Annotated in this window: 59 protein-coding genes, 4 pseudogenes and 1 other annotated feature (1 of these 64 running past the window's edge); of the genes and pseudogenes, 49 read left to right on the forward strand and 14 right to left on the reverse strand. The window is 52.0% G+C overall.

From position 1 onward, the window contains the following. Positions 1–183: 183 nt before the first annotated feature. The 8 genes from SD71_RS08870 to SD71_RS23000 all read left to right on the forward strand — a co-directional run bounded on the left by SD71_RS08870 (position 184) and on the right by SD71_RS23000 (position 5498). Positions 184–1767 (forward strand): peptide chain release factor 3, encoded by a 1584-nt coding sequence (locus tag SD71_RS08870; RefSeq protein WP_041062065.1) that lies wholly within the window; start codon positions 184–186, stop codon positions 1765–1767. A 93-nt stretch (positions 1768–1860) separates the two neighbouring features. After that, the gene (locus SD71_RS24815; protein WP_235427047.1) at positions 1861–2187 is read left to right on the forward strand and encodes an amidohydrolase family protein; all 327 of its coding nucleotides are present in this window, start codon (positions 1861–1863) and stop codon (positions 2185–2187) included. Continuing rightward, the gene (locus tag SD71_RS08875; protein WP_235427048.1) at positions 2153–3022 is read left to right on the forward strand and encodes an alpha-D-ribose 1-methylphosphonate 5-triphosphate diphosphatase; all 870 of its coding nucleotides are present in this window, start codon (positions 2153–2155) and stop codon (positions 3020–3022) included. Before SD71_RS24815 ends, SD71_RS08875 begins: the two co-directional genes overlap by 35 nt. Before the next feature lie 52 nt (positions 3023–3074). Beyond that, positions 3075–3740 (forward strand): potassium channel family protein, encoded by a 666-nt coding sequence (locus tag SD71_RS08880; RefSeq protein ID WP_041062066.1) that lies wholly within the window; start codon positions 3075–3077, stop codon positions 3738–3740. Beyond that, a complete protein-coding gene (locus tag SD71_RS08885) occupies positions 3727–4536 on the forward strand; it encodes a TrmH family RNA methyltransferase (RefSeq protein ID WP_041062067.1) in 810 nt (269 codons plus the stop codon). The genes SD71_RS08880 and SD71_RS08885 overlap by 14 nt, the downstream gene beginning before the upstream one ends. Positions 4537–4620: 84 nt before the next feature. After that, positions 4621–5169, forward strand: a complete 549-nt coding sequence (locus SD71_RS08890; RefSeq protein WP_041062068.1) for a helix-turn-helix domain-containing protein — start codon at positions 4621–4623, stop codon at positions 5167–5169. A 37-nt stretch (positions 5170–5206) separates the two neighbouring features. Then, positions 5207–5320: a hypothetical protein gene (locus tag SD71_RS25875; RefSeq protein ID WP_326998733.1), complete on the forward strand. Its 114-nt coding sequence runs from the start codon at positions 5207–5209 to the stop codon at positions 5318–5320. Continuing rightward, positions 5268–5498, forward strand: coding sequence for a hypothetical protein (locus SD71_RS23000; protein ID WP_326998728.1), 231 nt, complete (start codon positions 5268–5270; stop codon positions 5496–5498). Before SD71_RS25875 ends, SD71_RS23000 begins: the two co-directional genes overlap by 53 nt. 2 nt (positions 5499–5500) lie before the next feature. Here the strand turns inward: SD71_RS23000 and SD71_RS08895 are convergent, their stop codons facing one another. After that, complete coding sequence (locus SD71_RS08895) at positions 5501–6256, reverse strand: Crp/Fnr family transcriptional regulator (RefSeq protein ID WP_041062069.1); 756 nt, start codon at positions 6254–6256, stop codon at positions 5501–5503. Between the two features lie 239 nt (positions 6257–6495). Here SD71_RS08895 and SD71_RS08900 point away from each other — a divergent pair, with 239 nt between their 5' ends. The 14 genes and pseudogenes from SD71_RS08900 to hpf all read left to right on the forward strand — a co-directional run bounded on the left by SD71_RS08900 (position 6496) and on the right by hpf (position 17895). After that, entirely contained in the window at positions 6496–6954 is a 459-nt protein-coding gene (locus SD71_RS08900; RefSeq protein ID WP_052476097.1) for a GAF domain-containing protein, read from the forward strand. Positions 6955–7001: 47 nt separating this feature from the next. Continuing rightward, positions 7002–7655, forward strand: a complete 654-nt coding sequence (locus tag SD71_RS08905; RefSeq protein ID WP_041062070.1) for a response regulator transcription factor — start codon at positions 7002–7004, stop codon at positions 7653–7655. Beyond that, a complete protein-coding gene (locus SD71_RS08910) occupies positions 7648–8766 on the forward strand; it encodes a PAS domain-containing sensor histidine kinase (protein ID WP_041062071.1) in 1119 nt (372 codons plus the stop codon). The genes SD71_RS08905 and SD71_RS08910 overlap by 8 nt, the downstream gene beginning before the upstream one ends. 149 nt (positions 8767–8915) lie before the next feature. Next, positions 8916–9317: a cupredoxin domain-containing protein gene (locus tag SD71_RS08915; RefSeq protein WP_041062072.1), complete on the forward strand. Its 402-nt coding sequence runs from the start codon at positions 8916–8918 to the stop codon at positions 9315–9317. 166 nt (positions 9318–9483) lie between these two features. Beyond that, a complete protein-coding gene (locus tag SD71_RS08920; protein ID WP_052476098.1) occupies positions 9484–10005 on the forward strand; it encodes a hemerythrin domain-containing protein in 522 nt (173 codons plus the stop codon). A gap of 141 nt (positions 10006–10146) precedes the next feature. Beyond that, positions 10147–10690, forward strand: a pseudogene (locus tag SD71_RS08925) (Crp/Fnr family transcriptional regulator). Positions 10691–10713: 23 nt separating this feature from the next. Beyond that, on the forward strand, positions 10714–11199 hold the full coding sequence (locus tag SD71_RS08930) for a hemerythrin domain-containing protein (protein ID WP_041062073.1): 486 nt from the start codon (positions 10714–10716) through the stop codon (positions 11197–11199). A gap of 16 nt (positions 11200–11215) precedes the next feature. Beyond that, a complete protein-coding gene (pflB, locus tag SD71_RS08935; protein WP_041062074.1) occupies positions 11216–13486 on the forward strand; it encodes a formate C-acetyltransferase in 2271 nt (756 codons plus the stop codon). 32 nt (positions 13487–13518) lie between these two features. Further along, entirely contained in the window at positions 13519–14259 is a 741-nt protein-coding gene (gene pflA, locus SD71_RS08940) for a pyruvate formate-lyase-activating protein (RefSeq protein ID WP_041062075.1), read from the forward strand. 37 nt (positions 14260–14296) lie between these two features. Then, positions 14297–14923: a molybdenum cofactor guanylyltransferase gene (mobA, locus tag SD71_RS08945; protein ID WP_052476099.1), complete on the forward strand. Its 627-nt coding sequence runs from the start codon at positions 14297–14299 to the stop codon at positions 14921–14923. A gap of 82 nt (positions 14924–15005) precedes the next feature. Continuing rightward, positions 15006–15182 (forward strand): cytochrome c oxidase subunit 2A, encoded by a 177-nt coding sequence (locus tag SD71_RS25880; protein WP_152619392.1) that lies wholly within the window; start codon positions 15006–15008, stop codon positions 15180–15182. A gap of 18 nt (positions 15183–15200) precedes the next feature. Continuing rightward, positions 15201–15671 carry a cytochrome c oxidase subunit II gene (locus SD71_RS08950; RefSeq protein WP_041062076.1) on the forward strand — a complete coding sequence of 157 codons (471 nt, stop codon included), beginning with the start codon at positions 15201–15203 and terminating at the stop codon, positions 15669–15671. Between the two features lie 12 nt (positions 15672–15683). Then, positions 15684–17321, forward strand: coding sequence for a b(o/a)3-type cytochrome-c oxidase subunit 1 (locus SD71_RS08955; protein WP_041062077.1), 1638 nt, complete (start codon positions 15684–15686; stop codon positions 17319–17321). Between the two features lie 40 nt (positions 17322–17361). Then, the gene (gene hpf / locus SD71_RS08960; RefSeq protein WP_041062078.1) at positions 17362–17895 is read left to right on the forward strand and encodes a ribosome hibernation-promoting factor, HPF/YfiA family; all 534 of its coding nucleotides are present in this window, start codon (positions 17362–17364) and stop codon (positions 17893–17895) included. 408 nt (positions 17896–18303) lie between these two features. Here the strand turns inward: hpf and SD71_RS08965 are convergent, their stop codons facing one another. Further along, on the reverse strand, positions 18304–18735 hold the full coding sequence (locus SD71_RS08965; RefSeq protein ID WP_041062079.1) for a universal stress protein: 432 nt from the start codon (positions 18733–18735) through the stop codon (positions 18304–18306). A 165-nt stretch (positions 18736–18900) separates the two neighbouring features. Between SD71_RS08965 and SD71_RS25885 the strand changes: the two genes are divergently transcribed. Both SD71_RS25885 and SD71_RS08975 read left to right on the forward strand, forming a co-directional pair. Then, positions 18901–20607 carry an acetate/propionate family kinase gene (locus tag SD71_RS25885; protein ID WP_041062080.1) on the forward strand — a complete coding sequence of 569 codons (1707 nt, stop codon included), beginning with the start codon at positions 18901–18903 and terminating at the stop codon, positions 20605–20607. 85 nt (positions 20608–20692) lie between these two features. Beyond that, the gene (locus tag SD71_RS08975) at positions 20693–21358 is read left to right on the forward strand and encodes an SOS response-associated peptidase (RefSeq protein ID WP_041062207.1); all 666 of its coding nucleotides are present in this window, start codon (positions 20693–20695) and stop codon (positions 21356–21358) included. Between the two features lie 10 nt (positions 21359–21368). Here the strand turns inward: SD71_RS08975 and SD71_RS08980 are convergent, their stop codons facing one another. Genes SD71_RS08980 through SD71_RS08990 form a run of 3 tightly spaced genes read right to left on the reverse strand, consistent with a single transcriptional unit; the run spans position 21369 to position 24279 of the window. Further along, complete coding sequence (locus tag SD71_RS08980; RefSeq protein ID WP_041062081.1) at positions 21369–22208, reverse strand: ABC transporter ATP-binding protein; 840 nt, start codon at positions 22206–22208, stop codon at positions 21369–21371. Positions 22209–22228: 20 nt separating this feature from the next. Further along, positions 22229–23275 carry a FecCD family ABC transporter permease gene (locus SD71_RS08985; protein WP_041062082.1) on the reverse strand — a complete coding sequence of 349 codons (1047 nt, stop codon included), beginning with the start codon at positions 23273–23275 and terminating at the stop codon, positions 22229–22231. After that, on the reverse strand, positions 23272–24279 hold the full coding sequence (locus tag SD71_RS08990) for a FecCD family ABC transporter permease (protein ID WP_041062083.1): 1008 nt from the start codon (positions 24277–24279) through the stop codon (positions 23272–23274). Before SD71_RS08990 ends, SD71_RS08985 begins: the two co-directional genes overlap by 4 nt. A 174-nt stretch (positions 24280–24453) precedes the next feature. On the opposite strand from SD71_RS08990, the gene SD71_RS08995 reads away from it, so the two are divergent. From SD71_RS08995 to yunB, 3 genes are all read left to right on the forward strand, one after another. Beyond that, positions 24454–25419, forward strand: a complete 966-nt coding sequence (locus SD71_RS08995) for an ABC transporter substrate-binding protein (RefSeq protein WP_041062208.1) — start codon at positions 24454–24456, stop codon at positions 25417–25419. Between the two features lie 330 nt (positions 25420–25749). Then, positions 25750–26163 (forward strand): (2Fe-2S)-binding protein, encoded by a 414-nt coding sequence (locus tag SD71_RS09000; protein ID WP_041062084.1) that lies wholly within the window; start codon positions 25750–25752, stop codon positions 26161–26163. Between the two features lie 107 nt (positions 26164–26270). Further along, complete coding sequence (gene yunB, locus SD71_RS09005) at positions 26271–27188, forward strand: sporulation protein YunB (protein WP_052476101.1); 918 nt, start codon at positions 26271–26273, stop codon at positions 27186–27188. Here yunB and SD71_RS09010 read toward each other — a convergent pair. Beyond that, positions 27185–28237, reverse strand: a complete 1053-nt coding sequence (locus SD71_RS09010; RefSeq protein ID WP_082034138.1) for a M23 family metallopeptidase — start codon at positions 28235–28237, stop codon at positions 27185–27187. The two genes, yunB and SD71_RS09010, sit on opposite strands and share 4 nt — an antisense overlap. Positions 28238–28320: 83 nt before the next feature. Between SD71_RS09010 and lipA the strand changes: the two genes are divergently transcribed. Then, a complete protein-coding gene (gene lipA, locus SD71_RS09015) occupies positions 28321–29253 on the forward strand; it encodes a lipoyl synthase (RefSeq protein WP_268747727.1) in 933 nt (310 codons plus the stop codon). Further along, on the forward strand, positions 29250–30143 hold the full coding sequence (locus tag SD71_RS23010; protein ID WP_235427049.1) for a YutD-like domain-containing protein: 894 nt from the start codon (positions 29250–29252) through the stop codon (positions 30141–30143). Before lipA ends, SD71_RS23010 begins: the two co-directional genes overlap by 4 nt. A 41-nt stretch (positions 30144–30184) precedes the next feature. Here the strand turns inward: SD71_RS23010 and SD71_RS09025 are convergent, their stop codons facing one another. Then, positions 30185–30985 (reverse strand): NAD kinase, encoded by an 801-nt coding sequence (locus tag SD71_RS09025; protein ID WP_041062086.1) that lies wholly within the window; start codon positions 30983–30985, stop codon positions 30185–30187. A gap of 78 nt (positions 30986–31063) precedes the next feature. Continuing rightward, the gene (locus SD71_RS09030) at positions 31064–32161 is read right to left on the reverse strand and encodes a nucleoside recognition domain-containing protein (protein WP_200889581.1); all 1098 of its coding nucleotides are present in this window, start codon (positions 32159–32161) and stop codon (positions 31064–31066) included. Positions 32162–32603: 442 nt separating this feature from the next. Here SD71_RS09030 and SD71_RS09035 point away from each other — a divergent pair. The 9 genes and pseudogenes from SD71_RS09035 (at position 32604) to trpS (ending at position 41028) form a co-directional block, all read left to right on the forward strand. Continuing rightward, a pseudogene (locus tag SD71_RS09035) lies at positions 32604–33660 on the forward strand (RNA-guided endonuclease InsQ/TnpB family protein). 235 nt (positions 33661–33895) lie between these two features. Further along, positions 33896–34279: a globin domain-containing protein gene (locus SD71_RS09040; protein ID WP_041062087.1), complete on the forward strand. Its 384-nt coding sequence runs from the start codon at positions 33896–33898 to the stop codon at positions 34277–34279. A gap of 14 nt (positions 34280–34293) precedes the next feature. Then, complete coding sequence (locus tag SD71_RS09045) at positions 34294–34995, forward strand: DUF2225 domain-containing protein (protein ID WP_082034139.1); 702 nt, start codon at positions 34294–34296, stop codon at positions 34993–34995. Positions 34996–35041: 46 nt separating this feature from the next. After that, positions 35042–37102 (forward strand): M3 family oligoendopeptidase, encoded by a 2061-nt coding sequence (locus SD71_RS09055; RefSeq protein WP_326998729.1) that lies wholly within the window; start codon positions 35042–35044, stop codon positions 37100–37102. Positions 37103–37298: 196 nt separating this feature from the next. Continuing rightward, positions 37299–37793 carry an O-methyltransferase gene (locus SD71_RS09060; RefSeq protein WP_235427050.1) on the forward strand — a complete coding sequence of 165 codons (495 nt, stop codon included), beginning with the start codon at positions 37299–37301 and terminating at the stop codon, positions 37791–37793. Between the two features lie 62 nt (positions 37794–37855). Then, positions 37856–38398, forward strand: coding sequence for an RNA polymerase sigma factor (locus SD71_RS09065; RefSeq protein ID WP_041062214.1), 543 nt, complete (start codon positions 37856–37858; stop codon positions 38396–38398). Then, complete coding sequence (locus SD71_RS09070; RefSeq protein ID WP_041062091.1) at positions 38388–39188, forward strand: hypothetical protein; 801 nt, start codon at positions 38388–38390, stop codon at positions 39186–39188. The genes SD71_RS09065 and SD71_RS09070 overlap by 11 nt, the downstream gene beginning before the upstream one ends. Continuing rightward, the gene (locus SD71_RS09075) at positions 39185–39682 is read left to right on the forward strand and encodes a hypothetical protein (RefSeq protein WP_052476102.1); all 498 of its coding nucleotides are present in this window, start codon (positions 39185–39187) and stop codon (positions 39680–39682) included. The genes SD71_RS09070 and SD71_RS09075 overlap by 4 nt, the downstream gene beginning before the upstream one ends. A gap of 53 nt (positions 39683–39735) precedes the next feature. After that, positions 39736–39989 (forward strand) — a binding site (T-box leader). Positions 39990–40032: 43 nt separating this feature from the next. Beyond that, positions 40033–41028, forward strand: coding sequence for a tryptophan--tRNA ligase (trpS, locus tag SD71_RS09080; RefSeq protein ID WP_041062092.1), 996 nt, complete (start codon positions 40033–40035; stop codon positions 41026–41028). A gap of 3 nt (positions 41029–41031) precedes the next feature. On the opposite strand, the gene SD71_RS23925 is transcribed toward trpS, so the two are convergent. Next, on the reverse strand, positions 41032–41196 hold the full coding sequence (locus tag SD71_RS23925; protein WP_161793362.1) for a DUF2244 domain-containing protein: 165 nt from the start codon (positions 41194–41196) through the stop codon (positions 41032–41034). Between the two features lie 94 nt (positions 41197–41290). Here SD71_RS23925 and SD71_RS09085 point away from each other — a divergent pair, with 94 nt between their 5' ends. After that, entirely contained in the window at positions 41291–41548 is a 258-nt protein-coding gene (locus tag SD71_RS09085; protein WP_041062093.1) for an alpha/beta-type small acid-soluble spore protein, read from the forward strand. Between the two features lie 424 nt (positions 41549–41972). Here SD71_RS09085 and gerQ read toward each other — a convergent pair. Both gerQ and SD71_RS09100 read right to left on the reverse strand, forming a co-directional pair. Further along, a pseudogene (gene gerQ, locus SD71_RS25540) lies at positions 41973–42377 on the reverse strand (spore coat protein GerQ); the annotation flags it as partial. A 265-nt stretch (positions 42378–42642) separates the two neighbouring features. Beyond that, positions 42643–43065 carry a cell wall hydrolase gene (locus SD71_RS09100; RefSeq protein WP_041062094.1) on the reverse strand — a complete coding sequence of 141 codons (423 nt, stop codon included), beginning with the start codon at positions 43063–43065 and terminating at the stop codon, positions 42643–42645. Positions 43066–43322: 257 nt separating this feature from the next. Here SD71_RS09100 and cyoE point away from each other — a divergent pair, with 257 nt between their 5' ends. After that, entirely contained in the window at positions 43323–44183 is an 861-nt protein-coding gene (gene cyoE, locus SD71_RS09105) for a heme o synthase (RefSeq protein ID WP_041062095.1), read from the forward strand. 6 nt (positions 44184–44189) lie between these two features. Next, a complete protein-coding gene (locus SD71_RS09110) occupies positions 44190–44843 on the forward strand; it encodes an SCO family protein (RefSeq protein WP_052476104.1) in 654 nt (217 codons plus the stop codon). Between the two features lie 264 nt (positions 44844–45107). Here the strand turns inward: SD71_RS09110 and SD71_RS09115 are convergent, their stop codons facing one another. Next, complete coding sequence (locus SD71_RS09115) at positions 45108–45467, reverse strand: toprim domain-containing protein (protein ID WP_041062096.1); 360 nt, start codon at positions 45465–45467, stop codon at positions 45108–45110. Positions 45468–45862: 395 nt separating this feature from the next. Further along, positions 45863–47086, reverse strand: a complete 1224-nt coding sequence (locus SD71_RS09120; RefSeq protein WP_041062097.1) for an MFS transporter — start codon at positions 47084–47086, stop codon at positions 45863–45865. A gap of 170 nt (positions 47087–47256) precedes the next feature. Between SD71_RS09120 and SD71_RS09125 the strand changes: the two genes are divergently transcribed. From SD71_RS09125 to SD71_RS09155, 7 genes and pseudogenes are all read left to right on the forward strand, one after another. Beyond that, positions 47257–47712, forward strand: coding sequence for a hypothetical protein (locus SD71_RS09125; protein WP_041062098.1), 456 nt, complete (start codon positions 47257–47259; stop codon positions 47710–47712). Positions 47713–47718: 6 nt separating this feature from the next. Further along, positions 47719–48852 (forward strand): transglutaminase domain-containing protein, encoded by a 1134-nt coding sequence (locus SD71_RS09130; RefSeq protein ID WP_041062218.1) that lies wholly within the window; start codon positions 47719–47721, stop codon positions 48850–48852. A gap of 110 nt (positions 48853–48962) precedes the next feature. Beyond that, a complete protein-coding gene (locus SD71_RS09135) occupies positions 48963–51071 on the forward strand; it encodes a peptidoglycan D,D-transpeptidase FtsI family protein (protein ID WP_041062099.1) in 2109 nt (702 codons plus the stop codon). Positions 51072–51201: 130 nt separating this feature from the next. Then, positions 51202–51954 (forward strand): Cof-type HAD-IIB family hydrolase, encoded by a 753-nt coding sequence (locus tag SD71_RS09140; protein WP_041062100.1) that lies wholly within the window; start codon positions 51202–51204, stop codon positions 51952–51954. 6 nt (positions 51955–51960) lie between these two features. Beyond that, positions 51961–52446 (forward strand): DUF456 domain-containing protein, encoded by a 486-nt coding sequence (locus SD71_RS09145; RefSeq protein WP_041062101.1) that lies wholly within the window; start codon positions 51961–51963, stop codon positions 52444–52446. Positions 52447–52465: 19 nt separating this feature from the next. Beyond that, a pseudogene (locus SD71_RS09150) lies at positions 52466–53187 on the forward strand (ThuA domain-containing protein). 18 nt (positions 53188–53205) lie between these two features. Then, the gene (locus SD71_RS09155) at positions 53206–54831 is read left to right on the forward strand and encodes a putative polysaccharide biosynthesis protein (protein ID WP_041062102.1); all 1626 of its coding nucleotides are present in this window, start codon (positions 53206–53208) and stop codon (positions 54829–54831) included. 12 nt (positions 54832–54843) lie between these two features. Here SD71_RS09155 and SD71_RS09160 read toward each other — a convergent pair whose 3' ends face one another. Then, positions 54844–56055: a DUF2515 family protein gene (locus tag SD71_RS09160; protein WP_052476106.1), complete on the reverse strand. Its 1212-nt coding sequence runs from the start codon at positions 56053–56055 to the stop codon at positions 54844–54846. A gap of 106 nt (positions 56056–56161) precedes the next feature. On the opposite strand from SD71_RS09160, the gene SD71_RS09165 reads away from it, so the two are divergent. Further along, positions 56162–57671: the 5' portion of a stalk domain-containing protein gene (locus tag SD71_RS09165; protein WP_041062103.1), read on the forward strand. It continues 44 nt past the right edge of the window; only the first 1510 of its 1554 coding nucleotides appear in the window; the start codon lies at positions 56162–56164; the stop codon falls past the right edge of the window.

Raw genomic sequence — 57671 nt, forward strand, 5'->3', positions numbered from 1 at the left:
ATTAAGCCGCTGCGAGCGGCTTAATTCAGCTGAACCGGCCTCGAGCCGTGAATTAAGCCGTTGCAAGCGGCTTAAAATCAGCCGAACCGGCAGCCACGCTCATTCCGCTTTCTCTGTACCTCGGTATAGGCACAATGTGCTATAATGAGAACTGTTATTTTATCTAGAAGGGAATTTACACGGATGAGCCCAAAACCGGACGAACTGCGGCAGGAAGTAGCCAAGCGCCGTACGTTCGCTATTATATCTCACCCCGATGCGGGGAAAACGACATTGACGGAAAAGCTTCTATTGTACGGAGGAGCCATTCATATCGCGGGATCGGTAAAAGCCCGCAAAGCGGCGCGTCATGCGACGAGTGACTGGATGGAGATCGAGAAACAGAGGGGAATCTCGGTTACTTCCTCAGTCATGCAATTCCAGTATGCCGGCAAGCAAGTGAATATTCTCGACACGCCCGGTCACCAGGATTTCAGTGAAGACACTTATCGTACGCTGACAGCCGCCGACAGCGCGGTCATGTTGATTGACGTGGCCAAAGGCGTCGAGGCCCAGACGATCAAGCTGTTCCAGGTATGCAGCAAACGCGGCATCCCGATTTTTACGTTCATTAATAAACTGGACCGTGAAGGACAGAACCCGTTCGAGCTGCTTGAAGAGATCGAGCGCGTTCTCGGTATCCGCTCGGTGCCGATGAACTGGCCGATCGGCATGGGCCGCGAACTGTGCGGCGTCTATGACCGCATGAAAAATCAGGTTGAACTGTTCCAGGGTAAAGATCATTCCGCGATCGAAGTCCGCAAGACTGACGACTATCATGATCCGATCATCCGCGAGATGGCCGGCGATCATTTGGCCGATCAACTGGCACAAGACTTGGAGCTGCTTGATGTAGCCGGCGATCCATTCGACTATGACAAAGTGCGCAAAGGCGAACTCACACCCGTGTTCTTCGGCAGTGCAGTGAACAATTTCGGTGTGCAGACGTTCCTTGAGAATTTTCTGCAGCTCGCTCCGGAACCGGCGCCTCGCAAGAGCACCGATGGACTTGTAGCGCCGGACGACGAGAAATTTTCGGGTTATATTTTCAAAATTCAAGCCAACATGAATCCCGCCCACCGCGACCGCATCGCCTTCCTGCGAATCTGCTCCGGAAAGTTCCAGCGCGGAATGAGCGTCCGCCATGTTCGTGCTCACAAGGACATTAAGCTCTCCCAGCCGCAGCAGTTTCTTGCGCAGGACCGGGACATTGTGGAAACGGCATATCCGGGCGATATTATCGGACTGTTCGATCCCGGTATTTTCCGTATCGGCGACAGCTTGAGCGAAGGCAGCGAAATCATTTTCGATGAACTGCCTACGTTTTCTCCGGAGATTTTCTCGAAGGTGACCGTGAAGAACGCGTTGAAGCAAAAACAATACCTGAAAGGGCTCGATCAACTGACCGAGGAAGGAATGGTTCAAGTCTTCCGGACAGTCGGGCCGTTCGAGGACACGATTCTCGGTGTTGTCGGGCAGCTACAGTTTGAGGTTTTCGAGTACCGGATGCGAAACGAATACGGTGTCGAGATCCAGCTGTTCCGCACTCCGTTCCAGTTTGCAAGATGGATTGTGGCCGATAAGGTGGATGCCTCGAAATTCCGGATTAATTCAACGCTTGTGAAAGACAAGAACGGCAACGATGTCGCGTTGTTCGAGAACGAATACGCGATGAGAACGGCGATGGAAAGAATGCCGGACGTGAAATTTTTGGAGATGGCGCCTTAAATAGAAGACCAACGGAGCCTCCTGCGCACACATCGGCGGGGGCTTTTACTGTAAAACAGGAACTAAAATTTGCCGGAAGAGGGCGGATAGCGGATGGCCAGACGAATGATCCTAAAAGGTGGATCTGTGGTTCTGCCGCATAACGTAGTACAAGCGGATGTGATCGTTGAGGATGCGCTTATAACAGACATCGCTTACGATGTGGCCATACGGCCGGAGGATCAAGTCGTTGATGCGAGAGATTCATGGGTGCTGCCCGGTTTAGTGGACATTCATTGCGATGCCATCGAGAAGGAAGCCGAGCCGCGGCCGAACACGCTTTTTCCCCTTGGCATGGCGTTCCTGCAATTCGAGAAAAAGCTGGCGGGCCACGGGGATTACGACGATGCTTCATTCCTTGTCTCTCGGTGTGGGACTTAGTTTACGAGGCGAGTATCTTGTAGAGGAAATGGTGCATCTGATCGATTCTTTCCGTCAGGAAAGGGCTCTGATTCGTCATGGAATCCATCTCAGGTATGAGGTTTCTCATTTGACGGGCTTCAACCTCGCACAAAGGTTCATTTCCGACGGATTGCTCGATTATTTATCTTTAATGGATCACTCCCCCGGACAAGGACAATATCATCGGCCGGGTGCCTTCGAACGTTACGTCATGAAAAATCAAGGTGTCGGCCTGGAAGAGGTGACACAGATCATTGAGGAGCTGCAGGAGCGAAGAAGCCTCGTCGATTGGAGCCGGCTCCGGTCGCTGATTGCGAAGGCCCGGGAACGGGGAATTGCCGTTGCCTCGCACGACGACGACAGTGAGGAGGCCGTTAACCGATCGTTGGCTTTCGGAGCAACAGTCACCGAGTTTCCTCTCAACCTTGAAACTGCCGTTTACGCCAAAAGAAAAGGTATGGGCGTTTGTGTGGGGGCTCCCAATATTGTACGCGGGGGATCGCATGACGGAAATTTGAAAGCGGCGGAAGCCGTCAAGCAAGGCGCGGCGGACATTTTGTGCTCCGATTACCACCCGGCTTCTCTACTGCACGCTATTTTCTCATTGGAAGAGTACGGAGTACCGCTAAGCGAGGCGGCAGCATTGGCAAGTTATAATCCTGCAAAAGTAATCGGCCGTCACAAAGACATCGGATCTATCGAGCCAGGCAAGCGAGCTGACCTTCTGGTGGTGCGTAAGGTTAGGAAAATCCCGCTTGTCGGGACCACCATCGTGAACGGCACTGTTGTACACACCAGCCAAGATTATATGTGATCGTATGCTATAATGGTCGTTATGGGAAGCGGATACAAGGGAGGATACATAGATGGCAAAAAAGCAATTTGCCGTGATCGGATTAGGACGATTCGGTTCCAGTGTGGCCAAATACTTATCTGAAATGGGATATGAAGTTCTCGCCGTTGACGACAACTCCCAGCGTGTCCAGGATGTCGCGCATGCGGTGACGCACGCCGTTATCGCCGACTCCACGGATGAAGAGGCGATGAGCGCACTCGGCATTCGCAATTTCGATGTCGTTGTTGTGGCGATCGGACAAGATATACAGTCCAGCATTCTTACTACTTTAATACTGAAGGACCTCGGAGTGCCTTCTATTATCGTCAAAGCACAGAATGAACTGCACGGCAAAGTACTGAGTAAAATCGGCGCGGATAAGGTGATCTACCCGGAACGGGATATGGGGCTGAGAGTCGCTCATCATCTGATTTCACCGAACATTCTGGAGCACATCGAGCTTTCTCCCGATTACAGTATCGTCGAGATGAAGGTTCCGTCGGCGATGGTCGGCAAAAATCTCATACAGCTTGATATCAGGCAGAAATATGAATGCAATGTGCTCGCTGTCAAGAAGAACAATGATATGGATATTACACCGGCGCCGAATGTGCCCCTGCAGCCGGATGATGTGCTTGTAATCGTCGGCAGGAACGGGCAGCTCACGAAGTTGGAGCAAGCATATGCCGAACTTTGAGGGCTATATCAGCTCGGCCTCGAATCCCCGGGTCAAAGAATGGGCCAAGCTTCTCGATAGAAAGCACCGCCAGCGAGAAGGAAAGTTTCTGCTCGAAGGAGTGCATCTCGTTAAGGAAGCGCTGGATTCCGGCTGGCCGCTGGAACTGGTCGCTTTCGATGAAGGCAGCGAGGTCGGGGCGTTGTTCGAGGAGTATGTGGTTGGGAATGAATCTGGAGGACCTTCCTGGATTCCGGTTTCTCCGGATGTCATCGCTAAATGCACCGAAACGGAAACTCCCCAGCCCATCTTTGCAGTAGCAAAGAAACGGCCGCCAAACTCGAAGAGCCTCTTTGAAACGGAGCGCGCTCTCGTTGCCGTACTTGACGGCGTTCAGGATCCGGGTAATGTAGGCACCATCGTAAGAAGCGCTGCGGCCTGCGGTGCTTCGGCAGTTGTATTAGGCAAAGGCACCGCCGACTTGTATAACCCCAAGACCATTCGGGCGACGATGGGAGCTGTATTTCACGTGCCCGTTCTCGAAGCCGATTTAACGGAATTGCTGCCGGAAGCCAAATCGAGTGGAGCCGCGGTTGCGGGAACCAGCCTGCAAGCGACTCAATCTTGCTACGATTATGATTTTCGCAGAAACGTGTGGCTCGTATTCGGCAACGAGGGAAGCGGACTGTCGACTGAGGTGTCCCGATTGGTAGACCATCAGATGATTATTCCGATGACCGGGCGTGCGGAATCGCTGAATGTGGCAATGGCAGCGACGGTGCTGCTGTTCGAAGCACAGCGTCAACGGATGATTTAAAGACTGGAAACTGGTCGGGTATTCCCCGAGCAATCTCCAGTCTTTTTCGCGGTTGTACATATTATTAAAAAGGAATGTGGGCTAATGAATTATAAAAATCCAGAGGGTATAACATTAAGCGATGTCTACGGGTTTTGGAAGCTCATTGAAGATAGTTATAGTATCGGTCAGCTGTACGAAACCTATAAAAATATACTGGTTACGCTATCTGATGAAAACAGAACTTGTCGATTCATTTATTTTAAATCTATGGATGGGAAAGGTATTCGCATTTTAAAGGATGATAACACATATTTCGCAGTATTGTGGATGAAGAGTAATTCAATGGGAGGCACTGCGGAGGGTGTTGATGGTAAAGAGGCTTTTTATGAATGTCTTTACTTGTTCCGAACGTCACTTCAATACGGCGAGGTTTCATTAGAATCGGAACGCAGTCCCTTTGCACCGAGCGAACATGTTCCTCTGACTGAAAGAGAACGACAATTCCTTGAAATGAGAGAAGCAGGGCTTTCGCATGAGGAAATCCAATTATCCCTTCAACTTAATCACTCACAACTATCGAAGATTCGAAGATCTTTAGAATTGAAGGGTCGTGCTCAAGATGACAATTATTGTATAAGATTTTTATTGTGATGAAGTGTTAACTGGTAATACACCCGTGGAAAAAGTGATGGAAACTGAGAATACGTTAGCGTTTTACCATACCCGTCCTTTCTACGATGTGCATATTGTTGTCATACCAAAAAAAACATATTATTTCCCTAATAGATATAAAACCGGATGATGCAGATGTGGTGAATGAACTATTCTCAACAATTCGGGAAGTGGCAAAACAGGTTTACGAACGATACGGTGCCTGCACCGTGTCCACTAATATTGGCGAATATCAGAGTAACAAGCATCTGCACTGGCACGTTCACTATGGAAACCGGATTAAAGATTTGGACGGTACTTGGTGTTAAACTCAAATTCTGCAAACTTCCTTAGGACAGGCCGGGCAAGCAGGACAATGGCAAATTCGTCTGAGGGCATTCAGATTTAATATGATGATGCGGCCTTTCCGTATATCGATTGTCCCTTCGTCCTTCAATGCGTTAAGCATACGATTGACGCTTTCCCTCGTAGTGCCGATGAAATCAGCCAGCTCCGTATTGTTCAGCTTGATGCTGATCCGGATACCGTCTGCACAAGCGATACCGTATGAATTCGCCAGCCGGATCAGCGTAGACGCCAGCGCGCCAGGTTTGCCGTACAGCAGCAGGTCGCGAAACTTTGACTCGGTTACCCGGTGCAGCAGCGCCATCCAGTTGAGGAATCTGACGGCGAATTCACCGTTACGGTACAGAAGAATTTCAAGGTCCTTCCACTGGATGACGCCGATATCCGCATCTTCCACCACTTCAGCGCTGAAGCTGTGAACTGCGCGCATGCCGTCCTCCGGCTCACACAGCATATCCCCCGCCTGTATAATAGACAGGATAAAGTCCTTGCCGTCCTCCGTCGACTTCCGCAGCTTTACTTTTCCAGATCGCAAATAGTAGAGCTTGCCGGTAGGGTCCCCCTCCCAGAACAGGTAACTACCCGCTTCCGCACGTTTCGGATACATAAGCTCCTCCAACCCTGCGAACTGTTCCTTCGAAAAGAAATTATCAATACTCAGAGGATTTGCACATTGTTCCGTAACACCGTGTTTTTTGACAGCCGCTGCACTTATCGCCATGTTTGCCACTCCTTTTTTTCTTGTGAATCAAGCATACCTGCTCTGCTGACAAAACGTTATCGGGGAATTTCCTGAAAGATGAAAAGGGATTTCCCTTATTTCACTGTGAGAAAAATCACACCGGGGACAGAAATCAGTATTTTCCCGAGTCTATTTTCAGGGAATTCCCCAATATACTTCGGTTGCGGCAACCCCTACACTTATAAATAGAACGAGTAGGCAGGGAAGGGGTGCTAAGCATGAATAACCGTGATCATTTGCTTACGGAAGAATTGCAGCGACTTCGAACTCAGATCGGCAGTGATTTTTGCTCGCTAGGGTTGTTGGAAGGCTATGATCGGCTGCTGAAATGGAAGCTGGCTTCGGGGAACGTCAACGACAGGTTTCTATCGATCATTGAACGGCCGGGCAGGGGGCTCAGCGGATCCGTTGTGAAAGTCGGCAGAGCCATGCAGTTGAACGTGCCGGAGCTTGTTGCTGCAAGGCAGCTGCATGAATATGCCGTTCTGCTCGCTGAAAATTTGCGGTCTGCGTATGCGATCCCCCTATTTATAGGAAATCAGGTGACGGGTATATTGCTGGCGGGCGACCGTAAAAGGCGCATATACCGAACGGAAGAGCGAAATCAGATTGCGCTGGCGGGTGAACGAATCACACAGATCGTCGCGGAACAGGCTGTGGAGCCGAAATCATCCTGATTGATATGGTAAAATGGAAAACGATAGTTTCGCGAAGGAGTGACTTCATGGTTCGGATATTGGTCGTAGATGATCATGTGGTGGTTCGGTCAGGGCTCATCATGCTGCTCCACGGTAAGAACGACATGCAGGTGGTAGGAGAGGCGGCTGAAGGAGACGAAGCGGTGTCGAAAGCCGAAGAACTGCATCCGGATGTTGTCCTCATGGATTTAAGCATGCCTCACGGCAAGGATGGGCTGACGGCTACGGCGGAGCTTAAGAAGCGGCTGCCGGACACAGCGATCCTTATACTAACGATGCATGATGATGAAGAATATTTGTTCCGGGCCATACATGCCGGAGCTTCCGGATATATTTTGAAAAGCGCGCCTCATGAGGAATTGCTCACGGCGATTCGCCAAATCTCAGGCGGGAACGCCTATTTATCTCCCACAGCGACCAAGCGCCTGATGAGTGATTATCTCGACAAGATGAAGAACGGCGAGCACGCGGGCACCTATGAGTCGCTATCCGATCGGGAGAAAGAAATTCTTGCGAAAGTGGCTCAAGGATACTCCAACAAGGAAATCGCCGAGCAGCTGATCATCAGTGTCAAGACGGTCGAGTCACACAAGAGCAATCTGATGGAGAAGCTGGATTTGAGAACAAGGCCCGCTCTTGTCAAATTCGCGATGAAGAAAGGATTGCTGAACTTTGAGTGAACGGAGCAGCCAGGAACGATATCCCTCGGAAAATATCGCGGAGAATGTGGATTCTCTGTTGGAACGGCTGGACGGGCAGATCGCCGATCCGGCTTTTAGAGATGTTCTGAAACGATCTCTCAAGCAGCTTGCCGATGTTAAATTCGCTTTGGATGAAGCCTCCATCGTTGCGGTGACGGATCGCAAAGGAACAATCCAGTATGTGAACGATAAGTTCTGCAAGATTTCGGGTTACTCCAGGGAGGAGCTTATCGGACAGGATCACAGGCTTGTGAACTCCGGCTGCCACGGCAAGGCGTTCATGCGTGATTTGTGGAGCAGCATCTCATCCGGACACGTCTGGCAGGGAGAAATAAAAAACCGTTCCAAAAACGGCGGGGAATATTGGGTTGACACCACTATCGTTCCATTTGTAGATGCGGAGGGCCGCCCCTATCAGTATTTGGCGATTCGTCATGAAGTGACGCAGCTGAAGCAGACGGAAGAGCAGCTGCAGTCGATGATGGCCCAGATGATGCAAATCCAGGAAGAGGAGCGACGGCGCTTCTCGCGAGATTTGCATGACGGAATCGGGCAAAGCTTATTTTCGCTGAAAATAACGCTGGATCGGATGATTTCGGAAGGAGCAGACAAGGGGCTGGAGAACCTTGGGCGTGAAGTATCGCAATTAATGGCCGAGGTTCGCGGGCTCGCTTGGGAGCTTCGTCCCTCCGTGCTTGATGATTTGGGCATCGTGCCCGCTCTTCGAACCTATATTGAAAATTATGAGCAGCATTATGGCATTCGCGTTCATTTCGACTGTAATCTACGCAAACGGCCGAACCTTTTGATAGAGACGACGATTTACCGCGTTGTGCAGGAGGCGCTGACCAACGTCGCCAAATACGCAGACGTTTTCGAGGCCTGTGTGGCGGTACGCGATCATGGCGACCATTTGGAAGCAGTCGTCGAAGACCGGGGTATCGGCTTCAGCAGGGAAAAGAAAGGCCGCGGCGTCGGTTTATTCAGCATGGAGGAACGGGCAAGGGCGGTTGCAGGAGAGCTGCGAGTTCGCTCGCAGCCGGGCGAGGGTACCGCTGTGAAGTTAAAAGTGCCGATTAAAGCGGGCTAAACTGTAATCGTTGAGCCGTTCGGATTTGTCGCCGGACGGCTTTTTTGTGTCCATTTTGTGGTATTCGTGGAACTGTGAAGTTTGTCACAGTGTGAGCGCGATGCAGCGATGTATGATGAACGCGTATCAGAATCGAAGGAGGAGACGACATGAAGAAATCAATGTACACAATCGGCGTTGTATTGGCAGCCGCACTAATCGCTACCGGATGCGGCGGAGGCGGCGGCAACGAGAATACAGCGGCTGCAGCACCGGAGGCGGCACAAGCTGCAAACGTAGATGCAAGCGGCGCCAAGGCGATCACGATCAACGCCAAGAATTTTGAGTTTGACCAAAAAGAAATCAAAGTGAAAAAAGGCGAGAAGCTCAGCATCACACTGAAAAACAGTCAAGGAAACCATGCCATCCAAATCGAAGGCTATGACCAACAGATCAAAGGAGGCAAAACGGTAACTTTTACTGCGGATAAGGCCGGAGAGTTCAGGTTTCTGTGCTCCGTCATGTGCGGTGCAGGCCACATAGATATGGTCGGCAAATTGATCGTGGAATGAACAATGATTTTTCCACCTGGGGACGGGTGGATTTTTATTTTTTATGTTTGTGATTAATTTCACATTAATTGCTCCGTGACTTGTGTTAGATTAGAGGTCGCCTGTTACTATCTCGATTATGCACCGTTTATACATATGATAATAGGTGTATAGGGAGGTATGACAGATGAATGCAAAATACTCGGTTCACAGTGCTTCCGACAATGGCGGCAGCGTGCGGGAGTTTCTGATACAGGATACCGTTCAGCGTGCCAAGCAAGAGCATGATTTGCTCAAAGAAGAACTTCAGGACATTTACCAACAGGCCTGTATCGTACGCAGAGAACAGAATGAGATCCGGCTTAACCGAGAAATGCGTCAATTGAAGGACAGTGTTACGCATTTCATCAAGGAATGGAGTGCCCATACAAGATGGGAAGAATCAGAGCTGTTCCCATTCGCCGCAAACTATTGGGGAGAGGAGCCGGATCTCTTCGCACTCATGGAGCAGGAGTTTGAGCTGGCCGAGCAATTCATTCGCGGATTTTTGCAAACCCTGGATCGTGCCGTTGTACTTCTTCCTCAAGAAGAAGCACGCAGAATGGCCTCTTATTTAATACAGGCTTATGCAATTTTGAAAAACCGTTTCTCCGAGGAGGAGGAAATTATACTGTTGCTGACGGACCGCTCCAACAGTTTCGCTTACTAAAGGCTTAAATACGATTGTACTTTTTTTCACAAAAAAAGAACTTCAGTGTGATGAACTTCACATTCATCGAAACAATCATCCCTCATACTGAAGGTGCAAGGAAAACAAAACAATCCTAAATCCCGAAGGGAGATGGCCTTAATGGTCATGAGATGGTTCAAACAAAATGTATGGGCGGCTGCAGTAGTCATGGTATTACGGATTTACCTGGGTGTGCAATGGATCGAGGCGGGCTGGCACAAGCTGACGGACGGATTTGATGCTGCGGGTTTCTTGAAGGGCGCGGTAGCAAAGCCGATTGCCGATCATGCAACCCAAGCAGTTATATTCCCTAACTATACTTACTTCTTGGAGCACTTCGCTCTCCCCAACGTGAAGCTGATCAACTTCCTGATTCCTGTCGGAGAATTTTTAATTGGTGTGGGACTCATCGTCGGCGGATTGACGCTCACGGCTGCATTCTTCGGTCTGATGTTGAACTTCATGTTCCTCCTGGCCGGAACCCTAAGCACGAACTTGGCTGCTGCTTATCGGATTCATTGTCATGGCGGCGGGTGCCAACGCAGGACGCTTCGGGATTGACGCTTACTTGATGCCTCTGCTTCGCAAAGGCTGGGCCAAATTGACCGGTAATCATCCTAAAAACAAGACCGGCGGCAAACTCGGCAAAACCTTGCCCCACTGACGAAATAAAGGGAGGGTACGCTCATGGATAACTCGAATTCAGCGCTGCTCGACTTGTATCTCACTTACGATCAATGGAAAGAAGAGCATGAGGCTCTGTATGCCAGGCTGCTTGAATTGTGCCGGCTTATGAAATGGAACCCGTCCAACTACGAGTACCCCGACTGGGATGCTCATCATCGCAAGGTCCGGAATTCCTTCATTCCATTCATGCTCGATTGGCAAAGGCATTTGAGCAAGGAGAGGAGGACGATCTATCCGATCGCCAAATCTTTGACCTGCGGCGGCCGAATCGGCCCGGTCGCCGCACTCGAGCAGGATGACCGCATCGCCGCCCAGTTCTATGAGGAGTATCAGAAGGTTACGAAGGACGGCACATCACCGGAAGACGCTCTTTCCCGCTTGTTGCAGGTACTTATGATCATTGCAGAGCATTTCCGTGTTGAGGACGAGACGGTTGTCCCAGCGACGGATCGGCTGATGGAGCAATTAGAATACAGCAGTTGTTGAGTGAGGAGAGAACACCATGGCTATCACTGAAGAATACGGAATTGAACCTGCTCCGGCTCCTCTCGATGAATGGAGAGGTTTCCGGCAAGGACGCTGGCAGCAGCAGATTGACGTTAACGACTTTATCGGGCTTAACCTGACTCCTTACGAGGGTGATGAAAAATTCCTTGCCGAACCGACGGATGCTACCAAGCGGATGTGGGCAATGGTTCTGGAGCTGATGAAGCAGGAGCGCGAGAACGGCGGCGTCCTTGATGTCGACACGAACACGGTGTCAACGATCACATCACACAAGCCGGGTTATATCGACCGTAATTTGGAAAGAATCGTCGGTCTGCAGACGGATGCTCCGCTGAGACGCTCGGTTCAGCCTCTCGGCGGCATCCGGATGGTTATAGACGCTTGCGAAGCCTATGGATACAAGCTGCCGGACGAAATTGTCCGATTGTTCACAGATATACGCAAAACGCACAACCAAGGAGTATTTGATGTATATACCGATGAGATGAAGCTGGCACGCAAAGCCGGGATTATCACCGGACTGCCGGACGCATACGGAAGGGGCCGTATTATAGGAGACTACCGGAGGGTGGCCCTGTACGGAGTCAATCGGTTGATTCAAGCGAAAAAGGCCGATCTGGCTCTGGCAACGGATGTCATGTCGGAAGAGGTCATACGGCAGCGGGAAGAGCTGGCGGAGCAAATTCGCAGCTTGGGCGATTTGAAACAGATGGCCGGGTCCTACGGTTATGATATCTCCGTTCCGGCCAAGAACGCCGAGGAAGCAGTACAGTGGCTGTACTTCGCTTACTTAGCGGCGATCAAGGAGCAGAATGGGGCGGCCATGAGTCTTGGACGCGTATCCAGCTTTCTTGACATCTACATCGAGCGCGACATTCGGGAAGGCAAGCTGACCGAGGCTCAGGCGCAGGAATTGATAGACCAGTTCGTCATGAAGCTGCGTCTCGTCAAGTTTCTCCGTACGCCGGATTACAATGAGCTGTTCAGCGGCGACCCGACATGGGTGACCGAATCGATCGGCGGCATGGCCAACGACGGCAAGACAAGGGTGTCGCGAAATTCATTCCGGTTTCTCCATACCCTGTACAACCTAGGGCCGGCACCGGAGCCAAACCTGACCGTTCTGTGGTCGAAGAGGCTTCCTCAAGGCTTCAAGGACTATTGTGCGAAAGTATCCGTAGATACGAGTTCCATTCAGTATGAAAATGATGATCTGATGCGGCCCTTCTACGGAGATGATTACGGTATCGCCTGCTGTGTGTCGGCGATGCGCATCGGAAAACAAATGCAGTTTTTCGGAGCTCGGGCGAATCTCGCCAAAGCCTTATTGTACGCCATCAACGGCGGAATCGATGAAAAGCTCGGTATTCAAGCCGGCCCAACGCTGGCACCTCTCACCGGTGAAATACTCGAATACGATGAGGTCATGCAGCGTTACGATGATATGCTGGAATGGCTTGCCAAGCTCTACATGAATACACTCAACGTCATTCATTACATGCACGACAAATACTGCTATGAACGAATCGAAATGGCGCTTCACGATACCGAAATTGTGCGTACGATGGCTTGCGGAATCGCCGGACTGTCGGTCGTTGCCGATTCGCTCAGCGCAATCAAATACGCTAAGGTTCGTCCGATACGCAACGAAAAAGGACTGGCCGTCGACTTCGACATCGAAGGGGAGTACCCGCAATATGGGAATAACGATTCCCGGGTTGACGATATCGCCGTGCAATTGACGGAGACGTTCATGAAAAAGCTTCGCAAGCACCGCACGTATCGCGACGCCATGGCGACGATGTCGGTACTAACGATTACCTCCAATGTGGTATACGGCAAAAAAACCGGCAGTACGCCTGACGGCCGCAAAGCGGGCGAACCATTCGCCCCGGGAGCGAACCCGATGCACGGCCGGGACCGGAAGGGCGCGCTCGCGTCCTTGAACTCCGTCGCCAAGCTGCCGTACGATAGCTGCCTGGATGGTATATCGAACACATTTTCCATCATACCGAAGGCGCTCGGACGCGATGCAGATACGCGGATCCGCAGCCTTGTATCGCTGCTCGACGGTTACGCTTCGAAGGGCGGGCATCACCTGAACATTAACGTATTCAACCGCGAGCAGCTGCTCGACGCGATGGAGCACCCGGAGGAATATCCTCAGCTCACCATACGTGTCTCGGGCTATGCGGTGAACTTTATCAAACTTACGAAAGAGCAGCAGCTCGACGTTATCAGTCGCACTTTCCACGGCCACGTGTAAACAAGCGTATTCGAGAGAGGGGAGCGATCGCCATGACAACCGGGAGAATTCACTCTCTCGAAACGTTCGGGACCGTAGACGGTCCGGGCATACGTTTCGTGCTTTTCCTGCAAGGCTGTGCGCTTCAATGCCGTTACTGCCACAACCCCGATTCATGGGATCCGCATGCCGGATCCACGAGGACGGTAGATAACATCCTCGCAGAAATCGAGCCGTATGCCGAATACTATTTGAGCTCCGGAGGCGGAATTACCGTTACCGGCGGCGAACCGACACTGCAAGCCCCCTTCGTCGCCGAGCTGTTCCGAAGGTGCAAAGAACGCTGGGGCCTGCATACCGCGCTGGATTCTTCCGGTTTCTGCGATTCGTCCCATGTAGAGGAACTGCTTGCTGTAACGGATCTGGTGCTGTTAGACCTGAAATTTATGGATCGGGAAGGCCATATGGCTCTGACCGGCCAGCCGAACGACCGCATTCTTGCATTCGCAAGGCATCTGTCGCAGCGGGGAAAGAAAATGTGGATCCGCCGGGTGCTCGTACCCGGATTAACTGACGAAAAAGAAGAGCTGCTTGCTTTAGGGCGTTTCATGCAAGAACTTGACGGAGTGGACAAAATCGAAGTACTGCCTTATCACCGAATGGGCGTTTATAAATGGCGGCAGCTCGGTATCCCTTACACTCTTGAGGATATCGCCGACCCGGACCCGGTGGATATTCAGCGGGCATACCGGCTGATTGGGGAAGGCCGCATCATATCGAATGCCGTCCACTGAGGAACGGCATTTTTTTCACCACTAAGGAGGGAGTACGATGTCATCATCAACGATTACCGGTGCGATTCTGGCCGGAGGACCGAATAAATTCATGTCGGGTACCCTGAAGCCTTTGCTTCCCTTTGACGGTGGAACGCTGATCGAGCACCAGATCCGGATCATGCGTGAGCTGTGCGGGGAGATCATCGTCGTTACGAACACTCCGAAACCTTTTTTTGACGTTCTCGACCGATCCGTCCGTCTGATCACAGACTATTTCCCTGACTGCGGTCCGCTCGGGGGCATTCACGCCGCGCTGCACCTTGCGAGAAATCCTCTCGTCTGGGTTGCCGGCTGCGACATGCCTTTCCTATCAACTGAGGCGGCACGGCGTTTGGTAGAGAATCGCACAGAACACAACCGCGCGTTCGTCCCGACGATCGGGAACAGGCCCCTGCCGCTCCACGGAATCTACGACAAACGTTGTGCGGCAGATGCTGCGAATCTGTTGTCCACCGGAGAGAAGCGGCTTGAAGCATTCCTTAATAAGGCCGGTTACTTGGGTATATCGGCCGATTCGTGGAGAGAGGAACAATCCATCGGCGATTTTGCGTTCACCATCAGAAGCCAAGAGGATTACGAACGGGCCGAGGAGCGGTTGTCACGAATTCTACACACAAGATAATGACAGGGTGTGATGAAAGTCACAGTTGAAGGGCTGCAATGTTTCTACAATAAAGTCAACTCATAGACAGGAGGTACACCCTATGCCGGACATTCGACCTTCCACCGGACAGCAGCCGAAGAGGGCGGGAAATACGGCACGGCGGCTGGCGAAAGAGGAGCCTGCCCTTAAAGGCACATTCGTCTCCGTTTTGCTGCTTGCCGCGTTCATCGCCATCACCTGGATCGGCGTATTCATTCTGTTCGCCGCTCGAAATTAGAAGGGAGCTGTTAGGTTCATGCATCTTCATCGTCTCGAAAAAATATGGCTTACGATCGGCATCGGCATGCTGGCTGTTTTTCTGCTTGTGCTGGGCACGATGGCTTTCAGCATGGGAACAACGACGCCGAGCCAGCACCACCATACGATTGACCCATCCGAGGTGTCGACGACAGCGCCTTTCGACAAGCCGGGGCTCACGAAGGCTGGCGATAAGCATTTTGAAGCCGTCATGGTGGCCTATGCCTTCGGTTACGAGCCTCAAACGCTCGAGGTTCCGGCCGGCTCAACGGTAGATTTTAAAGTGACCAGTTCGGACGTGGTACACGGCTTCTCGATTGTAGGCACCAACGTCAACATCATGGTGGTACCGGGCGAAGTGAGTCAGATCAGCCATACGTTTGACAAGCCCGGGGAGTATTTGATTCTGTGCAACGAATATTGCGGCACAGGCCACGAGTATATGAAAACCACCATTGTCGTCAAGTAGGAGGAGATTTGAGTGAAACAAACTTTTGATAGAGGCGACGGCAAACTGGTGCTGGCCCACGTGATTTTCGCGTTTGCGGCGCTGTTGATCGGCGGTATCGCAGGGATGCTGCAAGGCATGGTGCGCAGCGGCATGGTCACACTGCCGGCCAATATCGGGTATTACGAACTGCTCACCGCGCACGGCGTACTTATGGCTCTCATTTTCACAACTTATTTTATCATCGGATTTTTATATTCCGGCGTGTCCAATACTTTAGGCGGGCGGCTGTATCCGCTCACACGCAAGCTCGGATGGCTCGGATATTTGACAATGTCGGTCGGGACCATCATCGGTGTCGTTGTCATCTTGCTGGGTAAGGCGACTGTGCTGTATACGTTCTATGCGCCAATGAAGGCCTCTCCCTGGTTCTATATCGCGCTGGCACTCGTTGTCATCGGCAGCTGGCTCAGCGGCTTCGGGATTTTCCATCAATACAGCAGATGGAGAGCAGAGAATCAGGGTAAATTATCACCCCTCTTCGCATTTATGTCCGTCGTAACGATGCTCATGTGGCAGATTGCCACAATCGGTGTGGCGATCGAGGTGGTGGTGCAGCTCATACCTTGGTCGTTCGGCTGGGTGGATACCATTAATGTCGTACTGAGCCGCACACTGTTCTGGTATTTCGGTCATCCGCTCGTGTACTTCTGGCTGTTGCCGGCTTATATCTGCTGGTATGTGGTTATACCGAAAATCATCGGGGGACGTATTTTCAGCGATTCGCTCGCCAGGCTCTCGTTCATTCTCTTCCTGTTATTCTCCATCCCGGTCGGCTTCCACCACCAATTGATGGAGCCGGGGATCAGCGGTTTCTGGAAATTCCTACAGGTCGTGTTGACCTTCATGGTTATCGTTCCATCGCTTATGACGGCGTTCTCCATGTTCGCAACGTTTGAAATGAACGGTCGGGCCAAAGGGGCGAAAGGACTTTTCGGCTGGCTGAAGGTGCTTCCTTGGAAGGATGTCAGGTTCTTCGCTCCTTTCATGGGCATGCTCGTGTTCATTCCGGCCGGGGCAGGCGGCATCATCAATGCCAGTAATCAGATGAATGCGGTTGTGCATAACACGCTTTGGGTGACCGGACACTTCCATCTAACTGTGGCTACCAGCGTGGCGTTGACTTTCTTCGGCATCATCTACTGGTTGATCCCGACGGTGACGGGCAGGGTGTTAACGCCCAAAATGAACAAGCTGGGTATCATTCAAACGTTAATCTGGTGTGTCGGAATGCTGTTCATGTCGGGATCCATGCATACGGTCGGGTTGATGGGGGATCCGCGCAGAACCGCGTACACGACTTACGATGATCATCCGGACGCAGTTCTTTGGATGCCTTACCATGTTGCAATGGCTATCGGTGGTATGATCCTTTTTGTCGGCGTCATATTGATCGTGTATAACATGTTTGCCTTAATGCGTGCTCCGAAAGGGGAAACCGAATATCCGATCGGCCAGGTATCTGAAGAGTCGGAACCGACACCGCGGTTTCTGGAGCGTTGGGGAATTTGGCTGGGCTTGGCCGTTGCGCTTATCTTGTTCGCCTACACGATCCCGTTGATCGACATGCTGAACAACACGGTCAACTCTCCGGGTTACGTCACCTGGTGAGGTGATCCGAATGCAAACTGCAGTTAAGGGGCGACATGAAATGAGAATTCTAGTTCACGGTAAGAATTTGGAAGTTACGGAACCGATGAAGGAATACGCCGAGCGCAAGCTGGAACGGTTACACAATATTGATGACGGTGAAATCCTAGTCACCTTCTCATTGCTGGGACACCGGCCTCTCCATAAAGTGGAGGTTACTCTGCGCGTCGAGGGTACGGTCATTAGAGCTGAAGAGGCGGCTGATGATATGTACGCGGCAATTGACCTGGTGACTGACAAATTGACGGGCAAGTTCCGCAAATTTCGGGATAAGATCAGGCGAGGAATGAAGCGGGGCTTTGCTTCGGCAATGGCTTCCCCCCTTCAAGCCGATGAGCCGGCAGATGAGGAAAAGTTGGATGTCGCCCGGATCAAGACAGTGGATTTAAAACCGGTAGATCTGGAAGAGGCCATCTTGCAAATGAATCTATTGGATCATGCTTTTCATGTCTTTATCAATACGGAAACCGGCCGGACGGAAGTTGTGTATAGACGGCGTAACGGGACATACGGATTGATCCGGGATGTAATGTAGCGACTGAAGCTTAGGCTGCAAAGCCTAAGCTTTTTGTAAGCTGATAGTAATCAGTCTGAAGTGAAGGTGGAGCAGTGAAGCTAAGTCTAAGGCCGTTGAAGAGAGAGCTGCGAGCAAATTTGAATGCCAAAATCTATGTGTTCCGGTTGTAAGCGTAGGAGCCTAAGGGGGTTTATCCGTTTTACAGAATGCGGAAGCGGGGAACTTTTTGCTGTAAGGCGGTTTTGCCGCCTTACAGGCTGAGAGAGCACAGAATTTTTGCTGTAAGGCGGTTTTACCGTCTTACAGGCTGAAGAAACGCAGAATTTTTGCTGTAAGGAGGTTTTGCCGCCTTACAGGCACTAACGGGAAAAAAGGCTGCCCGACAACTCATTCTCATGAGCTGTCGGGCAGCCTTTTCCTATCTATTCACTTCACGATAAGGACGGGAATCTTCGAATGTTGAGTTACGTAATGACTGACGCTTCCGAGGAAAAATTCCTTTACTCCGCTTAATCCTCTGCTGCCCATCACTATAAGATCGGCATTTAATTTTTCGCCTTGCTGAAGAATAGCCTTATCAGGTCTTTCTTCCACAATGTACAAAGTCCAGCGGTTGGGAATCGAGGCCAGTATCTTTTCGGCTTTAACTTTAATGTATTCCCCTTGTTTTTTGGCGTCTTCAATCCGACTTAAAATCGCAAAACCCGAATATTCGGATAACGAAGCAACGGATTCGATCGCATGGAGCACAACAATCTCGGTCGCCGGCTGACTTTTGGCCAATTCAATACTCATCTGCAAAGCGCGGTCCGCCAGTTCGGATCCGTCATAACCGACAACAATTTTCGAATATAACATACTCTCCACTCCCTTCATTTGTCTCAATTGTATCGAGTGAACAGGGAAAGAGCTGTGATGGATATCACTATCGACGCACTGTGACGAAATTCATAGTCGGGAAATTACCTATGCCCTATTATAGGTAACAGATATCGATTATTTTCATATGAGGAGCTATTGCCCATGAAAGCTGCCGTAGGGGTTTCCAATCGACATATTCATTTGAATCGTGAGCACGCGGATCTATTATTCGGCAAAGACTATCACTTTGTACAATTAAAACCTCTCATTCAACCCCGTCAATTTGCATGCGAGGAGACAGTCAGCGTAAGAGGCCCAAAAGGTATCATCCACAACGTGAGAGTGTTAGGACCTCTTCGTTCGTATACACAGCTGGAAGTGTCCAAAACAGACTGCTGCCTGCTCGGTGTGGACGCACCAGTCAGAGATTCCGGGGATATAGAAGATTCGCCTGGTATTGAAGTGATCGGTCCCAAAGGAAATTTGTCCTTGAACAAGGGGGTTATTATCCCTTTCCGACATTTGCATCTGCATCCGGAGGACGCAGGACGGCTGGGCGTGCAGGACAAACAATTGGTAGCCGTCAAAACCAACGGGGACAGGATGCTGATTCTGGAAAATGTCCTCTGCCGCGTTAACCCTCAGTACAGTCTTGAATTTCATATCGATACGGACGAAGCGAATGCATCGGGGCTGCGAAACGGGGATCAAGTCCAAATTGTGGCCGTCGACGGCTACCATGAGCTCACAACCTATCAGAAAAAGAAGATGCTCGTTTTGAATTGCGGCAGCAGCACGATCAAATTCAAATTATTTGAAATGCCCTCTGAAAAACTGCTTATGCAAGGAAACACACCGCGCGCCTCTGATCGCACGCTGGGAGACGCGCTTGCGGATATTTTCGAACAGGTCGGGCGGGACGTCGATGTCGTGGCGCATCGCGTTGTACATGGAGCCGACCTTTTCAGCTCCTCGGTACTGGTGACGGACGAGGTCATGCGGCAAATCGAATCGATTTCCTATCTCGCACCTTTACACAATCCGATCAATTTGGAAGGGGTACGGCTGTGCCAGATGCGATATGAGGGAGTTCCGCAAGTCGTCGTGTTCGATACAAGCTTTCATCAAACAATGCCGCCCACCTCTTATCTGTACTCCATTCCTTATGAATACTACGAAAAACATAAGATTCGCAAATACGGGTTTCACGGAAGCAGTCATCGTTATGTTGCGGCCCGAGCCGCGGAGATTATGGGCAAACCTATTGAAAACCTCCGCTTGATCAGCTGCCATATTGGGAACGGAGTAAGTGTGACCGCGATTCGAAACGAAGAATCGTACGATACATCTATGGGGCTTACGCCGCTTGCAGGTGTGACCATGGGAACGCGAAGCGGAAATATCGATCCGGCGATTATTCCTTATTTGGAGCGACTCGAAGGACTGCAAGCCGACGAAGTCATTCATGTTCTGAATCACCGCAGCGGTCTGCTGGGGATATCGGGAGTGAGCAACGATCTTCGCGAGCTGCTGCTTCACGCGAAAGAAGGGCATAAGAGATCCCAGCTGGCTCTCGATTTGTTCGTGAGCAAGCTGCACCAATATATCGGGCTTTATTTCGCGCGTCTGAACGGCGCCGACGGGATCATATTTACGGCTGGGGTCGGTGAAAACAGTGCGGAGATTCGGGACATGGTGTGCCAGGGACTTGAGTTTGCAGGGGTGTATCTCGATGCTCAATCGAACTGGAACGGGCAAGGTGAAAGACTGATCTCCAGCCAATATTCGCCGATCAAGGTGATGGTTATACCCACCAATGAGGAAATCGTGATGGCCCGCGACGCCTATCAAATTGTGGTCAAAGTGTGATGAACATGCATGGTATCAACCGCATAAATTTTCTTCCCGTGGCAAATACTGATTGCCACTATAGGAAGGAAATGAGTTGATCATCATGTGTGACCGCTTCTCCTTAACGGCGGATCTCGACCGATTGACGCAAGATTTCGGCATCGAACACGTTCATATTCCGTACCAGAGAAGATATAATATCGCTCCGACACAAGAGATCCCGGTGATTCAGCAAATCGGAGAGGAACGCTGCTTGAATCAGCAAAGATGGGGCTTGATGCCATACTGGGGCAAATGCTCCGTCAATACCGACAGGGGATCGGTTGCGGATAAACCGTATCTGAGGTCGATGCTGGCGAAAAGAAGATGCGTCGTTCCGTGCAGCGGATTTTATATATGGCAGGGGGATGGGAGAACAAAGCGCGCGTGGCATGCCGTACATCCGAAGAAACCGGTTTTCGCGATGGCGGGTATGTTCGATAACTGGATCGATTCGGAAAGAAAGGAATACCCGATGTGTACGGTAATAACGGCAGAGTCGGCCAATGGGCTTAACCGCAGCGCACCGTTATTGTTGGACGAGGCATCTGTCGAAGTATGGCTGGATGGGGATGTTACGGACACGGAAGTTCTTCGGGAAATGCTGCACTCGCTGCCGTTAACCGAGTTTTATGTCTATCCCGTATCGCCCCGTGTCGAGGACATCTCCATGCAAGATCCTGAGTGTGTTGCTGAGGTCGCGGTGACTTTTTCACGGATGAAAAGCTGATGCAGCCGTCTTAATAGGCGGCTTTTTCTTTTTCATTCCGCAAACTGAGCAGGCTTGGCGCACCGTCCCGGGCTTTGCTGAGCGGAATGCATAGCGGAGTCCCGTAAAAAGGATCGGGAATGATTCGGCATTCCATAGAGAACACGGATTCGATCAGTTTCGCTTCAATGATGTCTTCCGGTCTTCCTTGCGCTTCGATCTTGCCGCTGCATATCGCAACGACATTGTCGGCGTATCGGCAGGCAAGATTAATATCGTGCAGGACCATCACAATGGTGCGATGTTCCTCAGCGTTCAAACGATACAGTAAATCAAGCACCTCTATTTGGTGGGCCATGTCCAGATAAGTCGTTGGTTCGTCGAGTAAAATGACAGGCGTTTCCTGAGCGAGTGTCATTGCGATCCATGCACGTTGTCTTTGCCCGCCGGATAATGAATCGACGGTACGGTCGACAAATGAATCCATACCGGTGGACAACAACGCTTTTTTAACGGCTGCGTCATCTTCTCGGGACCACTGTCTCAGCCAACTTTGGTAAGGATAGCGCCCTTGTTTGACCAGCTGCAGCACAGTCAAGCCTTCAGGCGCAGCCGGACCTTGCGGAAGAATGGAAAGCTTGCGCGCCAAATGCTTGGTCTTCATACCCGAAATATCCGCGCCGTCCAGAATGACGGATCCGCGCTGCGGCTTCAGTAAACGCGATATCGAGCGAACAAGCGTTGATTTCCCGCAGCCGTTGCTTCCGATGAAAACCGTTATTTTCCCCTTAGGAATCGCGAGATTCAAATCTTCGAAGACGTAACAATCCCCATAGGACAATCCCAGGTTTCTGACTTCCAGCTGGCTCATGGTTAATATTCCTCCAGTGATTAGAAACGATCTCGGCTGCGGTACAGCAAAAACATGAAGAAGGGCGCCCCGATGGCTGCAGTGAAAACGCCGGCAGGAACATCGCGGGGCAAGAACGCGGTTCGTGCGATGAGGTCCGCACCGACAAGGATAATGGCTCCAAGCAACGCACTGACCGGCAGCACGTTGCCGAAAGATGGACCCGTCAATTTTCGCGCCATGTGAGGGGCCATCAGGCCTATGAAAGAAATGGCGCCTCCGATGGCAACCGCCGATCCCGCCAAAGAAACGCTGAGCATAAGAAGCAGCAGGCGGCCTTTTTGAACTCGAGCTCCTGCGCTCCCCGCGACATCGTCACCGAGCATCTGAATATTGACCTTCCGTGCCTGCAGCCAGGCGATTGGAAGCAGGACCGCCACCCATGGGAGCAAGGTGATGACATCTTTGTCCCACGAGGCGCCGTATATACTTCCGGTCATGAAGGTCAACGACCTTTCCGCAAGTTGAAGAGGGCCGGAGATGATCAGCATGTAAGAGATCGATTTGACGGCTGCCGATATACCTATGCCTATAAGCACCAGACGGAGAGGGGATACACCCTTTTTCCAAGCAAGCAGATAAAGCAGCGCAGTGACCGCAAACGCACCGAGGATCGCAGCGATCGGCATCCAATGGATCGAAACCGTGTCCATGAAAACAAAAATGAACAATACCGCTCCGAACGACGCACCTTCCGTAATGCCGGCCACATCAGGCGACGCAAGGGGATTGCGGATGATTCCCTGGAGTATTGCCCCTGAAACCGCAAGGGAAGCCCCGACAAGCAGCCCGATAATGATACGCGGCAGTCTAAGCTTTTCCACGATAAGCTGATCCGCAGGGTCGGCCATACCGACAAGAGCTTTGACCACAGAGACGGGGGCAATGTACCGGCTGCCGAGTGCTGTGCTGATGACGATGAGTCCCGCGCATAGGACGAACAGGAGCGTGCTGATCCGGACCGTTCTCTTATCGAGCAGCAACGACACTCCAAAACGGCCCGAGCGAATCGTCTTCAATTTGCTCATGATGTCCGCCCCCCTTTTCTTGCGATATAGATGAAGAACGGTACGCCGAGCAGCGCGGTCATGACGCCGACCGGCACTTCCTTGGGCATAGCGATGTAGCGGGATCCCAAATCGGCGGATATAAGCAGAAACGCTCCTAGAACCGCGCAATAGGGCACAATCCAGCGGTAATCCGTCCCGACGAAGAACCGGACGACATGAGGAATGATGATACCGATAAAGGCGATCGGTCCCGCGACTGCTACCGAAGCGCCGGCAAGAAGAATAACGGCCGCCGCCGCCGATATTTTGATATAAACGATGTTCTGCCCAAGGCTGCGGGCAATATCATCACCCATGGACAGCACACTCAATTTCCTCGACAGAAACAGGGCGATTAGCATACCTGCGCCCATGTACGGCCAGACCGCTTCGAGTTGGTTCATGTCTCTTCCAGCCACCGAGCCGACCAGCCATACCAGTACCTGGTCGAACATTTTTCCGTCGGACAACATCATACCTTGCGTTAAAGAGTAGAAAAATGCAGCCATTGAGGCCCCGGCCAGCGTGATCTTTACCGGCGTCATCCCGTCCCTTCCTATGCTTCCGAGCGCAAAGACAATACAGCCGCTTATTGCGGCACCCAGAAGTGCGACCCAGGTAAGTGCCTGCAATCCCGATAAATCCAGCCAGCCTGCTGCCAGAACAATGAAGAAGACGGCGCCTGAATTCACGCCGAGAGTGCTCGGCGATGCGATGGGGTTGCTTGTAATGACTTGCATCAACGCTCCGGCAACGGCCAGAGAAGCTCCTGCGGAAGCAGCGATGAATGCGCGGGGGACCCGTGTCGTCTGAATAACCAGATGATCGTTGCTGCCATTGCCGCCTGCGAACGATTCCCATACGGCAGACAAGGGAATATCCGTTACTCCGAATGCGATGCTCGCTGCAACTGCCAGCATTACTGAAATAAGCGATATGATCAGCCTAATAATTTCATAATAGCGGAGCTGCCTACTTTCCATACCCATACTGATAGTTACTAGTTTAGAAGAAGGGGCTTTGCAATGTCAACGATTTTGATAATCATTATCAATGTATGATTGACAATCATTTCGTGTCTCCGGTATAGTTCTCGGTGTGAATGATAATCATTATCAATTATAAACCGTTTATCATGGAGGGAAATTATGGTTTCGATTCGTTCATCAAAAAGAAGTTTGTTATTAGGACTCATCTTTGTGTGCGTGGTCAGTCTGTCTTTGACGGGATGCGGCAAAAAGGAGGCGCCGGCTGCGGGCATCGCCCCCGACAATGACGAAACGAGGACGGTTGAGCATGCAATGGGTAAAACGGAGATTAAAGGGAAGCCCCAAAAGGTTGTTATTTTGACGAATGAAGGAACGGAAGCATTGCTTGCATTGGGAGTTAAACCGGTTGGTGCGGTGAAATCATGGACAGGAGACCCTTGGTATGATCATATTGCGGCCGATATGAAGGGAGTTACCGAGCTCGGTGAGGAAAGCCAGCCGAATATCGAACTTATAGCCGGTCTCCAGCCGGATTTGATTATAGGCAACAAAATGCGGCAGGAGAAAATTTATGAGCAGCTGCAAGCGATCGCGCCTACCGTAATGTCGGCAGACCTGCGCGGAAATTGGAAGACAAACTTCAAGCTTTATGCCGAGGCGCTGGGCCTGACAGCTGAAGGAGACCAACAATTGGCGGCATTCGATTCACGGATCGACAATTTCAAAAGCAAAGCCGGCGAAAAATTGAAAGAAACTGTGTCCGTCGTTCGTTTCATGGACGGGAAAACCCGTGTATACCATACGAATACTTTCACGGGGATTATTTTCGATGAAATCGGGCTGGCCCGGAATGACATGACGAAGAACGCGAAAGACACATTTGTCGATGAAATCACAAAAGAGCGCCTTCCTGAAGCGGATGCGGATCGATTATTTTACTTTACTTACGAGACAGGCGACGGCAAAGCCAGCAACACCGAGCAAGAATGGACCGGTGATCCGCTGTGGAAAAACCTGACTGCTGTGAAAAACGGAAAAGCATACAAAGTCGACGATGTTATTTGGAACACGGCGGGCGGGATCAAAGCGGCGAATTTACTGCTTGATGAGCTCTACCAGATATATGAAGTTTAATTCGGATTTGCTGTTCAATCAATATCGTATCGTGATTGATGAACAAGGAAAGCAGCGTTCTTCTTCTGTTCAGCGTTCCTCACTTTCGTCTGAATCCGATATCCGAATTCTCGTGGATCGTATCGGAGACGTCTTCGGAAGCCGGGATTTAAGGGTTTCGGGCTCGATTTTCATGAAAAGATACAGTGCATTAATTGCAGGAGCTCTTTACTTGTGGAGCCGCTATGGTTTTGCCGCCGATTTGGGCCTGGATCGTGTGAGTTGCTATGTAAAGGACAACGAATTGGTTTTGCAATTTCGAGATACCCGGCGCTGGTCGACGGGGGATATTTGCGGCATCTGTTTGCCGACAATGCGTGCCGTGTTATCGATACGGTCAGGAAATATACGAAAGTTTCGGAAGCCACGTTGTGGGCCAATCTGTCCTTTTTGTTGGTATACCGATTTGAAGAATGGATTCAGCATGCTGACACAGCGGAACTGCAAACGCGCATCCAGGCAGTATACCGACAAATCATGAATGAACCGTCGGCCGACTGGTTTCCGGAGAAAGCATGCATTCCGCTGACGGGACGTTTTCGATCGATCAAAGATCCTATGTGCCAGAGCCGCAGTATCCTGATCCGCAATAAATGTTGTCTTAGTTACCGGCTGCCCGGCGATGATCGGTATTGCTACACCTGTCCGATGATATCGGATGCTTGCCGTATCGATAAATACAAGGCATTGCACGGTAATCACTAAATTCAGCTTCGAGGGAACGGCTTCTTTTTCACCGCCTGCATGCATAAGCTTCAAGCAAGGATCGAGGACGACCCCGCTTGCGGTCTTGTGCGCTGGGAGGTAAGGTGATGCGGCGAAAATGGGGAAAAGGGTTTAATTTTTGGCAGGGCGGCGCGCCGATGAACAGAGCCCCGCGACGTTGGGGCAACAGAGGTTTTCGATGGTTCGGCAGCAGTACGCCTCCGAAGGCGGTGCCAAGGAAGTGGGGAACGCAGAAATGGTCCCAAAGCTCCAGCGCGCCAGGTTATACGACTACTTCACGAAGGTGGGGCGGTCCGCGGCGCAAGCGGCTGAAACGTAAACATCTCTGGCTCATCACGCTGCTGCTGATCGTTTTTTTGAGTATGCAAACCGTCCTTTTTCTAGACCGCGAGCTGCGCGAGCCCCTAATGTTTCTGGCCAAGCTGCGTATTACGCAGATGGCGACGGAAGCGATCAACACGGCGATTACCCAGGAAATTGCCCGGGACGCCGATACGGATAAGCTTATTCAATGGAGAACCGACCCGAACGGGAAGGTGACCGGATTTCTCATTGACTACAAAGAACAAATGAGGCTCACCGCCAAAACGATCCAGGTCGTCGACCAAGTCCTTAAACAGCGGGAGGACGTAGCGGAGCGCATTCCGATCGGTCACGCTTTGAAAAGCCCGTTTCTTTCTTCGTTCGGACCCAGCGTCGGGGTAACCTTCCACCCGGTAAGTGCATTGAAAGTAGACGTCGATACAAGGCAGACGGATGCGGGCATTAACATGGTGCTGATTGAAGTGCTGATCCGGATCCGCACGGAGATCGCCGTTGTCATTCCGTTCGATCAGGCACCCGAAATGTTGGAATCCGAAATTCCGTTGTCCTATGTAATGGTTGTCGGCGATGTGCCGACCTATTACTATGACAACAACGGGCAGCCGGTAGGCAGCGGGGCCGCCCAAGCACCTTCCATCGCATTGCCGGGATCGCCGAAATCTCCTGAGGAGCCGCATTAAGATTTCCGGGATCTGAGTGCCTTCTTTTCCTCGCGTTCCCAATGCTTGAGCATCGGATACGGATCGAAAGCCCATTCCACCAGCCCTCTGTCGCGGTAAACACCGTAATGCAAGTGCGGAGGGAACTTACCTTGTGTGCCTGGGCGCCCATATCCTGAGCTGCCTACCCATCCGATGACCTGGCCGGGGCGAACGATGTCTCCGGCCTTTACCTTTTTATCGTATCCCGATAAATGTGCGTAGTAATGGTACAGATTATTGAGGTCGCGAATGCCGATCCGCCAACCCCCGAAAGCGTTCCACCCTTTTATTTCCACCACGCCGTAGCACGTGCTCCTTACCGGAACCCCATGTCCTGCGAATATATCGGTGCCTTCATGGATTCGGTATCCGCCCCAGCTTCGACTAGTGCCCCACGTACTGCGAAAAGAGTAGGTGCTTCTTACAGGAAGGGGAAAAGCATGATCGGACAAGTCCAACCGGTCGAACGTTCCATAAATCTTCGTAAACTGCATGATGCGTTGAACAGCGCGCGTATTGTGGTAATACTCCCATAAGCCGATCGGAAAATCCTCCTCGCTGCTTCCATGCCGAACGACTTTCAAAGCAACGGTGTAGAGGAGATCCTGATCGTTTCCGGCGTCGGCTAAGCCGTCTCCTGAACCGTCAAGTCCGATACCGCGAAAAAAACGGATGGAGACCGGATTCGTATCGTTCTTGTCCGGATTTAATACGCCGCTCCACCGATCTCCCGGGATGTATATTCCTGCTATGGCGTCATTGCGTAGGGGGCGGGTTTTCGGATGGGCGCGCGCCAAAGTGCGCTCATATTGATCGATGGCGGCAATTTGCACCCAGCTGAGTCCGGTTTTCAGGCTGATTTGCTCATACAGCTCGCGGCGCAGCTTTATCTGGTCGGGCTGAGCTTGTGCCGCCCCGTGAACTGGTGAACTTGACCAGCCTATAAAGAGCAGGATCAAGAAGGCGGCAATCTTGCGCCGGAATGGAATACGACTTGTATTGGAACCTCCCGATCGGTGACGCAGCATGACAATCCCCCTTACAGGCAGCTGAATGGACCAAGTAGGTGTAGGGTTTACAGATCATTGGTTTTTATCCGAATCGTGCTATAATAAGGGGACAGAAAGAGGGGAAGAGCATGACGACTAGCGCCAGAGAGCGCAAGCCTGACTGGCTGCGGATCAAGCTGACTACGGGCGAGCCATACCGCGAGATCAAAGACATGATGCGGACCAAAACGCTTCACACAGTATGTGAAGAGGCGCGTTGTCCGAATATATATGAATGCTGGGCCAACCGGACGGCCACGTTTATGATTTTGGGAGACATCTGCACACGAGCTTGCCGGTTTTGCGCGGTTAAGACCGGACTGCCGACGGAATTGGATTTGCAGGAGCCGGAACGGGTGGCTGAAGCGGCCGAGCAAATGAATTTACGCCATTGTGTCGTCACGTCCGTAGCGAGAGATGACTTACAGGATGGCGGAGCGTCTATATTCGCCGCTACGATTGCAGCCGTCAGAAAGAAGCTCCCGCTGTGCAGTGTCGAAGTGCTTATTCCCGACTTTATGGGGAAGAAGGAATCCTTACAGATCGTTATGGATGCCAAACCGGACATCCTTAATCATAATATTGAAACCGTTGAACGCCTTTCCGACCGTGTAAGAGCCAAAGCAAAGTACAAGCGGTCATTGGAGCTGTTGCAGCGGGCAAAAGAAATGTATCCCGACATACCGACGAAATCCAGCATCATGCTCGGAGTCGGCGAGAGGACGGAAGAAATTTTACAGGCGATGGATGATCTCCGCGCCGTGGATTGCAACATTCTCACGCTCGGCCAGTACTTGCAGCCATCCCCGGCCCACCTGGAGGTTGCCCGTTACGTACATCCTGATGAATTTGCATCGTTGAAAGAGGAAGGTTTGAAACGCGGATTCTCCCATGTGGAGTCCGGGCCGTTCGTCCGCAGCTCATATCACGCGCATGAGCAGGTGAAATCTGCGGAAGCAAGGACTACGAGTGTTCGGGAGGAGAGCAGAGTATGAATTTCATGGCAGGAGGGAATGCTTATTCGCTTTTGCATGAACATAAAAACGGATGGAATCCGGAAGCCTTTCACGAACGTTACAGCGAGGTGCTGGAACGGTTCGATTACGTTGTAGGGGACTGGGGTTACAGCCAGCTTCGGCTCCGGGGCTTTTACCGGGACGGACATCCTAAAGCGACCAAAGACAGCACGATTTCCAGCTTGGTCGATTATATTAATGAATATTGTAATTTCGGATGTGCTTACTTCGTTCTTGGAAAGTTGGACAGCGCGAATCTTTCCGATGAGCAGAAGTCCGCTCTCCAGGTATTGCCTGAAATCAGCGCGGCTCTGAATGAGGCCGGCGAACAGGCTGCCGAGACGGCAGCGGCATTAAGCGGACCTCTGATGCGCTGGCCTTTGAAGGAACGCGCAGGAGGACCTGCACGAGTACCGAACGTTACGGTATCCGCCGTTGCAAGGGCGGCCGCGGAGAGTGCTGAACGCCGCAACGCGGCCAACCAGAACGTGAATGCCTCCGGCTCTACTAACAGAGGCGGAGGTTCCAGTTCGCGGCCGGGGCAAGACGGCGGGAATTCTAACAAGGGACGTTCATACGGCGGTCCATCCGGGGCGGATCGCCGGCAGGGACAGGCTGGCGCTCAATCCGCCGGCAAATCTCCCGTGCAGCAGCGCGGCTCCCGCGTTCAAGCGAGCGGAGAAGCCGGCCGCCCGAATAATGAGGACACGCGTTTCTCCGAAGGCGGCAATATCCGTCCCGATAGCTCCAAGAACGGCAGCCGTTGGCCTGGAAAGAACAGGCGCCGCAAAACCTTCGGCGGCAAGCCGAACCATCGCGCAGAAGGCGGGCCGCGGCCGGACAACGGTTCGACGCGCTCCGGAGAATAACAGAAAGCCGTTATCGACAAATCCGTCGGTAACGGCTTTCTTTAGCTTTTGCCTGAGCCGATGAAGGCTTCCCTTACGCGGTTCCAGAACGGGTAAGGCCTGTAGCGTGCGAAGGAGACTTTCTCTTCCGCGACTTTGCACACGATCGAGCGTACGCCGGACATCTCCAGAACGAGATGATCAATGCCGATGGCCAGTTCGTCCTCCGGATCGGGAGTGATGTCGCAGTGATGATGCTTCGGTAAAATGACCGGCGATCCGAGCGTCCGGTATACGCGATTGTTAATGGAAGCCATTTCTGTGATCTGCAGCGCTTCTAACGATGGGTGAATGACGGCGCCTCCCAGGCTTTTGTTATATCCGGTGCTTCCTGAAGGAGTCGAAATCACGATGCCGTCGCCGCGAAATGTCTCAAACGGTTCGTCGTTAATATGGATGCCGGCTACAAAGGTACTGCCGTCTTCACTTTTGAGGCTGAATTCGTTTAACGCGATATAAACGGCAGAGCTGGAGTGTGTCTGGATTTCTACCCGCAGCAGAGGATATTGAATTTTGCGCGGCTCCGTCGTTTTCATCAGCTCCAGCAGATCGGCGATCTCGTCCTTCTTCCAATCGGCGTAGAAACCGAGATGTCCCGTATGGATTCCAATGAAAGATACCTCTTCCACCCGGTGCTTAAACCGATGGAACGCCTGGAGAAGGGTGCCGTCTCCGCCGATTGAGATGACGACATCCGGCGAATTGTCGTCGGCGGTGAAGCCCTTGTCTTTCGCCAGTGTATGGAATTGTTCGCATAATTGCCGGGACAGGCGGTCGCCCCGATCGAGCAGCGCATACTTCAAAACCTTGACGCTCCTTCCGCAGACAAGCGTTATTCTCCTACGATCATAAACAATAACCGAGGTGAATACAATGCCGGATCAGAAGAATAAAGGCCATATCAAATAGACGATAAACATCGCGATCGCCCCGTGCAATAAGCGGAAAAGCGCGAACGGCGCATAGCGCCAGCGGGTGCGGCTCATCAAACCTGCCACCTGGGCATGGACGGACAGCCCTGCCCAGGAGAGGACGAAAGCCGCGGCCGCGATTCTGTCGACCATCGGCAGCGGCATCCCGGAGGCCGCTGCCGATGCCGCAGCTTTTGCCCCAAGCGTAACTTCAAAGATGCCTTTAACGAGGGAAGGCCCCATGTCCGGCGGTAAACCGAATACGTGAAGCATACCGGATGTCAACTGATTCACAAAAGACAATGAACCGCTGTTCACGAAAAGGTCGAGAGCAGCGGAGAAAAATACGACTAAGCCGCCGACAATCATCATGAGCGCGAGTGAGGATTGCACGGACTGCTGCAGCATGAGCCCGAAAGGCCGGCCGTCAGCCGTTCTGGCCCGGTGCATGGCGGCTAAAGCGGCACGCAGCCTGCCTCTGCCGGCGGCCGCGTCATCTTCGGAAGACATGACGGCGGAACGATCAAGGAAACCGGTCAGTATACCGAGTGTCAAAGCCCCTCCATAGTGCGCGATAGCCAGCACCGGAGCGGCCTCCGAGCTTCCAAAGAAGCCGATGCATACGGCTCCGATGAGAAAGATAGGATCGGAAGTCGTGGTCATGAACACTAGCCGTTCCCCTTGTCTACCATTGAGCAGGCCCTGCTCCATTAACCGTGACGTCAAACGAGCTCCCACAGGATATCCCGAGGCGAAGCCCATCGCAACAACAAAGCCGCCCACACCGGGGAGGCGGAACAAAGGGCGCATAAGCGGATCAAGCAAAGTGCCGGTCATATGTACAATGCCGAAACCGAGCAGCAATTCCGATAATACAAAAAAAGGGAATAAGGCGGGGAACAGCACATCCCACCATACCGCAACGCCTCGCAGAGACGCATGAAGCGCCGTTTCGGGCATCGCCAGAGCCAAGCCTCCGATAAAAAACGCAGCACCGCCTGCACCCAGCATTCCCGCAGCCCTTGTCCAACGAGAGAAGCCCGGCCGCTTGTTTTGCTTTATTTTCAATGCGATTCCTCCAGTCGACCTTTCTTGTCCCAATATATGTAGACAGGCGTCCAATCTTTACATGAGACTAGGGATGCAGGATTTCAATTAATTGTAATCGTTTACAAAAAACACGTGAAATATGGTCCGCAATGTGATACGATTGAACTAATAAAATAGATGGAATGGTCGTCTCACAAAATACGATTAATGACGGAGTGATGAGGATGGCAGGAATCGTTGCAGGGTTGCTTGTATGCGCTTTCGTCTATGTCATTCGGGAATCCTTGCTCAGTCCTGAAGAGGAAATATAAACAAATACCGAACAGATTGATGGATACAAGCGCAATCGCCCGCTTAGGGCGGTTTTTGTTTTTGTTAAGGGATTTTTTACAGAATATAGCCGACAAAGCCCTCGACTTTAGGCATGGGATGAATCGGTTGAGGACAAGGGGGTGAACACATGCAAACCGTAACCGTTCAAATACGTATATTCCCAGGCGCCCAAGCCCTATTGAAAGAGATGGGAAACGAAATATATAAAAACTGTCAATCATTTAACCGAACAATCTGAAGCATCGGGCGCATTTCCAAAGCTGACATCCAAGGATGTGCTAGCCAATCTTCCGTCCGCAGTAAGGAACCAAGCCATTCGAGATGCACGAAGTATTCATAAGAAGACGAAGAAGAAAGGGAAACGTCCCATACTGCGAAGAAGAGCCTACTACGTGAACAATCAAAACTATTCGATTAGGGACGACGCAGTTTCATTTCCAGTCATGGTGGACGGAAAGATACAGCGGCTGACTGTCTCAGCTCGTATAACAGAACGAGAGCAAGTCCTTCTGTCAAGCGGCAAGCTTGGGCTATTGAAAGTGGTAGAGAAGTCGGGTAAGTGGTACGTTCAAATATCCGCGTTATTGCCGACAGAACAAGCGACCGGAGACGTAAAGATGGGAATTGACTTGGGATTGAAAGTACCCGCGGTCGTTGTCACTTCAACAGGGAAGACAAAGTTTATCGGCAACGGCAGATATATTAAGTACATCCGCCGTAAATACAAAGCGCGTAGACGGAAGATGGGCAAGCTCAAAAAACTATGTGCAATCCGTAAGCAAGAAAGAAAGGAACACAGTTACATAAAAGATCAGAACCACAAGATCAGCCGGAAGATCGTGAATATGGCGATAGAAGAACACGTATCGGTCATCAAGATCGAGAAACTGACAAACATTCGCCAGACGACAAGAACAAGTCGTAAAAACGCTAAAAACCTGCACAACTGGTCTTTCTATCAATTGCAAATGTTTATTGCGTACAAAGCTGCGTTGGCGGGTATCAAAGTTGTTGAAGTGAACCCTGCATACACTTCACAAACATGCCCAACGTGCGGTGAACGCAACACAGCAGCGGACCGAACGTATCAGTGTGCTTGCGGCTTCCGAGGACACCGCGACAGAGTTGGAGCAATCAACATCATGCGTCAACCTGAGGCAGATGGTAAAAGTCTGTCAGCCTAAGATGCTATATGCACAGTCTTAGGATGGGCTGATGACACAGCCCCGAACTTAGCAGTTGTCCAAACCAGAAACGGACTGCGGACGCACCAACTAGCTAAGAATCCCACGGCATTAGCCGTGTGGGGTGTCAATTTTGTGGTATAATACGCGTACATGATTAGACTCCTTGAAGAGCCGGACGACCACAATTTATTAATTCCTATTCGAATATGAATTCGGGAAAAGGAGGAACGATTTGTCCGATTACGCGACCATCTATGAAGCCATTGGCGGAGCCCCTGTTATACGCGAAATCGTTGAGAAGTTTTACCCCAAGGTTCAGGCTCATCCCCTGTTATCGCCGCTGTTCCCGGAAGATATTATGCCGGTGATGGAGAAGCAGTATTTATTTCTAACCCAGTTTCTTGGCGGACCGAATTTGTTCTCCGATGAATATGGGCACCCGATGATGCGCGCACGGCATCTGCCGTTCCCGATAACGCCGGAAAGGGCGGAGGCCTGGCTGGACTGTATGTCGCGGGCTCTTGCCGAAACCGAAATTCCCATGCCTTTGCAGCAGCTTGTGCTGGAGAGACTGTCGGGCCCTGCGCACCATTTCGTCAACACCGACCCATCTTAAAAGGAGGATCTGCGTTGGAACCGCTTTATCAGATTAAAGTCACCTGCAGCTGCTGTGAAACCGTCTTCCATACATCCCGCGTACGTCCAAGCTTCAAAAAGCCGGTGAACACGGATACTGACTTCTGCGCTTACTACACAACGGTGAATCCGGACTATTACGTTGTGAGGGTCTGTCCGTCCTGCGGGTTTGCTTCCACCGAGAATTTCGCCGAGCGGCTAACGGACCGTCAGAAGCAAGCCTACAACGACAAGATCGGGAAACAATGGCAGAAACGGGATTACGGCGGTGAGCGTGGAGCGGCCGATGCCATGTTGAGCTATAAGCTCGCGCTTTTATCGGCTCAAGCGATCGGGGAGAAGGACCGCGTCATTGCCGCAGTGCTCCACCATATTGCCTGGTTGTACCGGTATGAGGGGGAAGTCGAGCAGGAAAACCGCTTCCTGAACTTTGCATTGGATGCATATGTGCGGGTGTTCGAAACGGAGAGGGATTCCGTAAGCAATGCGCGGATGATGTACCTGATCGGTGAGCTGAACCGGCGTCTCGGACAATACAATGAGGCTGTCCGTTGGTTCGGGCGCGTCATTCAGGACAAGAACATCACCGACGCCGCGATGATCCGGTCATGCCGGGAACAATGGCAGAACATGCGTGAAGAGATGAACGGCAAGGGGATAGAACTGCCGGAAGAAATGCTTCAGAGCGGTACATAACTTATGTTTACAACTCCCTGAGCGGACGATTTGACAGCAGATAATCTTGATCCGCATCGATAAGCTTGAGCGCGGAGTGGCAGCACGGAAGGATCACCGTACGTTTGCGGGCGCCGCCATAGATGCTTTTGACTTCAGCCGGTTTTATAGGGAGCAGCACGTGGGTGCTCTTGCAGAACGGGCATTCCTGCACGTACACGTCATTTATCACTATATCGTAGGGTACACTGTTGCGAAATGGTATCATTTTGAGGCACACCCCTTTCAGTATCTAAACATACAACAGGGGAACGTACAGTGCAACGGAAAGGTAGAGAAGACAATGGCCAATCACTATTCCCAAACCTGGAACCTCGATTCGATATTTCCAGGAGGCTCATCATCCCCTCAGTTCGCTTCATTCATGGAGGAGACCGAATCGACGGTAGCCCGGTTACACAAGGCTCTTCAGGATCGGGGACAAGAAACCGCAGGCAACGAGAAGTTGACGGAATGGACGCACACCCTTCAGGATGTATTGTCCAGATTCACTCAAGCGGAAGCGTTCGTCTCCTGTCTAAGCGCTCAGGAGATGGGCGATAAGCGCGCCGTTGCATGGACGGAGCGGGTTCAGACATTATCCGCCCGCTTTAACCAGGTGCTTGATTTATATGATGCCCAGCTTGCTGCCGTCCCTCAGGATCGTTGGGAGCAGTGGATCGCTGATCCTGCGCGCTCCATAATCGCATTCCCGCTCAGCGAGCGGCGTGAAGCGGTAAAGGACAAGATGCCGCCTGCGCTTGAAGCGGTGGCAGGCGAGCTTGCCGTTAACGGTTATCACGGCTGGGGTGAACACTATAACACCATTGTCGGGCGTGTTTCGATCCCATGGGAGAAAGACGGAGCAAAGGTATCATTGTCGGCCGGTCAGGCCTTCAATAAATTGGAAGATCCCGATCCGGCTGTCCGCCGGTTGATGTCCGCCCGATGGGAAGAAGCGTGGGCCGGCCAAGCCGATCTTTGTTCCGATACTTTGAATCGATTGGCCGGTTTCCGCTTAAAGCTGTACGGCATGAGACAATGGGATGATCCGTTGCGAGAACCGCTTAAGATCAACCGGATGAGCCGTGAAACCCTGGACGCGATGTGGACTGCTGTCGCAGAGGGACTTGCGCCGCTCAAGCGCTATTTGGATCTCAAAGCCCGGCGAATGGGCAAGGACCGTTTGGCGTGGCATGACGTGGATGCGCCTATAGCCTCAACCCAATCGAAAATACCGTTCGACGAAGCTGCTCAATTGATCATCGATGCATTCGGTCAATTTTCACCGGAGATGGCGCAATTTGCCCAGCGAGCGTTCGAGGAACGCTGGATTGAAGCCGAGGACCGCGCAGGCAAAAGACCCGGCGGCTTTTGCACGAGCTTGCCCCGCACCGGAGAAAGCCGCATTTTCATGACGTACTCGGGAACACCGGGAAATGTGTCCACGCTGGCGCATGAGCTGGGGCACGCGTACCATAGCTCGCAGGTTATGGATTTGCCGCCTTTTGCGCAGGCATATGCGATGAATGTTGCCGAGACAGCATCTACGTTCGCGGAGGCGCTTGTGAATGAAGCGCTGCTGCGCCGTTCCACGAGCGATGAGGAGAAGCTTGCGCTCCTTGATGACAACTTGCAGCGGGCAGTGGCATTCTGTATGAACATTCGTGCGAGGTTTATTTTCGAGAACCGTTTCTATGAACGCCGTGCGTCCGGAATCGTGGAAGCGGCGGAGCTGAACGAAATGATGACAGCCGCGCAGAAAGAAGCTTACGGTGATGTGCTGGGTAACTGGCATCCTCATTTCTGGGCGTCCAAGATGCATTTCTACTTGACCGATGTGCCGTTCTATAATTTCCCATACACATTCGGGTACCTATTCAGTACCGGACTTGTGGCAGTCGCTGAAAAGGAAGGCGATTCCTTCCGGGACCGCTATGACCGGCTGCTGCGGGATACCGGTGTTATGAGGGTAGAGGGGCTGGCTTCAAGCCATCTCGGCGTGTCTTTGGAACGCCCTGATTTCTGGAAGCAGGCTATGTCACGAGTGGCTGCGCATGTGGATGCTTTCGAGCAGCTTTGCAAGTAATTTAAGCAGTTCACTGAGCACCTTCGGCCGTAATACAGGCTGAGGGTGCTTTTACATGTATGAAGTGACATTTTTCCCCATATATAGACAAAATCATTGAATAATTCAAAATATTCTTTTATAATGAGGCTGAAGTCGCAGTTGGTAATACCTAGAAGAATTAGATTTATAAGTACAAAGGAGGAGAATGACGAAATTGGAGCAAAATCCTTTAGCTAGGCAGATCGGCATCGCGCTGGAGCAATTGGAAGGAGAATTGAAGGGACTGACGGCGGGAACGATCGTCCTGCAAATCCGCAACGACACAGTCGGCAAGTTTGGGATCCGGCATCTTCCTGTAGACTGCGGCTCCGCGAACAAAGGCGGTTCGGGAATGTCCGCCGCGCACGTTCAATTGCTCCGCCGATTGGCACTGGAAGCTCTTCAGCACAAGAACAGCTGGACGCATGGTGAAATCAGCTATGACTTTGTACTCAAACAAGACCAAGTCTATGTCAGCATGCAGATTGAATCCAATTACAACATGGCGAATCATATGTTCCAGCTCAAGCGGCGAGACCGCAGGGAAGCTCGAACGAATAGCTTTTTTATACATAATGGCAATACCCGTCAGTTGACCGCTTACGAAGCAAGAAGTAAAACAATCTTAGCCTGGATATCGTCCGGCTGGGATTGTTTTTATTTTGGGTGAAAACTTTTTGCTGATGCTGACAGGTATATACATTGAACAGAGGCAAGGAAGGGGTGTCGGTGGTGGAGAATGAGCTTATACAGAGAATGAAGGCAGGCGACCGCCAAGAAGCCTTTGAGCAGTTATATAGGCTGTATGCGGATCAGGCGATACGAACAGCGGCCGCGATCACCTTGAACCAAGCGAGCGCTGCAGATGTCGTGCAGGAGACTTTCATCCGGGTGTACCGGAATATTGAGAATTATGATATCGGAAAACCTTTCAAACCCTGGTTCAACAGAATCCTCATGAATGAGTGCAACCGGTATCTCAAGAAACATTCTCGGGTGATTCCTTCCGAAATTGACGAGGAAAGGGATCTTCCTTCCGACACCGATACTTATGATTTTGACCGGCATGGAGAGATTTACGAACTTGTACAGCAGCTCGACGACATCCATAGGGTACCTGTCATTCTGAAGTATTTGAACGATCTTGCGGATCAGGATATAGCGGATATTCTCGGGCTTAACTTAAACACCGTGAAATCCAGATTGTTCAAGGCGAGAAACAAGCTGAGAGGCTGGATGACAACGAGCAAAGGAGGAAGCATTCATGGCGCTTGATCGATTCGAAGAAAAGCTGCGAGACGGTCTCGGCAAGGGAACGGAAGCATCGCTTATGATGAAGGAAGAGATTTGGCGCAATATCCGCAGCACAATAGAATCGGAGCCGCTTGAGATGAACCTGGGCAAGCCCGAAGTAAACCGTCGAACCGAACGCCGCCGCAAAACAGCCCTGTATGCCGGTTCCATTGCTGCAGCTGTGTTGATCATGTTCGTAATTGCCCCCGCACAGCCCACACAAGCGTTAATCAGTCAGATTAAAGATTGGTTTGCTCCGTCGAAGGTTGTTGAACAGCAGATTGAAGGGATTCCATCAAAGTCGAATGCGACTCTTCACGAAGGGAAGTCGGGATATGTTATCTATTTTGATAAAAAAATGTACAAGATGACTACGGTCGACGGCAAAGACCGGATTGTTCCGACGCGGCACACGGATGAGAGATATCCCGAGGTTTACATGGAGATCACGCAGCAAACTCAATCACCAGACAAGGCGGCCGAGGGAATTCACACTCAGCTGAAGCATTATCCGACAGTGTCGGAAGTACGGGAAGTGCAGCTTCCGATACCTGCGCGCGAGATCCATGCGGTCGGTGGAAAAGGCGGGAAAGCCTGGAACGACGAGGTGGTCCGGTTCTATGTGTTCGACAATAACAAGGGAGGTAGCTTTGTCATCAGGCAGCAGTACTTTCTGGAAGCTGAGGAAGGGCACGGCGAGCGATTCAAACAGATGCTTAAAGAATTCCATATCACGGATGAGAAAAATGGAACAGGAGAAAAACAACGATGAAAAAGATAATTACCATTCTCATATTGAGTCTAATGATGCTGCCGGTCGCAGCGTGCGGAAATTCTGAGCCGTCTGCAGGGTCTGCCGGGACCGGCACAGCGGTTGACAACGCAGGCCCGCAAGCAAACAAACAGCCCGAGGACCAGCCGATAATTGATGATCCCGCCGACTCCTTGAAACGGGAACAAATTATCGGATTAAGCAGTGATGAAGTGTCGGCAAAGTACGGTGAACCGGAAGCGGTGACGGACGCCAATCATTTTCTGATCATGAGATATGACTTCCCGGCGGAAGGGTATCAATATCCGGAGAAGGTGATCTCGATCGACGTCAAGGGGTTGACGGACAGCAAGATGCTGGCACAGCTCGTCGTCGATTACGGAGAAGATAAAACTGCCGATTCCTATTCGATTTTTTATATGACCGGCAGCGAAGTCATGCAGTACCGTGTGACCAAAGACGGAGCGGAGGAATATCCGGCGGGCGCGGATTAAATGCGGTTGACAATCGTATTGCGCGGGGTATAATGATTAACAATCAAGCATATTCCTCGGCGATGAAGAGAATAAGTAAGCAAGGCTGGAGCGTTCACAGAGAGCCGGTAGAGCTGGAAGCCGGTACGCCGCCCTTGCCGAATGGATCTCGGAGCCGAAAGTGCAAAGACGGACAAACGCGGCCTTCGCCGTGTCTTTGGCCCGCTCCCATACTTTCCGGCTGTTCTCCGTTAACGGAACTTAAGGTTTCGCATGCCGACGTGCTGCGAGACGAATAAGGGTGGTACCACGGCTTCTCGTCCCTTGCGGAGGAGGGCTTTTTTTATTTTCCAAAAAAGGGGTCCGATTTTATGTCCAAATTACGTGTATTGTCCGGTATTCAGCCCAGTGGTCAACTGACGCTCGGGAATTACATCGGGGCGATCCTGAATTACGTTAAGCTTCAGCATGAACACGAATGCTTCTTCATGGTGGTGGATCTTCATGCCGTTACCGTACCCCAGGACCCTGCGGCTCTGCGGGAGCAAAGCGAATCGGTCGCCGCATTATATTTGGCCGCCGGAATCGACCCGTCGCATGCGGCCGTCTTTTTGCAGTCGCATGTTCCGGCCCACGCTGAGCTGGGCTGGTTGATGACGACTATGGCGTACATGGGCGAACTCGAGCGGATGACCCAATTTAAAGATAAAGCGGAAGGCAAAGACGCCGTAGGCGCAGGCTTGTTCGTATATCCCGCTCTTATGGCCGCCGATATTCTGCTGTATAACGCCAACCTCGTTCCTGTCGGCGACGATCAGAAGCAGCATCTGGAGCTGACGCGTGATTTGGCCGGCCGATTCAATCACCGGTTCGGTGACACGTTCGTCATGCCGGAGCCTTATATTCCTAAAGTAGGCGCCCGGATTATGTCTCTGGACGACGGCACGAAAAAGATGAGCAAAAGCAATCCCAACGCGGGAAGCTACATTGCGCTGCTCGACAGCCCTGACGAAATCCGCAAAAAAATATCCCGAGCCAAGACCGACTTGGGGCGGGAAATTGTTTTCGATCCGCAAAACAAACCTGAGATCAGCAACTTGATGACCATCTACGCTCAACTGTCGGGGCAGACTTTGGAGCAAATCCAAGCATCTTACGACGGGCAGGGATACGGCGCATTCAAAAAGGATTTGGCGGAAGTGGCGGCAGGCGCCTTGGAGCCGCTGCAACGCAAGTATGCGGAAATCCGGTCTTCCGGAGAAATTGGCCGTATCCTGCGCGACGGCGCGGAACGCGCGAATGCCGTTGCGGAAGTGACACTGCGCCGGGTGAAGGAGTCGATGGGCTTCTTACCGCCCATGCGATAACGGTTATTTCGTACGCCGTGCTTTCACGACAAACCCGAGACCGATGTTCGCAACAGTCAGAATGCCGAATAATAAGACCAACCATGCATTGTAACTTATGGAGACCGCCGTCGCGATCATTAACAGCACCGAACTAACGGCAAACATGAGGGACAATCTTTTACTCAACAGGGTCATCTCCTAAGCATATTTTTCTCAGCAACCCGCATACTAACGAGGCAAGCTTGCAAACCATTCATCAAAACGAAAGGAGAGTGTACTCATGCCAGGAGGAGGCGGAGGCGGTTCAAGACGAGGCCGTCGTAACCGTGTTCTTGTTCCACAAGCAAGAGTGGGACTTGACAGCTTGAAAATGGAAGCCGCTCAAGCATTGGGCGTGCAAACGCCGGCTGATGGATACTATGGCTTTATAGCTGCTCGTGAGACAGGTGCTCTCGGTGGTTATATGGTCAAAAACATGATCGCTAGCGCTGAAGCGCAATTGTCGAGCCAACTGGGCGGCCAAATGAGCGGACGCTAAGGACTGCGATAGTCCGGCACCGAAAGCCCGAGGTTAACCTCGGGCTTTTACATTGTGCGCTTTGGCCTGCCAAACGTCAAGCGTACGCAGCAATCGTTCATCCGCTTTCAGGTATGAACGACTGTTGAAAAATTTATAAAAGGGCAGGGATATTGCCATGATCCTATTTTGCGAATATGTTATACCGGACGAGCATCGAGCCGCTTTTGAAGCTTGGATTCAAGACGACCCCTCCCGCTTCTCGGACGCTCAATTGTTGGAGAACACCGCACAGCCGGGAGTTTATGTGGAAATATGGCCGATCAGGACGTTTGAAGATGGGGCCAGGAAAGAAAAAGAACGCCGCGAAGGGCGTTCCTGGACAGCTATGGAACAATGGGTGAAAGCGGCCGGGACGGCCTGCGTATTTGGACATTCCGGCCGGTTATTCATCCCGCGTAGGTCCGCCCCCGCCTGCGCCGAACGGAAGAGTATAAACAAGAGGCTCATCGAACGTTACATAATCAAGATTTAACATAAGCAGCAAATATCGTCTGCCGGTAGTGGGGTCGCTGATAATAATGTGATCGCGTCCGGCGGCCTCCAGCATACCTTTAAAGATTTTGGCGTTCCACTCGCTGTTATTTTCGTATGTCATGTAAAAGGTGCCGACCTTGCCTAAGTTCATACGAAGAATATTTTCAACATAGGACTCTTCACCGTTTGTAGACGGAAGAACCGAGCCGTCAGGCAGAATTTGGGCGCCGCTTGGGGCAGGCGGGGGCGCTGTAGTCGTCCCTCCGCCGACGGAGAATCCGCCGACACCCGGAAAGGATCCGCCGCCCGGGAATCCGCCGCCACCGCCGGGAAGGCCACCACCGCCGCCGGGGAATCCGCCGCCGCCCGGAAGCCCGCCCCGGGAAACCCACCGACACCCGGAAAGCCGCCGCCCGAAGGCGCGCCGCCGGGCATACCGCCCGTTAAACCGCCGCTAGGCGAACCCGGTGTCTGCGTCTGCGGAGACATCGGCCAAGGCATTTGACTGTACATTGAGAGAATCCTCCTTTAATTTATGATCGCACGGCCGCAGCAAGTTGCGAACGCCGACCGACTGATCAGTAGACCGTCGGGCAATCCTGAGGGTCCGGCGCATAGAAGCAATGCGCTTTGTACCTGCCTGTGTTCCGTTGATCGTACCAGGTGGCCGGGCACGCCCCTGCCGGCCGGAAAAACCACAATGAGTTCGAGGCCGGATGCTGACGCTCCCCGTTGACAATCCTTCTCGCCAATCGAACGTCCTTCTGTCTTGCCCTTTGATAAAAATAAGGTTTCTGCACAGCTTCGAACCCGCCCGGTGACTGGTACACCATGTTTGGAATGGAGCGGATATTCTTGAAGTCAAGGCAATCTCCCCGAACGCGATTCACACCCACATTGCCCACCATGAGCATGCCTAACTCGCCTTCGCCCTCCGCTTCAGCCCGCATCAACCGAGCCAACATTTGCACGTGTTCATTGTTCGTTTTGATGACGGCCATCCGTTGCCACCCTTCTTTCATCAAGCTGCCTAAGCCCATGTCAAATGATTTGGGCGACTGTCGCAATACAGTTTATTTCGCCCATATGAATTGTGTGACTGGTTCCCTGCAGACATTTGGCATCGTCGCACCTTGTTCACAGGCGGTGGCGATTTGATGAACACCGAGGTGCGAACGTTGTCATTGCTTGAAGATTTAGGGTATCATTGAACCAATGTTTATTGTCGCCGTTTTGTTGGAATTAAAGGAGGTACTTCGTGCTTAAAGATCTTGTGGCCCTCACCAAGCCGCGCATCATCCGTCTGAATCTGTTTGCGGCTTTCGGCGGTTTTTGGGTTGCTGCCCAAGGGGCTGTCACTAACCATATTTGGCTTTTGATCTGGACGATGCTCGGCTCCGCACTGACTATGGCTTCCGCTTGCGTATTCAACAATTATCTGGACCGGGACTTTGATACGAAAATGGCCCGTACCCGCAATCGCGCGCTCCCGCAAGGCCGCCTAACCCCGCAGGGTGTACTTATCTATGCTGTCATTCTAGGAATCGCGGGACTAGCCATTTTATTCGGACTCGTTAATGCCCGGGTCGGCTGGCTCGGCCTGCTTGGAATGTTCGTGTATGTCGTTATCTATACGATGTGGCTGAAACGCAGTTCCACCTGGAGCACTTCAATCGGAGGAGTTTCCGGCGCTATGCCTCCTGTCATCGGTTACTGTGCGATTAATGACATTGACGCCGGTGCATGGATACTGTTCGCTCTATTGTTCCTGTGGCAGCCGCCGCATTTTTGGTCGCTGGCCATCAGACGACGCGACGAATACCGTGACGCCGGATTTCCTCTATTACCGGTGGTCAAAGGGGTTGCCCGCACCAAATGGCAGATGCTTCCTTATATCCTGCTTCTCATTCCGGCGTCCATTTTGTTCTACACCTACGGTTATGTAGGCAGATATTTTTTGATTTTATCACTTGGCATAGCCGTAGTTTGGCTCATTCATGCGGTGAGCGGATTGCGCGCTAAGGACGATGAGAAATGGGCGAAAGCCGATTTTATGATTTCAATTAATTATCTGATGATCGTGTTTTTAGCGATGATACTGAATACGAACGGGGTGTAAGGCAGTATGGAACAGTCCGGGGATGAACAAATGCAGCCGAAGAAACACAATCTGCAGCGATACGCATTTCCTCTAATTGTACTCGCATTATGTGCAGGCATGGGCGCTTACTTGCTGCTAAGTCAGATGAAAAAGCCGGAGCTTCCTGTGTTGGCGCAGGGAACGGAGTTTTCTTATGCGGATATGAATGGGGAGACCGTCACCTTAAGCGGAACGAACGGTAAAGTGCGTCTGCTGTATTTCTTTTTCGCCAACTGTCCCGATGTGTGTCCGCCTACGACATTCCTCATGTCGCAAGTGCAGGAGGAATTGAAGCAAGACGGTCTGTTCGGTGACAAGGTTCAATTTCTGTCCGTCACCATCGACCCTGATCATGATACGCCTGCGGTTCTGAAGGAGTACGCGCAGCGCTTTCATGCCGACCGGCAAGGATGGAAATTTCTTTGGGGCGACGAGAAAGCGACGGCAGAGCTCGCCCGCAAGTATCTGACCGATGTAGGAAAAGACAAGGACGGCAATTATTGGCATATGAATCTCATCATTCTGCTCGATGAGGATGGACAGATCCGCGATTTGATTTCAGCCCAAAATTACATCGAGCCGGGACCGAAACAGTTGAAGCCAAGCGCCATGGCGGACAAAATCAAAAGTCTGCTGTAGGGAAGGCCAAGCGCACATGTTGTGCGCTTTTTTTGTTGTCTTAAAGCCACGTTGAAACGCCCATTTTGTCCGTATCGACTTCCCATTTGCTTGTCTCACAGCCGTTTGCGGACGTTTTGGGCGTATCATCAGTTATTTCTCTCGCTGAACGTTGAAAATGCCTGCTGTTACGCCCAAATTGTCCTTATGTCAACGAGCGCCAGGCGAAAAACTCAGCTGTTGCGGACGTTTTGGGCTTAACCGTATCAATTATCGCAATATAATTCACTGCATTTCCCAGACGGATTGCGGCGGGGGGTAAAGGATGAACTCTTCAAGTCCGGCTTTCTCCAGCTGTTGGATAAGGTACTCCTCCGGAGTACCTTCGACGCCTTTATACCCTTTTCGGGTGTAAATATGATCCGCGTCGGGGAACACATCCCGAAGCATGCCTCTGATGCGGCTGCCGGAAGAATCGTGATCGGTGAATAAATAGACGTGCCGCTCACCTATTTCTTTTCTTAGCGACTCGATGCGTTTCGAATTCAGGGTGCCGAACGTGCAGTAAATGGGGACGTCCGACGACAGGACACGGGCGAGGCGGCTTTTGTCATTTTTTCCTTCGACGATGATTGCAACATCCATGAGAGCTCCCCCGTTTCAACAGTGAAGTGATTACTATTGTACCACGGCTGCAGAATTTCCCTCACGCTTGTCCGGCGTGCGGCCGCTCCCGTTCCAACAAAAAGAGACCGCAGCTAACACGGCCCTCTCGGAAGCGCACCATATGGGATTCGCGTCACCAGGCGCGCAATATGATGACCAACAAAATGAACAAAACGAGAATCAAGGTCGCGGTAGCTGCGAACCCGAAATGATGGGACATGTTCCGTTCACCCCGCTTTTGCAGCCGCAGATTTTGCCTTTCACCGTCACCATTTCAGGCTTAGGCTACAGTGCATCATATGTTCTTTATCGGCGGTTGAAGTGTGCGGGTACCCATATGAACCAGAAACTCACAATGCGGCATCACCGGAGAATTAATGGCCGGATGCGCGCGGTGTCGAGGCGCTGCCGTACCAATTCGCGCGATACGTAGGACGGGGAAACAGGAAGATGAGGGAAATCATCAACGCGACAAAGGACAAGAAGTACGGGGAGAAATAATCCCTGGCCGCACCGGCCGCAACGGGACCGATGAACGAGCCGATCGACAGCGAAATGGAGAGTATGGAAAAGGTCCGGCCGTATCTTGAGGGTCCGCTTAACTGCAGCAGCAGAGACGACATAGCCGGGAAGATCACTCCTTTCGCCATCCCGATTATAAACAGCAGCAAGAACAACGGGATCGGCCAATTCGAGGCCAGCCCGTAGTAAGCCGCCGCTAAAAGCATGACACCGGACACCGTCCGGCTGTAGGGCAGATAGCGGTTAAGAAACAGCAGGCCCAGCGTGGCGAGCGCGCCTAAGCTGACAACAGAAAATAACAAGCCCGTTGTCATGAGCTCGGCGCTCTCATTCCCCCGCAGCGGCAGTTCAAATGACAAAATGCCCTGTGCGCAGGCAAGCCCGAGCGGGAGTGAAAATACGTACCAAGGAAAGGCGTTTGCCGTTTCACTGCCCGTCGGCGCGGCCGCGCTTTCCGGCATTGGACTTTCCCCGGCGGAGTTTCTATCTGAACTGTTGTCGGCTAAGCTTTGGGTACCGTCATTCGCTGCGGCAGGTTCGCGAACAAACCATATGGATGTGATTCCCGTTACTAACAAGATCCAGCCCAAGATTGCGAACGAGCGGCTGAACCCGATCGTGGCCGCAAGCCAGGCGCCCGCCGCCGGTGACACAACGGATGCAATCGTATGGACCAGTCCATTGCCGGCCATAAGCTTCCCTTGTTGAAAATGATCACGGGCCAGCCTTGCCAGCAGTGACATACAAGCGGGGGATAAGAACGCCAGCACAAAGCCGCTGATCGAACGGATATAGAGAAGCTGCCAGGGGTCGGTCACCTGCGATTGAAAAAGCAGCAGCAAGCCCGCACCGGTTAAGCTTCCGGCTATAAACAGCTTGCTGCCGAAGCGGTCCACACCGTACCCGGCTATCAAATTCCCGGGTAGATGCGTAAGAGAATACATTCCCATTACAAGTCCTATAAATGAGGGAGCCGCGCCTAAAGACACGGCAAACGGGGTGAGCATCGGATATTGCGCATGCAGGTCAAAAAACGCCACGAACAGAAACAGATACAGCCAGACGGCGGTTTTCATCAGCTATAAGCCTCCCTTGTACGGGGAATCACCCCTTGTCCGCAACCGCGGCCTATCCTACTTGTACGTTCCGAAAGTGTCGGTTATGCCGATCGTTTACGGGGTGTCGTTTTGTGCGGTATAATGAAAAGGATGCAAATCAATGCAATTCTCTCAGTGGAGGAGATAGAATGAGTTTTAACTCCGAGGCATGGATTCAGTTTTTGCAAGACCGTTGGCTGATCGTCGCGGTTGCAATTGTGGCGATTTTCGTCATCATGAACCTGGTCAAAACGGTGCTCAAGTGGGTGCTTGTCATTGCGATCATCATCGGGATCGTAGCATACGCCGGTTACAGTATAGATGATATTCAAGCATTAGGTACGAAAGTTTCCGAGGTTTCGGATGCGGCGGCTCAAGAAGCCAAAGATCAAGCCATCAAAGCGATGGCGGGAGAAGCGAGCCAGGCCGTTTATGTAAATAACCCCGATGGATCCTATTCCATCACGACAACCAATCTGGCATTAACGGGTATACCTAATTCAGGGGAAGTAACAGTCAAGTTCCGGGGGATCTCACTCGGTACTTGGGATATGGAAGGCGCAGTCCGTGATTTTGTCTTGCAAGCACGGGCTTCGAAGAAATAAATGGACATGGGCATTTTATTGCCGTTTATAGACTCTAACCTGGTTACCTGGATTTTATTGGTTGTTGTCATCGTCTCACTGTATCAGGGGATACGCAGAGGAGCTTCCGGTTCTGCCAAACAGCTGCTCTATTTTTTGATAAGCGCGCTGCTGGCCGTCGCGGGCATTGTTGTGTCCGCATGGGCGGCATCGGCACTCTCACCTCATTTGCAGCAATGGCTGATGGAGAGACATATGGAGAGGCCGGCCGCGGATGCAAATTTCTTCGTGCAATTCGGGTACACGGCAGTTTCGGGGCTCCGTGATTTGCCGCTTTTCCGGTTTGCAGCATTGTTTCTTGTCGTCTACACGGTCATGCGACTGATCACTGGCTTCATCTTCGGAGCGCTGGCGACGGTTGTTTCATTACCGTTTGCGCTATTCCCGTCCGGCGGAGCCGCCAGCCGTTCTGTAGGCGGCGTGATCGGGCTTGCTTTGGGAGCCGGCCGGGCGTTATTGTTCACGGCTGTGCTGTTTGCCTACTGCGCTCTACTTCCTCAAGGTCCGATGACGGACTACATCCAGCATTCAAGCTTATATCGCGAAGCATCCGCCCAAATTATTCGTCCGGCAGCGGGAACTCTGCTCGAAGAGAAGCTTCCCGTATTCGCGGAAGCGATGACCGCCGAGCTGGAGCAGCTTTGGCAGCGCCGTTACGACGTCATTGACGCCGAGCTGCCTCAAGATATCGTGGCTGCAGCGGTCAAGGTGACGGAAGGCAAGACCGGCGACGAGGCTAAGGCTCGCGCTCTGTATGAATGGGTGGGCAGCCGGGTCGCATATGATTGGGATAAGGTCAAGGCATATGAGGAACGCGGCGAATGGCGGGAGCAGAACCCGCAGCAGACCTTTGCGACGCGTAAAGGGGTATGCATCGATTATGCCCGGTTATACGCCGCCATGGCGCGCGCAGTCGATCTGGACGTAAAGGTCGTAACCGGTTTAGGTTATGACGGCCGGGGAGGCTACGGGCCGCATGCCTGGAACGAAGTGTATCTGACCGAGCACAAACGGTGGGTGCCTTTGGATCCTACCTGGGCCCAAGCCGGGGATTGGTTCGATCCCGACGGCTTTTCCAATACGCATATTCGGCAATCTTAACTGTGGGTAACTAATTTGAAGACGGTCTTTGTGCATCGCTCCAAGATGCCGCATATCGCAACGCAGGCGCTCGTATCATTTGCGACATAAAGGCTAGGAGGTTTATTCGAGTGGGCAATCATTCTACTGAAGAAGCGCAGAAGCGCGAGATAAGAAACAGACGGCATTTCAGCTTCCGGCTGAACGTGTTTTTCTTTGTCACATTTTTTGTTTTTTCCATGCTGATCGTCCGTCTGGCTTATCTTCAATTCGTTGAAGGGCCTACGCTGAAAGCACAAGAGCACAAGCTCGGGACACGCCCGGTGTATGTGCCGCCGATTCGCGGCAATATTTATGATTCCAGCGGACTTCCGATCGCCTACTCGACTTCTACACAATCTCTGTACTATACGAAGGAACCGGGCACGACCGAGGAAGAAGCCATGGCGCTGGCGCAAGAGCTGGTGAGAGTTTTTAACCTATACGGAGTCAAAACAGACAAGTACGGCGACTCAAAAGAAAAGCCGCTCACTGCGGCAGACGTCTTCGCCGACATGGACTTCGGTGGTGTGGTGCATTATCCGTACCAGCCTCGCCGCATTAAATCCGGATTGACGAAGGAAGAGATCGCTTACTTTGCCGAACACAGCAAACAGTTCAAAGGCATCGATGTCGTCGAGGAGAGCATCCGTCAGTACAGCCCGGACAAGGTAGCCGTACAGCTTGTCGGTTATTTGAAGAAAATGAAGGGTGCAAGCACTCTCGCCAAATATAAAGATGTCAGCAAAACCCAAACCGATCCGACGTTGAAATATTTACCTTCGGAAGAAGTCGGATATGACGGGCTGGAGCTGATGTATCAGGATGAGCTTCGCGGCCGCAACGGCGTGAAGGAATATCCGGTGAATAAAGACAGCCAGATCGTAGGACCAATGAAGCTCACCAAGCCCGTTAAAGGGAACAACCTCTATTTGACCATTAATAAACATATACAATTGGCCACGCAAAAAGCGATTACGGAACATTTGGCTAAAATACGCACGTCGACGAACAAAGCGGAGAGAGCTCAGTATGCCCGGACCGCTTACGCCGTTGCTATGGAAGTGGACACAGGTAAAGTCGTGGCGATGGCCAGCATGCCGGATTATGATCCGAGTGTCTGGGAGGGCGGCAGCATCAGCGATAAGGATTTGAAGCAAGTCCAATTTTTCCAGTACAACGGGACGATTAAGGATGTTCCGCCGCCTTACGAAAAATATGAGGAGCGCAAAGAACATCCCTCCTCGCTGGTGTATTTGGGGTCCACTCAAAAACCGTTGTCCATACTGCTAGGGTTAAACGAGAAATTGTTCACCGTCAACTCCAGGTGGTATGATCCGGGCTATTTTGAATTCGGTCGCAAAGGATATGAAACCAAGATACGCAATGCGAATGATACGGCAAACGGATGGCTGACTCCGTCTATGGGAATTGCGAAGTCTTCCAATGCGTTCATGTCCAAAATGGTGGGAAATGCCCTTTATATGAAATTCAAAGGCGATAGCGGCGTTCAGATCTGGGATCGCTACATGAAACAGTTCGGTCTTGGAGTGACAACGGGCAGCGGTTTGCCGAACGAATCCGCCGGCGTTATCGACTACTTCAACGAGGCCGAGAAAGCCAGTGTTCAATCGGCACTTATTCGAGCCTCGTGGGGGCAGCAGGGAAGGTATACCACTTTGCAGCTGGCTCAATATGCTTCTATGCTGGCGAACCGCGGTAAAAGAATGAAGCCTCAGTTCGTAAACGAGATCAGAGACGCTGACAATCATGTCGTACAGCCGTATCAAGCGGAAATTTTGAATACCGTTGATTTCCCGGACTCGTACTGGAAGACGATCGAGACCGGTATGTCGAAAGTTCCGGTCCAAGGCTTTGAAGGCTTCCCATACAACTTCAACCGGAAAACCGGTACTTCACAGCAGGATGTAGGCAGTCGTCCCAGAGTAGAGAACGCAGTATTTATCGCATATGCTCCCGCCGAGAAACCGAAGCTGGCTGTAGCTGTGGTAGTGCCGGACGGCGGCTACGGCGGGTGGGGCGCCGCGCCGATCGCTCGCCAAATTTTTGACGCATACGATGCTGAGGTCGGATTAACAGGGACCCCGCGCAAGCCGACGCAGGCACCAGGCACCGCGGGTTCGGCGGGCAGCTCCGTAACGAACGATGCCGCTCCCTCCGACCAGGGAACAGCGCCGTAAAAAGTGTAGACTCCGCCCTGGAGAAAGGGCGGATTTTTTTCGCGCATGCTGTTCTCCATTTCAATTGACGTATCAAAATATGTTAGAATGACGTTGAATTGTCGACGGCAAGAAGGAGTGAAGCAGCGAATTGGCATATGAGAAAGGGCAATACCGGCTCCTGGCTTTGGATCTGGACGGAACGCTCCTGAACGATCGCAGCGAAATAAGCGACACGAACGCGGAATGGGTGAGACACGCAGTTCGTGCAGGCGTGACCGTCTGCGTATCGACCGGTCGCGGCTTCCCCAGCGCGCTTCCTTATGCGGAGCAGCTCGGGCTGGATACGCCGATGATCACCGTGAACGGCGGGGAAATCTGGACGAAGCCTCATTCCCTGCACCGCAGAACGCTGCTCGACGCCGAGAAAGTAATGAAGCTTCATGCGCTGGCGGAAAAATACGATATCTGGTTCTGGGGCTATACCACCGAGAGTATTTACAACAAAGAACGGTGGACAGGCGACACGATTTCCAGCAAGTGGTTAAAATTCGGCTACTACACCGAGGATGTTCCGATACTTGACGCCATTCTGGCAGAAATCCGCACTTGGGACGGGCTTGAGATCAGCAACTCCTCCCCTTACAATATCGAGATCAACGCCGCAGGTGTGTCCAAGGCGACCGCACTTATGGAAGTTTGCCGGATGCTGGGTTACGACATGTCTGAAGTCGTGGCGGTCGGGGACAGCTTGAACGATATCGCCGCCATACGCGCATCAGGCTTAGGTGTGGCGATGGGCAACGCCCAAGACGAGGTCAAGGCTGCAGCGGATGTCATTACAGATACTGAAAATGAACATGGTGTAGCGAAAGTCATTCAAAATTATGTACTAAGGACGTGATGTCCGATGGCAGTGCTGGGCTGGCTGATTATCGTCGCCTTATTTGCAGTGGGAATGGCAGGTGCCGTATTCCCCATACTGCCTGGGGCGCTCGCGATCTATGCGGCATTTTTCGTCTACGGCTGGTTTTTCGGCTTTGACCCGTTCGGCGCCTGGTTTTGGATCTTCCAAACGCTCATTGTCGTCGTTTTGTTTGCCGCGGATTATATGGTAAACGCATGGGGCGTCAAAAGGTTCGGCGGGTCGCGAGCATCCGTGATCGGAAGCACGATCGGCATTGTGATAGGGCCTTTCGTCATCCCCGGCTTCGGTCTCATCATCGGGCCGCTCGCAGGCGCTATTATCGGGGAAATCCTTCACGGTTCATCGCTCGATCGTGCCGTGAAAGTCGGTTGGGGTGCCCTCGTCGGCCTTTTCACCAGCACGGTCGTTAAACTCATTTTGCAAGCGGCAATGATCGTCATTTTTATTATATGGCTTGTTGCCTATTAATCCTAAGGAGAGATGCATGATGGTTCGAGTAACGGTCTGGAATGAATTCAAGCATGAGCAAATACATGAAGAGGTGCGGGGAGTTTATCCGAACGGCATTCACAGCGCGATCGCAGAAGGATTGCAGGCCGCCGAGCAAGGTTTTAACGTTCGTACGGCTACCCAGCCGGAGCCGGAGCACGGACTGACTCAGGCAGTGCTCGACAGCACGGATGTGCTCATCTGGTGGGGACATATGGCTCATGAGGAGGTGCAAGATGAAATCGTGAGCCGGGTTCACGAACGCGTACTTAACGGGATGGGACTTATCGTCCTTCATTCGGGACATTTTTCGAAAATATTCAAAAAACTGATGGGAACCGGCTGCGATCTGAAATGGCGGGAAGCAACGAGAAAGAGCGGATCTGGACCGTGGATCCGTCGCACCCGATCGCGGAAGGTGTGCCGGAGCACTTCGAATTGAAGCCGGAGGAAATGTATGGCGAGCACTTCGACATTCCTGCGCCGGACGAGCTTATTTTCGTCAGCTGGTTCGAAGGCGGGGAAGTGTTCCGCAGCGGCTGCACGTTCCGCCGCGGACAGGGCAAAATCTTCTACTTCCGTCCGGGACATGAGACTTACCCGACGTACTATAATCCGCTGGTGCGGCGAGTGATCGCCAATGCGGTGAAATGGGCGGCTCCGTCAGCCGTTGCCAAGCCGGTTCGCGGAAATCATCAGCCGCTCGAACCGATCAAGTGAATCGAGGCTTAGAATCCAGTGAAAAAAGATACACTGCTTAAAGGTACGCTTATCCTGGCGGCCGCGGCGCTTGTCGCCCGGGCGCTGGGTGTGTTTCAGCGGGTACCGCTGGAGTATTTGCTTGGCAACAAAGGGGATGGCTACTACAGCGTTGCGAATAACGTGTATCTGCTGCTCCTTGTCATTGCAACGGCTGGAATACCGAGTGCTATCAGCAAAATGGTCTCCGAGCGACATGCGCTTGGCCGGGAAGAGGAAGCGAGGCAGGTGTATCGCGCAGCGTTGTTGTTCGGAGGCGCTGCAGGAATCGTCATCACGTTGGCGCTCTACGCAATGGCTCCGTGGCTGGCTGAAAGCATAATTGGACGTCCGGGTGCAGCGTCCGCCATTCGTGCAATCGCACCCGCTTTGCTGCTGTTTCCGACGATCGCCATGATGCGCGGTTACTTCCAAGGACGGCAGTATATGATGGCCGGGGGCTTATCTCAAATCGTAGAGCAGATACTTCGGGTCGCAGCAGCCGTCGCCATTGCGTTCACTCTGTACAGCTGGAATAAAAACGACGAGTGGATTGCGGCAGGCGCTTCATTCGGCAGCGTGCTCGGCAGCATCGGAGCATTTGCGGTAATGCTTTATTACGCAAAAAAGCTCCGGAATGCGGACAGGCAGGATCAGCCGAATCTCAAGCCTGCCGTACCACTGGCGCGGTCTCTCATCTACCGTGAAATGTTACGCTTGTCCGTTCCCATTGTCTTGACTGCAGTCACGGTACAGTTGATGTATACGCTTGACTCGCTGCTCGTTGTGCCGCTGACAGAGCATCGCTGGGGCGCTGTGACCGCGGAACAATGGTGGGGCATACTCGGCAACCGGGCGCAGTCCGTAGCGGGTATTCCCGTCATTCTAGCCATAGCGCTTAGCCAGTCCATTATCCCTGTGATATCTTCTGCCCACGCAGTAGGAGATAACAGCCGCGTGGGCCGGCAATCCTCGCTGGCCATTCGGCTCGCATTATACAGCGGTTTGCCGATCGTTCTATTGTTAACGATAGGCGCCTATAGTGTGAACGGAGCACTGTTCAGCTCCGCGGAGGGCAGTGGAATCGTGGCGATGCTCACCTTCGGCACACTTTTCCAAATCACCATGATGGTTACGAATTCAATCCTGCTGGGTTTGGGTCAGCCGAAGAAAGCAATGATGCATGCTTTTGCAGGAATTATTCTAAAAGTCATTTTGAGCTTTGCGTTGGCGCCGTGGTTCGGTGTATACGGTATTGTGGCCGCCACGACGATCTGTTTCCTGTCTGCTATGATCTTTAATATCATGAGCATTCAGCGTTTGACCGAGCTTCGCATTGTCGGCGATCGCTGGCCTGGATTCATTGCGACAACCGCGTCCTTAGGCGCTGCCGTGGGACTGATTCAGTGGCTTATGCTCACCGTGAGCGTAGGGTTGCCTGACAAGTTGTCTTTCCTTCTGACTTCCGCTGTGCTGGGTATCGTCGTCGCCGGCTTCTATCCCGTGTTGTTGGTCATGCTTAAAGTCGTCACAGCTGAAGAGGTAGCTATCTACCCGCGGCCTGTACGGCGTCTTCTTGCGCCGGTGCTGAAGCTTCGTGCCAAGACCTTCGAGCGCGGAATGTAAGTTTCCTGACCTTTATTTATTTCTCAGCGACAATACCGCGGTCTGCATTTTATACTGTCCGAACAGGTGCTCATGAGTCATGTCTATGACCAGAGGCATGTCTATTCGCTGCAGATGTGAAAGAATATCCAAGCTGTCAAACCAATCGCCTTCACTTACCGGGCTGAGCGGTCGATCCGGCCAAGCTTCGGCGAGAGGCGGGCTGAACCACAGCTTATCAAGGGCGGCATGCTCCGTAGCGGGGCTGCCGTCTTTTTGCTGTCTCCGCACTTTAGAAAAACGGCTCGGCCAGTAATCCGCACGGGATCCGGTGTGCGGAACTTGCAATGCAAAAGCGTGCGCGGATTGGAGTACGGCGGGGTAACCGAACAACATTGCATATAAACTTTTGCCGAATTCGATTCGCTCCGATAAATTTGTAAAGTCTTCGAGCACTCGCCCCGCTAAACGCCTGCTGCTTCTATTTCCGGAATCGCCGCCGCCCCGCAGAGGAACAACGACTTGATTCAGCTGCAAAATGGGCTGGCTTCGAAAAGATACGGTGTCAAAAACCCGATTCCGGTAATAGGGATCTGCTACGACTCTCCCTTGAATGACATTTTGCTCATTGATGATAAGAGCCACTGTTAACGGTACCGGGTTGCGATCGATCCAAAACCGGTTCCAGAAAGGCTGCATGAAGCGCGAAACGCCGAATTGGGGCAGCAGATGCCACAGCGGCCGGCCCGTTCGCCGGCTTTCGGAATACAGGAGGAGCTGCGGATATGCATCGCCAAAAATGAGAGCGTTGCAAGCTTCGAGAAGCTTGAAAATGGACTCTAGGGATGGGCCATCCATCACCTGAGGCGTCCACTGTCCTTTCAAATCCGTCATGTTCCAACCGCCGTTGCGTGATACCATGTGAGCCAGAAACGACCAGTGCAGCTCAAGATGCGCTTCATAAAAGCGCCAATATGCACTCGTGCGCGTCACATTATTGCGATTGAACTCAGCCGTTTCTGCGAGGATTCTAGTGCACAGCTCTTTCTCGTGAGCCGACAATGTGCCGTTCCGATTCCGCTCACTTCTCGAGACGGAAATGAGCTGGCGCCTGAAGTGTTCGACGCCCTCCGGATTGATATGTAGATCGTTTCTCCTCCGCGTCAGCAGGAACGAACCCCAAAGAGCGGACCCTTTTCCCGCCAAACCGAGCGCCAAATGCTTGAACACCTCTACCAGCGGCAACACAATCACCCCTATCGCAGGATTTCCAAATCACACGTCGAAATATGTAAATTGCAGTTAAAATGTTCCACCAAGAACACTCATGATCAGGGGAGAGATTACATTAATGGGGAAATATTCGCTGAAAAAAATGGCTTTAATCGCTTGTGCGCTGCTGTTGATCTTTATTGTCGGATGCGAGTCGGTCGGGGGACGTAATATAAATCAATTGATTTTGAAGCAATTGGAAGTTGAGAAGCTGGAGCAGTCTCAATTCATAGAGGTGGACATCGATTATAACGAGAATCAGCTCAATGAAGAAGATGCAAAAACGGCTCAAATGATGAAATGGTTCGAAAAGACTTCGCTTGAAATCACTCACTCCAAAATTGACGGCAAAGGCAGTATGTGGGTAAAAGGGGTATTCACCTTCAGCAAAGGCTCCATCCCTTTCACGTTGCATGCGGATAGCAAGACGGTTCGACTGGACGTCGAGGGCGTTTCGCGTCCGCTTATTTTGGACATCCATTCTGTCATGCGTTCGCCTCTTCCGGGGTTGATGCCTCCGGTGCATAATGCGGGCGCGCAAGATGCGCTTGTGAAATCGGCCCGCCAGCTGATCCGGAATGTGGCTCCCTATTTTGTAAACGCACTGCCTAATCCTCCGGTGATCAGCGTTGAACCGGCGACGGAGAACGTGAACGGCGTGTCCACATCATTGACCAAGGTTCATGCCGAACTGAATGGAGAACAGCTGGGTGAATTGATTCCCATCTACCTGGATCGGTTGATACAGGACAAAGAGGGATTCCGCAGCATGCTGCGTACTGTCGTACAGTGGGCGATGGATCTACCGCCTGAAATGAAAGAGATTTTCGACACGGGCTTTGAAGAGGAGAAGAATATCGAAGCCTATGTCGATGAAGGAATGGCTGAGCTATGGCCGATGCTGGAAGATGCGCAAAAAGAACTGAAGGACATGCGGCAGGACGATGAGTGGAAAGAGATTTTCGACAAAGGCATCACGCTGACTACCGACTTATATTTCGATGATCAGATGTATTTGCGAAAGTCCGCCATGCAGCTGAAGATTGCGCCTGCAGCTTTTGCGCGCGAGGATTTTCCGGTCCGCCAAATCACCGTCCGCACCCGCGGCGAAATGTGGAATGTGAACGGGGATGTTGCAGTGCCGGCCGTTGACGTTCCTGCCAATGCTCTCAATTTTGAAGAAATGGGCAGCATGCAACCTTTCAAAATACTCGGAATGATGGATAAGCAATCGGTAATCTATAATATTTTAAAAAATGATTTGCAGGTGGACGATCAATCTTTCACGCTGAGCAGCGAGTGGGGTGTCCCGTTCTATCAGGATAAAAAAGGTGTCGCCTATGTACCGATCCGCTCAACCATGGATGAATTTGGCGTCGCGCTCAGCACATCTGCCCGCAAGGGAGAAATTCGCTTCTACGATGAAGCCACGGGCCAGAAGTTTCTGTTCCTCATCGGTTCACAGAAGGCATTCGTTGACGGCAAAGCTGTCAAGCTGTCGTATAAAGTTACGGTTGACAAACACTTCACCTATATCGCTGCGCCCGATTTGTTCCGCCTTCTGAAGGCTGAATATAAAGTGACCAAGT

The sequence above is a fragment of the Cohnella kolymensis genome (assembly GCF_000829465.1).
Lineage (GTDB): Bacteria > Bacillota > Bacilli > Paenibacillales > Paenibacillaceae > Cohnella > Cohnella kolymensis.

Coding starts and splice junctions, on each gene's coding strand:
- SD71_RS08885 (WP_041062067.1), top strand. CDS start 3,727: ATGCCGAACTTTGAGGGCTATATCAGCTCGGCCTCGAATCCCCGGGTC.
- SD71_RS09075 (WP_052476102.1), top strand. CDS start 39,185: ATGAAAAAGATAATTACCATTCTCATATTGAGTCTAATGATGCTGCCG.
- pflA (WP_041062075.1), top strand. CDS start 13,519: ATGACAACCGGGAGAATTCACTCTCTCGAAACGTTCGGGACCGTAGAC.
- trpS (WP_041062092.1), top strand. CDS start 40,033: ATGTCCAAATTACGTGTATTGTCCGGTATTCAGCCCAGTGGTCAACTG.
- hpf (WP_041062078.1), top strand. CDS start 17,362: ATGAGAATTCTAGTTCACGGTAAGAATTTGGAAGTTACGGAACCGATG.
- mobA (WP_052476099.1), top strand. CDS start 14,297: ATGTCATCATCAACGATTACCGGTGCGATTCTGGCCGGAGGACCGAAT.
- SD71_RS08895 (WP_041062069.1), bottom strand. CDS start 6,256: ATGGCGATAAGTGCAGCGGCTGTCAAAAAACACGGTGTTACGGAACAA.
- SD71_RS08905 (WP_041062070.1), top strand. CDS start 7,002: ATGGTTCGGATATTGGTCGTAGATGATCATGTGGTGGTTCGGTCAGGG.
- SD71_RS23010 (WP_235427049.1), top strand. CDS start 29,250: ATGAATTTCATGGCAGGAGGGAATGCTTATTCGCTTTTGCATGAACAT.
- SD71_RS08920 (WP_052476098.1), top strand. CDS start 9,484: ATGAATGCAAAATACTCGGTTCACAGTGCTTCCGACAATGGCGGCAGC.
- SD71_RS08880 (WP_041062066.1), top strand. CDS start 3,075: ATGGCAAAAAAGCAATTTGCCGTGATCGGATTAGGACGATTCGGTTCC.
- SD71_RS09110 (WP_052476104.1), top strand. CDS start 44,190: ATGGAACAGTCCGGGGATGAACAAATGCAGCCGAAGAAACACAATCTG.
- SD71_RS08950 (WP_041062076.1), top strand. CDS start 15,201: ATGCATCTTCATCGTCTCGAAAAAATATGGCTTACGATCGGCATCGGC.
- SD71_RS09120 (WP_041062097.1), bottom strand. CDS start 47,086: ATGAAAACCGCCGTCTGGCTGTATCTGTTTCTGTTCGTGGCGTTTTTT.
- yunB (WP_052476101.1), top strand. CDS start 26,271: ATGCGGCGAAAATGGGGAAAAGGGTTTAATTTTTGGCAGGGCGGCGCG.
- SD71_RS09010 (WP_082034138.1), bottom strand. CDS start 28,237: ATGCTGCGTCACCGATCGGGAGGTTCCAATACAAGTCGTATTCCATTC.
- SD71_RS08985 (WP_041062082.1), bottom strand. CDS start 23,275: ATGAGCAAATTGAAGACGATTCGCTCGGGCCGTTTTGGAGTGTCGTTG.
- SD71_RS09070 (WP_041062091.1), top strand. CDS start 38,388: ATGGCGCTTGATCGATTCGAAGAAAAGCTGCGAGACGGTCTCGGCAAG.
- SD71_RS09100 (WP_041062094.1), bottom strand. CDS start 43,065: ATGGCCGTCATCAAAACGAACAATGAACACGTGCAAATGTTGGCTCGG.
- SD71_RS25875 (WP_326998733.1), top strand. CDS start 5,207: ATGGAAACTGAGAATACGTTAGCGTTTTACCATACCCGTCCTTTCTAC.
- SD71_RS09125 (WP_041062098.1), top strand. CDS start 47,257: ATGAGTTTTAACTCCGAGGCATGGATTCAGTTTTTGCAAGACCGTTGG.
- SD71_RS08875 (WP_235427048.1), top strand. CDS start 2,153: ATGCTTCATTCCTTGTCTCTCGGTGTGGGACTTAGTTTACGAGGCGAG.
- SD71_RS09115 (WP_041062096.1), bottom strand. CDS start 45,467: ATGGATGTTGCAATCATCGTCGAAGGAAAAAATGACAAAAGCCGCCTC.
- SD71_RS08990 (WP_041062083.1), bottom strand. CDS start 24,279: ATGGAAAGTAGGCAGCTCCGCTATTATGAAATTATTAGGCTGATCATA.
- SD71_RS08930 (WP_041062073.1), top strand. CDS start 10,714: ATGGATAACTCGAATTCAGCGCTGCTCGACTTGTATCTCACTTACGAT.
- SD71_RS08965 (WP_041062079.1), bottom strand. CDS start 18,735: ATGTTATATTCGAAAATTGTTGTCGGTTATGACGGATCCGAACTGGCG.
- SD71_RS08915 (WP_041062072.1), top strand. CDS start 8,916: ATGAAGAAATCAATGTACACAATCGGCGTTGTATTGGCAGCCGCACTA.
- SD71_RS08980 (WP_041062081.1), bottom strand. CDS start 22,208: ATGAGCCAGCTGGAAGTCAGAAACCTGGGATTGTCCTATGGGGATTGT.
- SD71_RS25880 (WP_152619392.1), top strand. CDS start 15,006: ATGCCGGACATTCGACCTTCCACCGGACAGCAGCCGAAGAGGGCGGGA.
- SD71_RS09130 (WP_041062218.1), top strand. CDS start 47,719: ATGGGCATTTTATTGCCGTTTATAGACTCTAACCTGGTTACCTGGATT.
- SD71_RS08890 (WP_041062068.1), top strand. CDS start 4,621: ATGAATTATAAAAATCCAGAGGGTATAACATTAAGCGATGTCTACGGG.
- SD71_RS08975 (WP_041062207.1), top strand. CDS start 20,693: ATGTGTGACCGCTTCTCCTTAACGGCGGATCTCGACCGATTGACGCAA.
- SD71_RS25885 (WP_041062080.1), top strand. CDS start 18,901: ATGAAAGCTGCCGTAGGGGTTTCCAATCGACATATTCATTTGAATCGT.
- SD71_RS08870 (WP_041062065.1), top strand. CDS start 184: ATGAGCCCAAAACCGGACGAACTGCGGCAGGAAGTAGCCAAGCGCCGT.
- pflB (WP_041062074.1), top strand. CDS start 11,216: ATGGCTATCACTGAAGAATACGGAATTGAACCTGCTCCGGCTCCTCTC.
- SD71_RS24815 (WP_235427047.1), top strand. CDS start 1,861: ATGGCCAGACGAATGATCCTAAAAGGTGGATCTGTGGTTCTGCCGCAT.
- SD71_RS09145 (WP_041062101.1), top strand. CDS start 51,961: ATGGCAGTGCTGGGCTGGCTGATTATCGTCGCCTTATTTGCAGTGGGA.
- SD71_RS08900 (WP_052476097.1), top strand. CDS start 6,496: ATGAATAACCGTGATCATTTGCTTACGGAAGAATTGCAGCGACTTCGA.
- SD71_RS09085 (WP_041062093.1), top strand. CDS start 41,291: ATGCCAGGAGGAGGCGGAGGCGGTTCAAGACGAGGCCGTCGTAACCGT.